The following is a 54708-nucleotide window of genomic DNA, read 5'->3' as shown; positions in this document are numbered from 1 at the left end:
TCATCGCCAAAGCCGGGCGCAAGTCGATCCAGATCGCGGCTGATGTGACCAGCAAAGAGGCGCTGACCGATGCGGTTGCGCGTACTGAAGCCGAGCTTGGCGCGCTATCGCTCGCCGTCAATGCGGCCGGCATCGCCAACGCCAATCCGGCCGAGGAGATGGAGGAAAGCCAGTTTCAGACGATGATGGATATCAATCTGAAGGGCGTTTTCCTCTCCTGCCAGGCGGAGGCCAATGCCATGCTGAAGAACGGACGCGGCGCAATCGTCAACATCGCCTCCATGTCGGGCGTCATCGTCAATCGCGGGCTGATGCAGTGCCACTATAATGCCTCGAAGGCTGGCGTCATCCACATGTCGAAATCCATGGCGATGGAGTGGGTGGGTCGCGGCATCCGCGTCAACACCATCTCGCCGGGTTATACGGCGACGCCGATGAATACGCGGCCGGAAATGGTGCACCAGACGAAGCTGTTCGAAGAGCAAACGCCGATGCAGCGCATGGCGGGCGTGGATGAGATGGTTGGGCCGGCGATCTTCCTGCTGTCGGATGCCGCGAGCTTCGTGACGGGTGTGGATTTGCTGGTGGATGGCGGTTTCTGCTGCTGGTAGGGTTTTCGACGCGGTAGCGTTGAGGTGGACGATAGGGCGCGCCAGACCTATGGGCCAGGTTGACGCGGCTTTTTTCCTCCGTCACCCCGGACTTGATCCGGGGTCCAGCGCGATCAAGTCTTTGATCGCAAAAGACTCTTTTCACGGCGCAGACGCGCCGTGGCTGGATGCCGGATCAAGTCCGGCATGACGGAAGAGGAGAAGCCAGACGGTTTCACAAGCATCACGCCCGGCTTGCGCCGGGCGTTTTCGTATTCACACCACGAGCAGCAGATCAAGCAACCTGCTTCTGCAACACATCCTCGACAACCTCGCCCTTGAGGTAAGCAACGAGGTCCTTGATCGTCACGACCAGCAGACCGTGGCGTTCGGCGAAGACTTCGAGCTGGGGCAGGCGGGCCATGGTGCCGTCGTCATTGGCGACTTCGCAGATGGTGCCGCAGGGATATTTGCCGGCGAGGCGGCAGAGGTCCACGGCTGCTTCGGTGTGGCCGGTGCGGCCGAGAACGCCCTGCGGGTTGGCGCGCAGCGGGAAGATGTGGCCGGGGCGGGCGAAATCTTCCGGGCGCGATTCTTCCGATACCAGCGCGCGCACGGTCTTTGCGCGGTCGGCGGCGGAAATACCTGTTGTGGTGCCCGGAATATAGTCCACCGAGACGGTGAAGGCCGTCTTGAGGGATTCGGTATTGCGCGACACCATCAGCGGAATGTCGAGCGCATCGAGACGCTCGCCCGGCATGGCGACGCAGATCAGCCCGCGCGCATGGTTCATCATGAAGGCGATCTGCTGTGGGGTAATGCTGTCGGAGGCGGCGATGATATCGCCTTCATTTTCGCGGTCTTCGTCGTCAACCACAATCACCATCTCGCCACGGGAAATGGCTTCGATCGCGTCTTCAATTTTAGCAATGGTCATTTTCTTTCAAGCCTTTCAAGGGTTATGCCGTTTTGCGGCATTTTCGCGCTTCGAGAAGCGCCAAATATCCCTTGGGCGAACAATGCAATGCGAAGCCCGCTCACGCGCGGGCGTCCTATGCCTTGTCCTCTTCCATCCGGACTATACCGTCGGCTCCGGCCTCTCACCGGATCTGCTGACCTTCCGGCTTTGGAGACCGGAAGCGCTCGCGGGCTCCGGGAAAAATCCCGATACCGCCGGTGGGGAATTGCACCCCGCCCTGAGAACGGAACCAACATAAATTATCAAATGGGAAGGAATCAAGGGGCAATGGCCTGCCGTTGCCCTTGTGCGCGAAAAGAATATCCCGATCGCGGTCGCAACGGGGTATTTCCTTTCCGGGGCCGACAGCTCGTATGAACCCGGAAAGTGAATCGCAAGGGACTGAGTTTACCGATCCCGTAACCGCAATTCATCGGTCTGCATCTGCAGCGAACCGAGCGTCGACAGGAAGCTCATGCCGAGCAGGCTCTGGCCCAATTGGCCATCCTGCGCGACGAGGGCGGGGATGTTGCGTCGCATGATCGGGCCAATGCTGATTTCCGACAGGGTGACGGGGGCTGCCGCCGTGCGGCCATTCGCGGTCATCACCGGAACGGTATAGCGGAGATTTGCGGTGTCGATGCCGATTGCGGTCGCATCCGCATTGGCGAGGACCACCGAGCTTGCACCGGTATCGACCAGCATGTGGATCGTCTTGCCCTCGACGCCGACATTTGCCTCGAAATGGCCGCTCATCGATTTATGCAGGACGATTTCCTGTTCGCCGCCAGCCGTCGTCACCACCACGGCGCGGCCGGGCATCAGGCCGCCCAGCAGCCGGTCGCCGAAAGATTGCAGGTCGTAGCGATAGAGATAGAGCGAGACGAGGCCGAGAATGATGACGAGCCAGACGGCGAGCTGGCGGATGACGGTACTGAGGCTGCCGCGTCTTCCCGCCAGAATGCCGGCCGATAATAGGCCCGCAATGGGCAGAAGATAAAGCACGTGGGCGAATTGATCGTTATCGATGCCGAGCGTTCGGCCGCCGTCGTGATTGATGAGAAGCAGGCCAAGGCCGACGGCCAGCAGGAGGAGAACGATGGTCAGCCTGTTCATGCGGTATGCGTCTCCTTGGCGGTCTCGGGCAGGTTTGCCAGTCTTTGCGGCAGCAACCGCATGATTTCGCGGCGCTTCGCGTCGCTATATCCCGCCCAGCCGCCGATTTCATCCAGCGTTCGCCCGCAGCCGATGCAGAGGCTGCCGGTTTCATCGAGGCGGCAGATATGAATGCAGGGTGTTTCCATGATGATTTATATCAGGCTGTCAGGCCGCAAGGGCAAGGGCGATGAGAATCACGATCTCCGTGATCTGCTGGCAGGCGCCGATGGTGTCGCCGGTATGGCCGCCGATCTTCCTGTCGCAGAGCTTGCCGAAAAGGACGGCTGCCAGAAAGGCTGCCGCCAGCACAAGGGCAATCGACAGAAGCGGCAGCGCGTGCAGCGTGAAGAGTGTGAAAAGCAGTAGCCCGATCACCAGCGCGATGTTGCGCTCGCTTGTGCCCGGCTGACCGGCGCCGGCGGCGATGCCGGAGGTTTTGGCGGCGGGCAGGGATTGCCAGTGCCACACCATCAGGGCACGGCTCAGGACAAGCGCGGCGATCAGGGTGGCGGCGGCGGTCTTTGCCGGCAGCGTCTCAATGAGCGAGGCGAGTGCGGTGGCGCGAAGCGCAAAGGACAGGATCATGGCAATCGTGCCATAGCTGCCGATGCGGCTGTCCTTCATGATCTCAAGCATGCGGGCCTTCTCCTTGCCGCTGCCGAAACCGTCGGCCATGTCGGCCAGGCCGTCTTCATGCAGCGCGCCCGTGATGAGCGCCGTCAGGCCGATGACGAGCCAGCCGGTAAGCTGCGGAGAGGCGTCGAAGGCTGCGAAAACCACAATAAGGAAAGCGGCGGGCAGGGCGATCAGCAGGCCGGCGGCGGGAAAGGCGCGGGCGGTGCGGCGCATCGACACGCCGTCGGCATCATCGAAAAACCGCGAGGGAATGGGCAGGCGGCTCAGAAAGGCGAGGGAATGCATGACATCTGTTATAAAATCCCCGGCCTTCATGCTCTCTCCGTTGCAGTCGCTGCATTTCCGGTTGTTCCGCGGCGCATCCGCGATTATGAGAGGCGCAACAAAGACCGATTTGCCGGAAAACACAAGTTCCGGACGCATGAGCCGATGCGACAGCCAACCCGACGACGAGAAAGACAGATATCATGAGCATGAGCGGATTGCCCTTCGACGATTTCCGCGCGCTGCTGCGCGAGCTTCCCGGCCCGGACACGCATGCGCTTGTGGCGGCCAAGGAGCGCAATGCGCAGCTGACCAAGCCTGCCGGTTCGCTCGGACGCCTCGAAGAAATCGCCATGTGGCTGGCTGCCTGGTCCGGCCGTTCTCCGGCCGTCACCCGCCCGCTGGTGGCGATCTTCGCCGGCAATCATGGCGTCACCCGTCATGGCGTTACACCCTATCCGACATCCGTGACCCAACAGATGGTGGAAAATTTCGCGGCAGGCGGTGCGGCGATCAACCAGATCTGCGTTGCAAACGATCTTGGCCTGAAGATTTTCGATCTGGCGCTCGATTACCCGACCGGCGACATCACCTGCGAGCCGGCGCTTTCTGAGCGCGACTGCGCCGCCACCATGGCCTTCGGCATGGAGGCGATTGCCGGTGGCACCGATCTTCTCTGCGTCGGCGAAATGGGCATCGGCAACACCACCATTGCGGCGGCGATCAATCTCGCGCTTTATGGCGGCACGGCGGAAGAATGGACCGGTCCGGGCACCGGTTCGGAAGGCGAAGTCATGGCCCGCAAGATCGCGGCGGTGAAGGCAGCGGTGGAGTTCCACAAGGATCATCTGTCCGATCCGCTGGAGATCATGCGCCGTCTCGGCGGACGCGAAATCGCAGCGATTGCCGGCGCCATCCTTGCCGCCCGTGTGCAGCGCATTCCCGTGCTGATCGACGGTTATGTGGCGACGGCCGCTGCCGCTCTCCTCAAGGCTGCCAATCCTGCGGCGCTCGACCATTGCCTGATCGGCCATGTCTCGGGTGAGCCGGGCCATCTGGCCGCCATCGAAAAGCTCGGCAAGACGCCGCTTCTGGCGCTTGGCATGCGGCTGGGCGAAGGCACGGGGGCAGCGCTTGCCGCCGGCATCGTCAAGGCCGCCGCCGCCTGCCATTCCGGCATGGCGACATTCGAAGCGGCGGGTGTGGACACCCGCATCAGCTCCCGCACCGACCATTGAGGCCGAAGATGGACGTGACGCCGCAAAAGAAGCAACCGGAACCCGCCTTTCGCAAGGAAAAAGGCTGGCGGCATCTTTTTGCCGCCGCGCGCTATTCCGTGCAGGGGCTTGGCCGGCTGTGGCTGGAAGCGGCGTTCCGGCATGAGGTTCTCGCCTTCGGCGTCGGGCTTGCCCTGCTTCTGGTCGTCGGCGCACCCTTTGCGCATCTTCTCGTCTTTACGGTGCTGATGCTGTTGCTGTTTTCGGTGGAGGCGCTCAATACCGCCATCGAAGAGCTGGTGGATCGCATTTCGCCGGAAATTTCCTCGGTCGGGCGGCACGCCAAGGACCTCGGCTCCTTTGCCGTCTTCTGCCTGTTGATGGCGAACGGATTTTTCGTGCTGTATTCGCTGGTAACGACGCTGTTCTTCTGAAGTTGTTAGCCTCAAGGCATTTCCGGACGGAAAACCGGGGCCACTTTTCCTGGAAGTGCCCTAAGCGAAGGACCGGCGGCGCGGCTGGATGGCGTGGGTTTCTTCCACGGCCGGCAGGCTTTGCAGCACACGTTTGGCCGGCAGGATGGCGATGCCTTCGGTGCCCTCGCGCAGTTTCGATTTCAGGATAAACTGGCCGTCATGCTTGGCGAGGATCGCCTGAACGATGGGCAGGCCAAGGCCGGTTCCCTGTTCGGCGCTCTTGATCGCGATCGATCCCTGACCGAAGGCGGACAGCACCACGGGAATTTCGTCCTCGGGAATGCCGGGACCGTTATCCCTGATCGAGACATATTGGCCGCCGCCCGCCGTCCAGCCGGCTTTCACAAGGATTTCACCGCCCTGCGGCGTGAATTTCACGGCGTTGGACAGCAGGTTGAGGATGACCTGACGGATGGATTTTTCATCGGCCCACACCTGCGGCAGGCTGTTTTCGAACTGCTGGGAAATTTTGATGTTCTTGGCGCGGGCGCGAAGCTGGATCATGCCGATGCAATCCTCGGCAATTTCCAGCATCGAGATCGCTTCTTCGTTCAGGTCGTAGCGGCCGGCCTCGATGCGCGACAGGTCGAGGATTTCGTTGATGAGATCAAGCAGATGCTGGCCGGAGCGATGGATATCGCCGGAATATTCCTTGTAGAGCGGATTGTTGAGCGGGCCGAGCACTTCCGAGGACATGACCTCGGAGAAACCGAGAATGGCGTTGAGTGGGGTGCGCAGCTCGTGCGACATGGAGGCGAGAAAGCGCGATTTCGCCAGATTGGCTTCTTCCGCGCGCCGCCGTGCCTCGTCGGACACCGAGTTCGCGACTTCGAGTTCGGCGATCAGGTCGTCCTTTTCCGTCTGCGAGGAGAGGAGCTTGATGCTGGTCTGGTAAAGGCGGCTGGTGATGCGATGACAGAAGAGGATGGCCATGCCGAACATCAGCGCGAGACCGACATCGAAAGGATTGCGCGAAATGGCCGAGGTCATGCAGAGAGCCGCCAGCACCGGCAAAAAGGTCATGAAGGTCGCCCGCCGCAGCATGAAATTGGCCATGGCGGTGAGCGAAAGCGCGATCAGCAGCGTCGAGCCCTTGAAGAAAAGCACGAGCGTCGGGTCGTTGCGCACCGGCTCGGCCAGCGCAAACATCGCCCAGGCGCAGCCGATGAGGATCTGCATGCCGAGGAAGAGACTTTTCCAGTGCTGAAGATTGTCGGCCGTGATTTCCTGTTTTGCCGCCCGCTTGGCCAAGAGCAGGGAAAAGGCGTGGAAGCTCAGCGCAATCAGCGACCAGATGATCAGGCTGATGTCGCGGGTTATATAAAGGCCGATGATGGAGGCGAGCAGGATGAAAAGCGGCATGATCATCGCGCCCTGCAGGGTTTCGGCGATGTGCATGGTCAGCATTTCGCGTTCATAGGCGTCGCTTGCGCCGGCCCCCTGCTGCAGGCGTTCACGCGTCGTCTTCACCGTGTCGAAGACCGCCTTGTTGCGATGCTTTTTCGACCGGTCGACGATGATCTTGTCGGTGGACGTGCTGACGCTTTTACTCATTGTTACAACGCAGGGTGACATGAACCCTTGCAGACTACGCGCAAAATCTTAAGAAGATGCTGCCGTGAAAGGATTTGTTTGCCATTTCTGACAAGGGTTTGTTGTTACATGAGACGAAATGGAGGCAAGGGCAGGCGGCTTTCGGCATTTCGCGATGGCGGGCTTTTTCTCGCCACGGTTTTTCTCGGCATTCTGATCGCGGCCAAGCTCGACCAGATCAACAGCGAAACCTATAGCGGCCGCTTCTTCGTGATCGATGGCGATACGCTGTCGAAGGGTGAGGAACGTTTCCGACTGCTTGGCATCGATGCGCCGGAGCTTGCGCAGACATGCCTGCGCGGCAGCGAAAGCTGGCCGTGCGGTGAGGAGGCACGCCGTGTCCTGCAAAGGCTGGCCGGGGCTGAGGATTTCTCCTGTTCCGGGAGTTCCAGGGACCGTTACGGGCGGCTGCTGGTTTATTGTTCCGCCGGCGGCAGGGATGTCTCATCGGAAATGGTGTCGGCGGGTTTTGCCGTCGCATCCGGTTATTTCCAGTTCTCCAGCGAACAGGCGGCGGCGCGCAGGCAGGCACTGGGCATCTGGGCGGGAGAATTCGAGAAACCGTCGCAATGGCGGCGGGAACACCGTGCCGCGGATCTGGAAACGCCGGCGGCGGGTTTCCTCACCATTGTCCGTCATCTTCTGGGGTGGGATCATGGTTAAGCTAGTGCCGGTGCGTGATGACGGGCTGGACGCATTACGCGGCGAAATCGCCGGCTGTCGTCTCTGTCGCGACAAGCCGCTCAGGGGAATGGCCGATCGCCTGCCGCACGAACCCCGGCCGGTGGTCGTCATGTCGACCAAGGCGCGCATCCTGATTGCTGGGCAGGCGCCGGGGCTTCGCGTGCATGAAACAGGGCTGCCATTCAACGATGCCTCGGGCGACAGGCTGCGCCAATGGCTGAACGTCGACCGGCAGACGTTCTACGATCCGGATCGTTTCGCCATCGTGCCCATGGGTTTCTGTTTTCCCGGTTATGACGACAAGGGCAGCGACCTGCCGCCCCGGCGCGAATGCGCGCCGCAATGGCGTGAGCGGGTCATAATGGCGATGCCGCAGGTGGAGCTGATCCTCGCCATTGGCCAATATGCACAGGCTTTTCATCTGGGTGAAAGGCGGCGCAAAACCATGACGGAAACGGTGCAGGACTGGCGCGGCTTTCTCCATGCCAATTCCGGCCCCGGCATTTTTCCCCTGCCGCATCCAAGCTGGCGCAATACCGGCTGGCTGAAAAAGAACCCATGGTTCACGGAGGAACTGCTGCCGGTTCTGCGACAACATGTGGAAATGCGGCTTTAGTGAAACAATTTTCTGTTTTTCTGCAAAAATTAGTGTATTGAAAGGAAATTAATTCAGGAGGATAGACGCATTGGATCGCCTAGACCGTAAGATTTTGCGCATTCTGCAAGAGGATTCCACGCTGGCCGTTGCCGATCTGGCGAAAAAGGTCGGCCTTTCCACGACGCCCTGTTGGCGGCGTATCCAGAAAATGGAGGAAGACGGCGTTATTCGCCGGCGCGTGGCGCTGCTCGATCCGGTCAAGGTCAACACCAAGGTCACGGTTTTCGTCTCCATCCGCACCGCCTCCCATTCCATCGAATGGCTGAAGCGTTTCTCCGAGGTGGTTTCCGAGTTTCCGGAAGTCGTCGAATTTTACCGTATGAGCGGCGATGTCGATTATCTGCTGCGCGTCGTCGTGCCTGATATTGCGGCCTATGACGCCTTCTACAAGCGCATGATCGCCAAGATCGAAATTCGCGACGTGTCCTCCGCCTTCGCGATGGAGCAGATCAAATATACGACCGAGCTGCCGCTCGACTACATGCTGCTGGACAATCCGAAATCCGGCGAGGAGTAATCCGCCGCCGGTCAGTTTTTCGACCAATGCCCTTTCCGGTTGCCGGGGAGGGCATTTTCATTTGCGGGTCGTTTTTCTCGCCGATCTTGCCCGCCAAGGGCTGATCCAGCCGGAAGGTCCATCCGGTAGCCGCCGCCGGGGCACGACAATTCTATTCCGCCCATCGTGGCAAATTCGCACATTCAATTCTCCCGGCGCTGTCTCCGCGCAAACTGCGATTTTGATAAAATCTCTCGAATATCTACGCTTTTACTGTCGAAGGATGGAATAGCGAGGGATATCCATATGCTTACACGACGCGGAGCATTGGGACTGATTGCAGGTGCGACCGGGGCGGTGTTTCTGCCGCATATCCGGCGGGCAAGTGCCGCAACCACCACATTGCGGATTGGCTGGCAGAAGAATGGCGTGATAGCGCTCGCGAAAAGCCAGGGCGCGCTCGAAGCGTTGCTGAAGGATCGCGGCATCGAGGTCAAATGGTCGGAATTCTCCTCCGGGCCGCCGCTTCTCGAAGCGCTGGGTGCCGGCGCGCTGGATATAGGGCCGACCGGCGATGTGCCGCCGCTTTTCGCGCAGGCTGCGGGCGGTAATCTGCGTTATGTGGGCACTTACAAAGCGGCGGCCGGCGGATCGGCCATCCTTGTGCAGAAGGATTCGCCGCTGAAGACGCTGGAAGACCTGAAAGGCAGGAAGGTCGCCTTCAAGCGCGGCTCCAGCGCGCATAATGTCACCGTCAAGGCGTTGCGAAAGGCAGGGTTGACGTTGAACGACATTACGCCGGTCGATCTTGCCCCACCGGATGCGGCGGCCGCCTTCCGTAGCGGCAGCATCGATGCCTGGTCGATCTGGGATCCTTATTTTGCCGTGGCGGAAAAAGAGCCGACGACGCGGGTTCTTTCGACCGCCGAAGGCATCGTCGATCCGTGGAGCTATTTCCTTGCCAATGGCGATTTCGTGGAGGCCAATCCCGATCTCGTGCCGTTGATCCTCAAGGAACTGGCGAATGTGGGTGCGAAAGCGCAGGCCAATATCGATGCAACGGCAAAGTCGCTGGCGTCGATCACCGGCGTTCCCGAGGATGTCACCAAGGTCTCGCTGACACGCCCGGGCGCCGATCTCGGGCGGGTTTCGCTGGTTCCGGATGAGGCCATCGCCTATCAGCAGGCGCTTGCGGATGAGTTCTACGATCTGAAGATCGTGCCGAAGAAACTCAACGTGGCGGATATCGTCTGGCGACCGAAGGCGAGCTGAGCGGGCCGGAAAGATGAGTCTCTTCAACCCGCTGGCGGGTGTTGCTGAGAGGTTGATTCAGCAATGTTCCTTAAACGTAGGGCGAGCATGTCCCGCTTGTTTCTTCTCCCCGGCGGGGAGAAGAAATCTGCCGCAACGTCTGCGACGATGCCGAAGCGACATCAGCCCTTGAGCTTGGCGATCACCAGATGGCCGGGTGTCGGATTGCCGTCCTGCATGCGCACATTGATGTCGGTCACTTCGAGAATTTCAAAACCGGTCGCGGCCAGTCTTTCGCGGACATAGGTTTCCGCATGGGCGAAACGCTGGTGCGGGCCGACCATATAGGGGCGTCCGGCCAGGGTTTCTTCGGGCAGGGTTTCCGACGAGAAGATCAGCAGGCCGCCGGCGTTGAGGTTTTCGGCGGCGCCGAAAAACAGCGGCTCCAGCGCGCCGAGATAGGGCAGCACATCGGTGGCGGTGATGATGTCGAAAGGCTCGTCGTCATTATCCTCGAGAAAATCCTCGGCTTCGGCGACGTAGAGCGTCTCGTAGAGGTCCTTTTCATGGGCGATTTCGACCATGTTTTCGGAAATGTCGATGCCGGTGATATCGTCGGCCATGTCGCGCAGCGCCTCGCCGGTGAGGCCGGTGCCGCAGCCGAGATCGAGCAGGCGCTTGAACGGGCCGAGGTTCAGCGTCTGCAGCCGCTGGCGCACCATCATAGGCACGGCGTAACCGAGCTGTTCGACAAGAATATCCTCGAAAGCTTCGGCATGCTGGTCGAACAGGGTTTCGACATAGGCGTCGGGCGCCTTCGGCGGGGTTTCGCCCCGGCCCATGGCGGCGATGCGAACGGCCGCTCCGCCGTGATCGTCCGGGTCGATGGCCAGAACCTCTTCATAGGCCTTCACCGCCGCGTCCACATCGCCGGCTTTTTCAAGCGCGAGCGCGCGGTTATAGGCCTCGGCAAGCGCCTCTTCGTCGATTTTCTGGTTCTTCGTCATCGTGCCTTATCCGTCAGCATCTTCAGTTGAGGTTTGCTGTAAGCCGCATCGGGGACGGGCGCAATGTTTATGTGGCGCGATGGCTCAGTGGATGATGAACTCCCCCTTGAGCGCGCGCCATTCCTGCGCCGAGATGACCTGCCGGTGCACGTAGCGGACGGAGTGCAGCGGTCCGTCGAGCTTTTCCTTCCAGAATTTGAGGAAGCCATGCATCTCAGGGAAGTCCGGGGCAAGATCATAGTCCTGCCAGACATAGGTCTGGAGAACCAGCGGATGATCCGGCAGGCGATAAAATATCTGGGCGGTGGTGAGGCCGTAGCCTCTCAGCATCATTTCCATGTCCTTGTTCATGACGGCGGTTCCCGTTTCCATGATTGCCGATCACAGCGTTACCGCTGTATCGAATATGGGAACACGTCATGGTTAATCCAAGCTTGCCAAAGACATGGGTTGTCACAAAATATTTATATTTTTCAAAATGTTGGCAGCCTTCATTGATGAGTGCTGCCAACGTTGCGACTAGCGCTTGAGATGCCGGGTCAGGCGGGCTTCCAGCCATGCCCAGACATGCCGCAGCGTTTCCACGATCGTCAGGTAGAAGATCGCGGCCCAGAGATAGGCCTGATAATCGAAGGTGCGGGAAAAGGCGTAGCGGGTCTGGCCCATCAGGTCGAAGACCGTGACGATGGAGACCACCGCCGAACCCTTGATCATCAGGATGATTTCGTTGCCATAGGGACGCAGCGCCACGATGAGCGCCTGGGGCAGGATGATCTTGCGGAAGGTGACGAGTTTCGACAGGCCGAGCGAGGCGGCGCCCTCATGCTGGCCGCGCGGCACGCTGCGGATCGCGCCGCGCAGGATTTCGGCCTGATAGGCGGCGGTGTTGAGGGTGAGCGACAACAGGCCGCAATACCAGGCCTCGCGGAAGAACCACCACAGGCCGACGGTTTCCAGCCCCTGGCGGAAACTGCCGAGGCCGTAATAGATCAGGAAAAGCTGCGCCAAAAGCGGCGTGCTGCGGAAGACGTAGACATAGGCATAGGCCAGCGCGCCAACGATGCGGTTTTCCGACATGCGGCCGAAGGCGATCGGCACGGAAAGAATGGCGCCGAGAATGATCGAGCTGCCGACGAGGGTGATGGTGGTGATGAGACCATCGATATAGCGCGGCCCGTAACGCTGGAATTTGTCCCAGTCCCAGCCCTCGATCATGGCGAAGATCAGCCCGGCGGCGAGCAGCAGCCAGAGCGTGATGACGGCGATGCCGACGATGCGCGAAATATTGAGCGGCTTTTCCGTGACAGCCGGGGCGGGGCGGGGGGGAATGAGTTCCTGAATATGGCTCATCGGCTCACCTCCGACTTGCGCGACCAGCGATCGATGAAGCCGATGCCGATGGACGAAAGCAGCGCGAGCATGAGGTAGAGCAGGCAGGCGATGCTGTAGAAGAAGAAGGCTTCCTTGCTGACGCGGGCGGCGATGCCGGTCTGGCGAACGATATCGGCAAGGCCGATGATCGAGACGTAGGACGTGTCTTTGAGCAGGATGACCCAGAGATTGGTCATGCCGGGAAGGGCGATCCTGACCAGCTGCGGAATGATGATGAGCACCATGGTGCGGCCCCGCGAAAGCCCCAGTGCCGCGCCGGCCTCATATTGCCCTTTTGGTATGGCCTTGAAGGCGGAGAGCAGCACTTCGGACGCATAAGACGAAAACACCACGGACAGCGCCACCATGCCCGCCACGAAGGCGTTGATCTCGACCGGACCGGTGATGCCGACATAACCGGCCACCGATTGCAGCAGCATCTGGATGCCGTAATAGACGATGAAAAGCGTCAGCAGTTCCGGCAGGCCACGGAAGATGGTGGTGTAAATACCGGTCGCCAGCCGCAGCGATTTTTCTTCCGATTGCGCGGCGAGCGCGATGAGGAAACCGATCAGCAGCCCGACGGGCAGGGTGGCGAGCGCCAGCGAGATGGTGACCTTGACGCCGAAGGCGATTTCATCGCCCCAGCCCGCATCGCCGCAGGCGACCAGGGTGCCGTTTCCGAAAAGCGAGAAGAGACCGACCGGCCCGCAAAAGGGATCGAGAAGTGTCGAGACATAGGTCCAGAACGCACCTATGGCGGAAAATGCTCCGCTCATGCCAATTTTCCCCTGCGGTCTTAAGCCGCCGTGATTGTTATCGTGACGTTTTCAAACAAAAATGGCGGAAGGGCAAGCCTTCCGCCACGAGATTTCAACAGATCGAACGGGCTTACTCGCCGTAAACGTCGAAATCGAAGTATTTTTTGTTGATCTCCTGATACTTGCCGCTGGCGCGAATGCCGGCGATGGCGGCGGTGAACTTGTCGGCAAGCGCCGTGTCACCCTTGCGGACGGCGACGCCCGCGCCATTGCCGTTGATCTCGACATCGACCGGAAGCGGCGTCAGGATCTTGCAGCACGCGCCAGCATCCGTCTTCAGCCATTCCGACAGAACGACGATATCGTCGATGACGGCGTCGATACGGCCATTGGCGATGTCGAGCTTATACTCGTCGGCGGTCGGATACATCTTCACGTCGGCATCCGGGAAATGCTTTTCGGCATAGTTGGAGTGGGTGGTGGAACCCTGCGCACCGAGCGACTTGCCCTTCAGATCGTCGACGGACTTGATCGGCGAATCCTTCGGCACGGCGATGGCCGGCGGGGTGTTGTAATATTTCTTGGAGAAGTCGACCTTCTCGAGACGCTCGGGCGTGATCGACATGGACGCGATGATGGCGTCGAACTTCTTGGCCTGAAGGGCGGGAATGATGCCGTCCCAGTCATTGGTGACGAAGGTGCACTCGGCCTTCATTTGTTCGCACAGCGCCTTGGCGATGTCGATGTCGAAGCCGGTCAGCGTGCCGTCGGCTTCGAGATTGTTGAAGGGCGGATAGGCGCCTTCGGTGCCGATGACGATCTTGTCCTGCGCGAGGGCAGCACCTGAAAACAGCGAGATGGCGGCAATCGATACGGCTGCGAGCAGACGGGTGGAAATAGGCATTTCGATCCTCTCTTTTGGTCGTTCATCCGCGGTCTGTTGTTGTTTTCAGTGCGGACGCCATGGGCGCAGGGCGCAGGGCGCAGCGGATGATACCGCCTGTAGCCTTCAGCGCGGATGCGATTATTCATCCGGTTGGTCAAAAAATGCAACTGCAATATTAGTGACCGCGATTGTGCCGCAGAGCTTCCACGAAAACGCCTTGATCTGTTCATTTCCGGTACAGAAGGCTTTGTCCATCATGGGAACCGAAGCGTGTGCGAGGCGTTGACCAGCGCCTGCACGCGCAGCCGGAATCAAGATGTCGCAAGACTGGCGACCAATAATGGCAGATGAGGAAACACCGATGCTGAAGAAGAACACATTGCTGACGGGGGTGGTTTTCCCCCTCATGTCGCTGGCGATTGCGGTGGAGCCGGCCGCGGCCGGTTTTGCCGGTGCTGCGCGGGCGCAGACGCCCGTGTCGCAGGCGCTTCCCGGCGATGCTGCGACCGGTCAGGTGATTCTGGCGCAGGCGCAGCCGGAAGAACCGAACCCGGAAGAGGAACTGCGCAAGCGTCGCAAGCAGGCCGAAGAGGAGCAGCCGCAGGCCGAGCCGCAACGACAGGAGCGTGCGCCGGAGCCGCAGCGTGAACCGGAGCCCAAGCGCGAAGCCGCGCCTGCCGAACCGCGTCCCGAGCCGCAAAGGGAGCCGCAGCCCGAACCCCAGCAGGAACCGCAGCAGCGTGAGGCCCGCCCGGAGCCCGCGCCGGCAGAGCAGCCGCAGGAGCGTCCCCGCAAACCCGAACGTGCACAGGAGCCGCAGGGCGAGGGCGAACAGCGCCCCGCACGCCAGCGCGAGGCCGCGCCCGAAGCCGCACCGGCCGAAGAGCAGCCGAAGGAACGTCCGCGCAAGCCGGAACGGGCCGAACAGCCCGCGGGCGAGGGCGAGCAGCGTCCTGAGCGTCCCCGCAAGGAGCGCGCGAAGGAACCTGCCGCCGAACAGGAGCCCGCAGCACGCCCTGAAAATGCCGGCGAGCCGGCCAAGCCCCGCGAACCGGCCCCCGCCAAAAAGCCACCGGTAGAGGAAAAGGCCCCGGAACAGAAAGCCGAACCGGCCGAAAAAGCCGTTCCGGAGAAAAAGCCGGCCGCTCCCGAGCCTGCCGCGAAGGAAGCACCGGTTCCGACCGAAGCGCCGACGCCCGCGCGTCCGCCGGCACCTGAAGCCCAGCCAAACCCCGCACCGGGCCGTCAGCCTTCGGAACAGCCGCCGGTAGAGGGTCAGGGCAGAACCGAACCCGCAGCCCCGCTGCCAGGCGCGCCGACGCCGCCGCCGAGCGGTACGACAACCGGACAGGCGCCGGCCGGCGAACCCGTCCCCAATCAGGTCGCTGTTCCGCAGACGGAAGCACCACCGATGACGAAGGAAGAGCTGGACAAGGCCAAGGCCATCGCCAAGGACCCGTCCAAGACCGCCGATACCGTCATTCTGCCGGTCGACAAGGGCGCCGCCGTTCTAGACAGCGACAAGGAGGTGGAACGTTCCGGCAACCGCCAGACCCGCGAGGAGCGCCGTCGTGAACGCGAACAGGCGGGTGACGTGAAGGTCCCGACCTCCGACGCCGAAGCGCAGCGCGCCGGCGCCGCCGAAGGCAAGGCCCCGCCGCCGCCCGTCAAGATGGAAGCCATCACCTCGCAGCAGGGCGAGCGTGTCGACCGTCGCCCGCAATATGAGCGGCCGGAAGGCGTGCGCGAATGGCAGCCGCGCGAAGGCCGTCCGCGTGATCGCGACCGCGATGCGCCGATCATCCTGCAGTTCGGCGACCGTGTCGTGGTGCGCGGCGACGACAACCAGCGCTTCATCCGCGATGGCGGCGAGCCCTATTACGAGCGTCTGCCCGGCGGCCGTGTCCGCGAAACCGTGGAGCGTCGTGACGGAACGCAGGTGGTGACCATCCGCAACCGTTACGGCGACGTGATCCAGCGCTCGCGCATCGACGATCGCGGCCGCGAATATGTGCTGTTCTATGCGCCGGAGCTGATGGAAGATCCCGACCGCGATTACGTCTATCGCGATCCGGGCCTCGACCTGCCGCCGATGCGCCTGCGCATTCCCGTGACGGACTACATCATCGACACCTCGAGCGATCCGGACCGCGATTATTACCGCTTCCTGGAACAGCCGCCGGTCGAGCCGGTGGAGCGTGTTTATTCGCTGGATGAAGTGCGTTATTCGGCCCGTATCCGCGACAAGGTGCGCCGTATCGACCTCGATACCATCACTTTTGCCACCGGCAGCGCCGAAATCCCGATGACGCAGGCCCGTTCGCTGCGCAAGGTGGCGGATGCCATCAACAAGGCGCTGGACAAGAACCCGGGTGAAACCTTCCTGATCGAAGGCCATACCGACGCCGTCGGTTCTGATGAAAGCAACCTCGTGCTTTCCGACGAGCGCGCCGCTTCCGTCGCCAACGTCTTGACCGATGTTTACGGCATTCCGCCGGAAAACCTCGCGACGCAAGGTTATGGTGAGCGTTACCTAAAGGTCCAGACGCTCGGCCCGGAACAGCAGAACCGCCGCGTCACCATCCGCCGCGTGACGCCGCTGGTGAAGCCGGTCGCCCAGAAGTGACTAGGTTCTGATGAAAAACAAAGGCCCGGAAAGCGCAGGCTCTCCGGGCCTTTTTCATTGGGACAGGCTTTCCAAATACGCGACGTCATCCTCGCCCTTGAGGCGAGGATCTAATCACGTTTCCTCCGGTCGAGACGTAGCAGATGCTCGGGACAGGCCCGAGCATGACGGAGGAAGTGTTTGTTCCAGCCTCCAAAACCCCCCAGCACTCACTTTGGGAACCGCCCGAAGAGGAGATGTGTGTCTTCAGTTCAGCGCGACCGCGATTTCCGCCGCCAGCTGGGCATTGTTGCGCACCAGCGCGATATTGGTTTCCAGGCTGCGGCCATCCGTCAGGCGGAAGATGTCGCCGAGCAGGTAGGGGGTGACTTCCTTGCCGGTGATATCGTCGCGTTCGGCGTGGGAGATGGCGCGGTTGATGTAGATTTCCATCTCCTCGCGCGGAATTTCGTCCTCTTCCGGCACGGGATTGGCCACCAGCATACCGCCCTCGATACCCAGCTGTTCGCGGGTTGTCTGGAAATTGGCGATTGCCGCCGGGCTGTTGAGCGAGAGCGGGCTCGGCAGGCCGGAGGAGCGCGACCAGAAAGCCGGGAATTCTTCCGAGCCGAAAGTGACGACCGGCACGCCATTGGTTTCGAGAACCTCGAGCGTCTTCGGAATATCGAGAATGGCCTTGGCGCCGGCGCAGACGACGATCACGCCGGTCTTCGCAAGCTCGGTCAGATCGGCGGAGATGTCGAAGGTCTCTTCCGCGCCCTTGTGTACGCCGCCAATGCCGCCGGTGGCGAAAACGCGGATACCGGCGCGGGCGGCGGCGATCATGGTGGCGGCCACCGTGGTGGCGCCGGTGCGGCGCTCGGCGATCGCAAAGGCGATATCGGCGCGCGAGACCTTCATGGCGTCGGTGGTCTGGGCCAGCGCCTCGAGCTGGTCTTTCTCAAGGCCGATATGCAGGGTGCCGTGAATGACCGCGATGGTGGCCGGAACAGCACCCTGATCGCGGATGATCTGTTCGACGCTTTCCGCCATCTCGATATTGCCTGGGTAAGGCATGCCGTGGGTGATGATGGTCGATTCAAGTGCCACGATCGGCGCACCGCGCTGCTTGGCGGCGGCGACTTCCTGAGAATAGACGATTGGAAGGAGCGGGGAGATAGGGCGGGTCATTTCATCTGTTCCAGTTTTTAAAAGCGGGTTCATGCCAGCATTTCAGCCTGGGGAACAAGCCCCAACATGGCTTCGACACTGTCTTTTGATAGGTCCTGGGAGGTGGCGAAGGGCGATTGCACGGTGATGGCGGCCGCCGCCGCGCCTTGCCTCAACGCTTCCGCAATCGTCTTTCCCTCGGCGATGGCGGCGAGATAACCCGACGCCATGGCGTCGCCCGCGCCGGTTACGTCCTTCACCTCGCGGATGAGGGGCGGGTGGAGGATCGCCGTCTCCGTCCTGCTGAAGGCCACCACCTCGCTTGCGCCGCGGGTAACGACGCCGCCGGCAAGCCCGGCCTTGCGCAGGATGTTGGGCCAGTCGCGAACATTGGCAGTCGTTTCGCCGGTCAGCGCGCGGGCTTCCGCCTCGTTCATGAAGAGGATGTCGATATCGCCGAGCGCCGCTTTCAGCTTCACCGCCTTGGCGGGGGATATGGCGATGGCCGCCAGCGGCTTTTCGCAGGCGCGGGCGACGAGGCCGAGCGCCGTCAGCGTGTCTTCCGGCAGATTGGCGTCGCAGAGCAGGATATCGCTCGCCGTGATTGCCTCGCGCACGGCGCGTATCTTGAGGCAGCGCGGGGTGAAGAGCTTATAGAGGTCCATATCGGCCAGCGCGATGACGAGATTGCCGTCACGCTCCAGAATGGCGGTGTAGCTTGGGGTGCGGCGGTCCAGGAAGGTGAAGGGTGTGTCTTCCACGCCCGCCTGCCGTGCGGCCTCCGCCACTGCCTCACCGGTCGTATCGCCGCCGCGCGGGGCGATGATGCGGACCTGAAAACCGAGGCGGGAAAGATTGCGCGCGGCGTTAAAACCGCCGCCGCCGGCCTCTTCCATCCAGGAGCCGGGGTTGCTCGCGCCGGGCGCCGTCTCAGTCTCGATCATGCCGCGCCTGTCGATATGCGCGCCGCCCAGAACGAGTATTTTCTTCACGCTTGCGTTTCCCTCTTTGGCGGATGGAAAGACCGGACGATTCGGCCTAAACTGACGTCTTCCTGACCTCGCATCCGGTTTGCGGCCATGGGCCGGGCACGGAAAAACGAAAGCAGAACAAACGACTTATCGCTATTTGTTTTCAATATGCTGGCTTAGCCTTGCGAAATGAGAACAAATAGAGTACATACCGTTTCCATACTGCTTCATTGCCTGTGCGGCTTCAATAACCTAAAGGTGGTTCGGATGGCACAAAATTCTTTGCGTCTCGTAGAGGATAAATCGGTGGATAAAAGCAAGGCACTGGAAGCGGCGCTCTCCCAGATCGAACGGTCGTTCGGCAAGGGATCGATCATGAAGCTCGGTTCCAATGAAAATGTGGTTGAAGTGGAGACCGTTTCGACGGGTTCGCTCAGCCTGGATATCGCGCTCGGCATCGGCGGTCTGCCGAAGGGGCGCATCATTGAAATTTATGGCCCGGAAAGCTCGGGCAAGACGACGCTGGCATTGCAGACCATTGCCGAAGCCCAGAAGAAGGGCGGCATCTGCGCCTTCGTCGACGCCGAACATGCGCTCGATCCGGTCTATGCCCGCAAGCTCGGTGTGGATTTGCAGGGCCTTCTGATCTCGCAGCCCGACACGGGCGAGCAGGCGCTGGAAATCACCGATACGCTGGTGCGCTCCGGCGCGGTTGACGTGCTGGTCGTCGACTCAGTTGCGGCGCTGACGCCGCGGGCGGAAATCGAAGGTGAAATGGGCGATAGCCTGCCGGGTCTTCAAGCGCGTTTGATGAGCCAGGCGCTGCGCAAGCTGACGGCGTCGATCTCCAAGTCTAAGTGCATGGTGATCTTCATCAACCAGATCCGTATGAAGATCGGCGTCATGTTCGGTTCGCCGGAAACGACGACGGGCGGCAACGCGCTGAAGTTCTATGCGTCCGTTCGTCTTGACATTCGCCGTATCGGCGCCGTCAAGGAGCGCGAAGAGGTTGTCGGCAACCAGACGCGTGTGAAGGTCGTCAAGAACAAGATGGCGCCGCCCTTCAAGCAGGTGGAATTCGACATCATGTATGGCGAAGGCGTTTCCAAGACCGGTGAGCTTGTCGATCTCGGCGTGAAGGCCGGTATCGTCGAGAAGTCCGGTGCATGGTTCTCCTATAATAGCCAGCGTCTGGGGCAGGGGCGTGAAAACGCCAAGATATTCCTGCGCGACAATCCGGAAACGGCCAATGAGATCGAACTGGCGCTGCGCCAGAATGCCGGCCTGATCGCCGACCGCTTCCTGCAGAATGGCGGGCCGGACGCCGGCGAAGGCGACGACGGCTCCGACGAAGGCTGACACCTTCCGTGAAGGCTCGGGCATTGCCACCCGCAGACTTTGCCGAACTGATATAGATCAAAAAGGGTCGTGCGATTTTTCTTCGCGTGGCCCTTTTTATTTGCCTATATGTCTTGCTTCGCCTCCATGGCTGGACAGGGCAGGATGCGAACGATAAAAGCCAGTGATTTTGCAATATAGCCATCCTTCGGGGTGGAAGTGATGGACTCCAGCTGTGAGCGGTGTGTGGGCATGAGCGGTGTGAATGAAATTCGGTCGACCTTTCTCGACTACTTCAAGAAGAACGGACACGAGATCGTGCCCTCCAGCCCGCTGGTGCCGCGCAACGATCCGACACTGATGTTCACCAATGCCGGCATGGTGCAGTTCAAGAACGTCTTCACCGGTCTTGAAAGCCGTCCCTATTCCACGGCCGCTTCGGCGCAGAAATGCGTGCGCGCCGGCGGCAAGCATAACGACCTCGACAATGTCGGTTATACCGCCCGTCACCACACCTTTTTCGAAATGCTCGGCAATTTCTCCTTCGGCGATTACTTCAAGGAAGAAGCGATCACCCATGCCTGGAACCTGATTACCAAGGAATTCGGCATCGACCGCAATCGTCTGCTGGTCACCGTCTACCATACCGACGACGAGGCCTTTGACCTCTGGAAGAAGATCGCCGGTTTCTCCGACGACCGCATCATCCGCATCCCGACCAGCGACAATTTCTGGGCGATGGGCGATACCGGTCCCTGCGGTCCCTGTTCGGAAATCTTCTACGATCATGGCGATCATATCTGGGGCGGCCCGCCCGGCTCGCCGGAAGAAGATGGCGACCGCTTCATCGAAATCTGGAACCTCGTCTTCATGCAATATGAGCAGCTGACGAAGGAAGAGCGCATCGACCTGCCGCGTCCGTCAATCGACACCGGCATGGGCCTTGAGCGTATTTCGGCGCTGCTGCAGGGCAAGCATGATAATTACGATACGGACCTGTTCCGCGCGCTGATTGCCGCTTCCGTGGAAGCGACCGGCGTTCCGGCCGAAGGTGAAAAGCGCGCCAGCCACCGCGTCATCGCCGACCATCTGCGCTCGTCCGCCTTCCTGATCGCCGATGGCGTTCTGCCGTCGAACGAAGGTCGCGGCTATGTCCTGCGCCGCATCATGCGTCGCGCCATGCGCCATGCCGAACTTCTCGGCGCGCGCGAGCCGCTGATCTACAAGCTGCTGCCGGCGCTGGTGCAGCAGATGGGCCGCGCCTATCCGGAACTGGTCCGTGCCGAGGCGCTGATTTCCGAGACTCTGAAGCTCGAGGAAACCCGTTTCCGCAAGACGCTGGAACGCGGTCTGTCGCTTCTGTCCGACGCGACGTCGACGCTGCACAAGGGCGATATGCTGGATGGCGAAACCGCCTTCAAGCTCTACGACACCTATGGTTTCCCGCTGGACCTGACGCAGGATGCGCTGCGCGCCCGCGAAATCGGCGTCGATATTTCCGGCTTCACCGATGCGATGGAGCGCCAGAAGGCCGAAGCCCGCTCGCACTGGGCCGGTTCCGGCGACAAGGCGACCGAGACCGTCTGGTTCGAGCTCAAGGAAAAGCTCGGCGCGAGCGAATTCCTCGGTTACGACACCGAAACCGCCGAGGGCGTCATCCAGGCAATCGTCAAGGACGGCAAGGCTGTGGAAAGCGCTGCCGATGGCGAGACGGTGCAGGTCGTCGTCAACCAGACGCCGTTTTATGGCGAGTCCGGCGGCCAGATGGGCGATACCGGCGTGATCTCCGGCGACAATGGCGCCTTTGCCGTTTCCGATACCCAGAAGAAGGGCGAAGGCCTCTTCGTGCATTTGGGCACGGTGTCGAAGGGCGGTCTGAAGCTCGGCGACGCCGTTCAGTTGACGGTCGATCATGACCGCCGCTCGCGTCTGCGCGCCAACCACTCCGCCACCCACCTGTTGCATGAGGCGCTGCGCGAAGTGCTCGGCACGCACGTCGCCCAGAAGGGCTCGCTGGTCGCGCCAGAACGCCTGCGCTTCGACGTTTCGCATCCGAAGCCGATGTCGGCCGAGGAGCTGAAGGTTGTCGAGGAAATGGCGAACGAGATCGTGCTACAGAACTCGCCTGTCGTCACCCGCCTGATGAGCGTCGATGACGCCATTGCCGAGGGCGCCATGGCGCTGTTCGGTGAAAAATACGGCGATGAGGTTCGCGTTGTCTCCATGGGCACCGGCGTTCACGGCGCGAAAGCCAATCGTCCCTATTCCGTCGAACTCTGCGGCGGCACCCACGTGGCTGCCACCGGCCAGATCGGTCTTATCCGCATTCTCGGCGAAAGTGCTGTCGGTGCCGGTGTGCGCCGTCTTGAAGCCGTCACGGGTCAGGGCGCGCTTGCCTATCTCGCCGAGCAGGATGAGCGGGTCAAGGCGCTTGCTTCGTCGCTCAAGGTTCAGCCGGGCGATGTGCTGTCGCGTGTCGAAGGCCTGCTCGACGAGCGCAAGAAGCTGGAACGCGAGCTTGCCGATGCGCGCAGGAAACTCGCCATGGGCGGCGGTTCGTCGGATGCCGGCGCAAACGACATCCAGCAGGTCGCGGGCGTCAATTTCCTGGCAAAATCCATGTCCGGCATCGATGCCAAGGACCTCAAGGGCCTTGCCGATGAGGCCAAGGCCAATCTCGGCTCCGGCGTCGTGCTTTTGATTGCCGTTTCCGACGATGGCAAGGCAAGTGCTGTCGCTGCGGTGACCGAAGATCTGACGGCCCGTTTCAGCGCCGTGGACATCGTCCGCACCGCTTCCGCCGCACTCGGCGGCAAGGGCGGCGGCGGCCGCCCGGATATGGCGCAGGCCGGTGGCCCGGATGGCGCGAAAGCGCAGGAAGCCATCGAAGCGGTGGCGGCGGCGCTGGCCGCATAACACGCGCCGTCATCCTCGGGCTTGACCCGAGGATCCATTGATTCCAGTGGGTTATGGATCCTCGGGTCAAGCCCGAGGATGACCAAGGAAAGGTTTCAATAGATGAGGCGGGAATTCTATCCCGCCTTTTTTGATTCTGGACGCTCAAGCCCAGAGGCGAGAGGTAAGGGGCAACCATTCAAAGGCCACGCCGGTTACAAAAACGAATAATCGGCATGTGATCTTTGCGAGGCTGATATTCCGCTTCAGGTGAAACGGTCTTCCCGTCTTTCAGCCCGTCGCCTGCAAGTCCTTTGCCGCTTCCTCGTCGAGATGGGCGGCCCGTTTGAAGGCGGGGCGGTCGGTGAGGTGCGCCATGTAGTCGAGAAAGGCCGGGCGTTTTTCGATGGTGCCGAAGTGCAGCCCCCAGCCGATATGGGCGCCGACATAGACATCGGCCGCCGTGAAGAGATCGCCGGCGATGAAGCGGTTTTCGCTGACGGCCCGTTCGAGCGTATTCATCACATCCGCATAGCTGCCGCAGCCGGCCATGCGCAGCTTCTCCTTCGGCACTTCGAAACCCATCGCCTTCATGCTGGCCGCCATTTCCAGCGGGCCTGCGGCAAAGAACATCCAGCGATAATAAAGCCCGCGTGCCTTGGGTGTGGGTGCAAGGTTCGCGCCGGGAAAGGCATCGGCGAGATAAGCGCAGATCGCCGCCGCCTCGGTGACGATGGTATCGCCGTGTTTGATGGCGGGCACCTTGGCCATCGGATTTATCAGCCGGTAGGCTGGCGATTTCATCGAGGTCTCGAAGCCCAGTATTTCCGTTCGGTACGGAACGCCCACTTCTTCAAGCATCCATCGCGCGATGCGCCCGCGCGACATGGGGTTGGTGTAGAAGATCAATTCACTCATGCTTTTGCCTCCCCAAGCAAAATCCCTGAAGCGCCATGGGAAAACCGGAACGGATTTCGCGCTCGCGCTTCGCATTTTTTAAGGCCCGCAGCATCATTCGCGTGTTCCTTAAAGATCGCGCCGATGCTCCGATGAACGTTTGACTGTGCCGGGCAAGTTATGTGTAAGTAGATGCTGTTTCAGCTTTGTCTTATTGTTGTACTGGCCGCGGCACGCGGAATCGAACTCTGCGCCTAGTGCCACGGCTAATCAAGATACTGTGATCAAAAAAGAAACCCGGCGTTGCAGCCGGGGTTCCGTTGCCTGATATTTCATGACGCCTGCCAGCTATCATTGCCGTCCCATGTCGGGGCAGTCGCTGCTTACTCCGCCGGCTGCCTTCCTGCATGCCGCGTTGCGGCAAGCAGCACGAGGGAAAACGCAATCGTGGTGAGCACGGTGCGGAGGAGGTTGGAAAGTGCCCAGCGGTCCCGCAGCTCCTGCCAGTCATGCGGCATTTCGGTGGTGACGGTCTTGAAAAACTCGTTGATCGGAACGTTGACCATTCGCGTCTGGATGACGACGACGGTGTAGATGGCGAGCGCCGCCACCCACAGCAGCCGGCTGTTGCGATCAACGGTCGCGGCGGCGAGGAGGATGGCCAAGGGTGCGAAGAAGGCGGTGAAAAAGACGCCGTTGCGGACGCTGATATTGATGCCGTTGAACGCCTGGAGGAAGATATCGGCCTCCAGTTGCTGGAAAGCCATCATCACGGGATTGCTGAAGGCAAAGAAGAACCCGGCCATCATGCCGAGGCTGAGCGGTGCAGCTATGCGTAAGAAAGATATTGCCGGTTCTCTCGCAACAATGAGAGCGGGAAAATGCCTTGTTCTTATCGCGTGCAGAAATGAGCTGGACATGGAAATCTCCATCAAATAACCGTACATATGCGTACGGTATATCCGTACGCATACGTACGGTTACTGTCAAGGAAGTGTGGATGCGAAACGAAAGCAGGGAAGTGCGCCGGCGCGAGATTGTCGAACATGCCTTCGCCATGCTGGCCCGGGATGGCTATGCCGCCTTTTCCATGCAGGCGCTGGCGAAGGTGAGCAAATCATCCAAGGAAACGCTCTATGGCTGGTTCGGCGGCAAGGCCGGGCTTTACGAAGCCATGGTCGAAGAAAATGCGGCAAGACTGATATTGCCCTCGGCGGAAGCGGCCGATGGCGTGGGCGAGCTTTCCCGTTTCGGGGCTGACCTGTTGGCTATGCTGCTGGGGGAGCGGGCGGTGCTGCTCAATCGGGTTGCGGCGGCGGAAGCCGGCGGTGACGCCACGCTCGGAGCATTTCTGGCGGAAAAGGGTCGTGACCACGTGATGCCGAAGCTTGCGGCGTATTTTCAGGCGTTGGAGAAACAGGGTCTCATAGGCACGGCGGCATCGGAAGAGCCTGCGGAAATCTGGTTGTCGCTTCTCGCGGGGGATTTGCAGATAAGGCGTGCGACGGGAGCGATTGGCCTGCCGACGCAGGAGGAGATAGGCGAACGCTCGGCCCGCGCCGCGCAGTTGACGTTTCAGCTCTACGGTACACATAAAAAACCCGGTGCCAAAGCATAATCCGACCGGAGCGAAGCGAGGATCGATAAGATTATGCTTCAAAAATAAAAACTTGGAGCGCCGATCTGATGTCAATCAGATCGGCGCTCCAAGGCCGGGTTTTGAAGTCGCAGGGAAGGACGGCTTAAGCCGCCATCGCCGTCTTGAGGTTCTCGTCGATCTTGTCGAGGAAGGCGGTGGTGGAGAGCCAGGGCTGGTCCGGACCGATGAGGAGCGCCAGATCCTTGGTCATGTAGCCGCTTTCGACGGTGTCGACGCAGACGGTTTCGAGCGTTGCCGCGAACTTTGCCAGTTCCGCATTGTCGTCCAGCTTGGCGCGGTGGGCGAGGCCACGGGTCCAGGCGAAGATCGATGCGATCGAGTTGGTCGAGGTTTCCTGACCCTTCTGGTGCTGGCGGTAGTGGCGCGTGACCGTGCCGTGTGCGGCTTCGGCTTCGACCGTGCGGCCATCGGGAGACAGGAGAACCGAGGTCATCAGGCCGAGCGAGCCGAAACCTTGAGCAACCGTGTCGGACTGCACGTCGCCGTCGTAGTTCTTGCAGGCCCAGATGTAGCCGCCGGACCACTTCAGCGCGGAAGCGACCATGTCGTCGATCAGGCGGTGTTCATAGGTGATGCCGATTTCGTCGAACTGCTTCTTGAATTCGTTCTGGTAGACTTCTTCGAAGATATCCTTGAAGCGGCCGTCATAGGCCTTGAGGATGGTGTTCTTCGTGGAGAGGTAAACCGGCCACTTGCGCATCAGGCCATAGTTCATGGAGGCGCGGGCGAATTCGCGGATGGATTCGTCGAGGTTGTACATGGCAAGCGCCACGCCGGCGCTCGGGGCGTCGAAGACGTCCTTTTCGATGACCTGGCCGTCTTCCCCGACGAACTTGATGGTCAGCTTGCCCTTGCCGGGGAACTTGAAATCGGTTGCCTTGTACTGGTCGCCGAAAGCGTGACGACCGACGACGATCGGCTTGGTCCAGCCGGGAACGAGGCGCGGAACGTTCTTGCAGATGATCGGCTCGCGGAAGATGACGCCGCCCAGAATGTTGCGGATCGTGCCGTTCGGGCTCTTCCACATCTGCTTCAGGCCGAATTCCTCGACGCGGGCTTCATCCGGGGTGATGGTCGCGCACTTGATGCCGACGCCATGCTTCTTGATGGCGTGCGCCGCATCGACCGTGACCTGGTCGTTGGTGGCGTCGCGGTTTTCAACCGAGAGGTCGTAATATTCGATGTCGAGATCGAGGTATGGCAGGATCAGCTTGTCCTTGATGAGCTGCCAGATGATACGGGTCATTTCGTCGCCGTCGAGATCGACGACCGGATTGGCTACCTTGATCTTTACCATGAATTCCTCACCTTCGAAGCTGTGGCGCCGGATGGCGCCGGTATCCGGAAAAATATCCGGTGCGGCTATAGCATCGCGCGCGCCTGAGGCAAAGCCATGGGGGGCGCTTTTTTGGCGCAGCGCAATAACGCTTTGCGCATTGCCAAACCATAATGCCGGAATACAGTCAGGCGAATCGCTTCGCCCGCCTGTCGGGCCTATCCCGGGATCACATCATGCGGAATATTCTGCTTCTGACTGCCGCCGTCCTCTTTTCGCATAGCGCGCTCGCCGCCGGGCCTGCCGATCCCGTTCAGAAGGTGATGGATATCACCGTCAAGAACTGGTCGGGCGAGGCGGAAAACTGGAAATACGTTTTCGACGAGGACATGCTGACCAGCCTGTTCAGCAAGGATTTCGTCGCGCAATATCGCGAAGCCTCCAAGAAGCCGGCTTATGAGGCCGAAAGCGGCGAGACCGGCGATCCCTTCGGTTACGATGTCGTGACGAACTCGCAGGATGGCTGCCCGCTGGCCGATGTTTCCGTAACGCCGGGCGCGGTGAAGGACGGCGTGACGGATGTGACGGCGAAATTCAAGCTCTGGGCCTGCATGGATGAGGCGGAGATGAAGGCGACGGTTGACGAAGTGCATTTCGACGTCGTCGAGGAAGACGGTCGCCCGGTCATCAGCGATATTCACCGGGTCGGCGATGAGGGCAGGGATTCGCTGCGCGAAGAGATGGCGACGATCATCAAGGGAGAGCAATAAGGGGCGTCTTGCCAGCGGGATGGATCCAGGCTTCCGCGCCGGCTTTGATTTTGGCGCCGATCTGTGCCAGTGAAGCGCGCTTTAGCGCATCGGGCTGAAAATCGATGCGACGCTTCAACACACGGACAAAAGACGATGGCAGGCACAAACAGCGATCTCGAACTTGTGGCGGAAGGCCCGGCGATCATTCTCGTCGAACCGCAGCTTGGTGAAAATATCGGTATGGTGGCGCGGGCCATGGCCAATTTCGGCCTGGCCGAATTGCGTCTGGTCAATCCGCGTGACGGCTGGCCGAGCGAGAAGGCGCGCGCCGCAGCGTCCAAGGCCGATCACGTCATTGACGCCACGAAGGTATTCGAGACGCTGGAAGAGGCGATCAAGGACCTGAACTTCGTCTATGCCACGACCGCGCGCGAGCGTTACGGTTTCAAGCCGGTGCGTGCGCCCGTCACCGCCGCCGATACGCTCAGGGCAAAATTCAAGGCTGGCGAAAAGACCGGTATCCTCTTCGGGCGCGAGCGCTGGGGGCTGACCAATGAGGAAGTGGCGCTGGCCGACGAGATCGTGACATTTCCGGTCAATCCCGCTTTTGCCTCGCTCAATATCGCACAGGCCGTGCTTTTGATGTCCTATGAATGGATGAAGTCAGGCATGGACGATCTGGGAGAGACGCTTTTCCAGTCCGTCGAGCAGCGTCCTTCGACCAAGGAACAGGTTTTCGGCCTGTTCGAACATATCGAGGAAGCGCTGGATGCGCGGGGTTATTTTCATCCCGCTGAAAAAAAGCCGAAAATGGTCGACAATCTGCGCGCCGTGCTGTCGCGACGCGGTTTTTCCGAGCAGGAAATCAGCGTTTTCCGTGGCGTGATCAATTCGCTCGACCGCTTTCCACGGCAGTGGCCGAAGCAGGCGGGAAGGGCAGCGGGGCCGTCGGCCGGGGGAGCAGGGGAGAATGCTGAAGACGAGTGAGGCGGCGGCGGCCGACGTGCTGAAACCGGTGCTGGTGTTCGATTCCGGGATTGGCGGGCTGACCGTGCTGCGCGAGGCGCGCGTGTTGATGCCCGAGCGCGGCTTCATCTATGTTGCCGACGATGCGGGTTTTCCCTATGGCGGCTGGGAGGAGGAAGCGCTGAAGGCGCGCATTCTCTCGCTCTTCGACAAGCTGCTGGACGAATATAGCCCGGAAGTCTGCATCATCGCCTGCAACACCGCCTTCACGCTTGCTGGCGCAGATCTTCGCGCCCGCTTTCCGCAGATGACCTTCGTTGGCACTGTGCCCGCCATCAAGCCGGCGGCGGAGCGCACCCGTTCCGGCCTCGTTTCCGTGCTGGCGACACCGGGCACCGTCAAGCGCGCCTATACGCGCGATCTCATCCAGTCCTTTGCCAGCCAATGTCATGTCCGCCTCGTCGGTTCGGAAAACCTGGCGCGCATGGCGGAAAGCTGGATCAGGGGCGAGCCGGTTTCGGATGAGGCTGTGCTTGCCGAAATCGAACCCTGTTTCATCGACAGCGAGGGAAAACGCACGGATATCGTCGTTCTTGCCTGCACCCATTACCCCTTCATGGCAAATCTGTTTCGCAGGTTGGCGCCATGGCCGGTGGATTGGCTCGACCCCGCCGAGGCGATTGCGCGGCGCGCGCGCCACCTCGTGCCGCTGCCGCAGGATGCGGAGCATCCGGATGGTTTCGATTTTGCCGTCTTCACCTCCGGCAAGCCGGATTTCGCCACCCGGCGGCTGATGCAGGGTTTCGGTCTCAGCGTTTCGGCGGCCTGAGCGCCTGTTGTATTTTTGCATCTGTTTTATCCGTCTTTTGCAATTCGAGATTGCGACCACTTGTCGCGCCGGATTTCTTGTGTAAGATGCATCTTGTCTGTAACCGCTATAAATGGAGGCGTGGAATGACCAATGACATCAATATGCGCCTTAACGGCATGTCAGGCCTTTCCGGCATGATTATCGGCGGTTATGTGACCCGAGGCATCTCCCTCCGATAAGGCTTATGGCCTGATTTCCTTGCCGTTTGGCATTTTTACTTCGTCCGACATGTGATCGTGCGTCCGCGTGGCCCTTGCTGCTGCGTCTGCGCTTCCGGCATGTCGTTTTCCATCGATAAAGGACCTGGCCGCTTTGCCGCGCCGGGATGGATCTCCCATGCAGAAAAATCAACCATTGGTAGCATATGCGCTGCCGGATGCGGTCGATCGCTTGTTCGTCACATTCGGTGTCTGGAAAACCCTGAAAGCGGTTCTCATTGCCGCACTGGTGCCGCGTGCGCCGCCGACCGATCCTGCCGATCTGCCTGAGCGCCTTCTGGTCGATATCGGCCTTGAGCCGTCGCGGGTGAAGCGGCGGCGGGATTGGGAGGTTCCTTACTGGGCGCCCCGGTTTTGATTGGCAAAGGCCTCTCCGGCGAAAAACGTCGGGGCGGCCGCCGCATCTCTGCCGTTACGTATTGTATAGCGATGCGATACGGGATACGGTGTTCCTATGATCGTTAGTTTCCGACACAAAGGGCTAGAAGCTTTTTATCGTTCCGGGACGACGAAGGGTATTCAGCCTGCCCATGCCGCCAAGCTTGGCCGAATACTAACCTTGCTTGAGGTTGCGGCAGGCGCTCCCGATCTTAATCTTCCTGGTCTCAAACTTCATCCGTTAAAGGGTGATATGAGGGGCCACTGGTCCATATGGGTGAATGGAAACTGGCGTGTGACGTTTCGATTTCTGGATAGCGACGTCGAACTTGTCGACTATCAGGACTATCACTGAAGGGAATTGTTCCAATGATGAAATTTCCTGTTCATCCCGGTGAGTTGTTACGGGAGGAGGTTATTGCCGCACTTCAGCTTTCCGTAACAGACGCTGCTGAAAGGCTTGGAATGTCGCGCGTAGCGCTTTCTCGGGTCTTGAACGGACGGGCAGGAGTCAGCCCAGACCTTGCCTTACGCTTGGAGCGGGCAGGGGTCAGCACCGCGCGGGCATGGCTTGCCATGCAGTCGAATTACGATCTCGCACAGGCGATGAAACGTGAGCAGCCGCCCGTTCGTCCGTTGGATGACAGGGCGGCATAATCTTCGAAGATTTGGCTTGATACCTTCTGGTTTTGGTGGCTTGCTCCCAAAAATCAGATAGGGAGATTCATCATGCCGCTGGAGAACTGGCTGGCCTTCGTGGCCGCATCCGCCATCATGCTTGCCATTCCGGGACCGACGATCCTGCTAGTGATTTCTTATGCGCTGGGCCATGGCCGCAAGGCCAGCACGGCGACGGTGACGGGTGTGGCGCTTGGTGATTTTACCGCAATGACGGCTTCCATGCTCGGGCTCGGCGCGCTGCTTGCCACATCGGCGGCGCTTTTCACCGGGCTTAAATGGATCGGTGCGGCTTACCTCATCTATCTCGGCATCAAGCTGTGGCGTTCGCCGGTCAGCGGCGAGGGGGCGGAAGGAACGGGCGTGACCGGCCGCGAAAGGCCGCTCAAAATCTTCCTGCATGCCTATATCGTCACCGCGCTGAACCCGAAGAGCATCGTGTTCTTCGTGGCCTTCCTGCCGCAGTTTCTGGTGCCGACATTGCCCTTCTGGCCGCAGGTGCTGATTTTCGAGGTGACATTCCTGGTGCTTGCCACTGTCAATGCGGCGCTTTATGGACTTCTGGCAAGTGCTGCCCGCAATACGATCCGCAAGCCGAAGGTCCAGCGCATTGTCAACCGCACGGGCGGCGGTCTCCTGATCGGCGCCGGTCTCATAGCCTTTGGCTGGAAGAGGGCGGTCGCGCCGTAAGGTAGCTCTCGATCGCCTGAAATTCGGACACAACAAAATGGCATTGCCGCATATACTTCTCGCCCTGATCACCGTGTTTTTGTGGGGCTTCAACTTCGTCGTCATCAAGGTTGGCGTCGCCGATATGCCGCCATTGTTTCTGACGGGGGTGCGTTATCTCTTTGCGGCCGTGCCCCTGGTATTCTTCCTGCCGAAACCCAACGTGCCGTGGCGGCATATGATCGTTTACGGCATGGCGATGGGTTTCGTGCAGTTCGGCCTGCTTTACCCGGCCATCAAGCTCGGCCTGCCGGCGGGGCTTGCTTCGCTCGTCATGCAGTCGCAGGCTTTTTTCACGCTGGCGCTCGCCGGGGTGTTTCTTGGCGAACGGCCGTTGCCCTCGCAGATCGTCGGCGCGATCATTGCTTTCGGCGGGCTGGCGGTCATTGGCGTGGAGCGCATGACGGCGGCAGCGCTGATACCGCTCCTGATGGGGGTCGGCTCGGCCATTGCCTGGGCCTGCGGCAACATCGTCAACCGCCGCATCGGCCAAGTGAATGCGGTTTCCTTTGTTGCATGGACGAGCCTTGTGCCGGTTCTGCCGTTGATCCTGCTTTCGCTGGTGGTGGAGGGACCTGATGCGATTGCGGAAGGGCTATTCAATGCGACGCCGACGATGGCTTTGGTGGTGATCTACATGGCCTATGGCGCGACCATCGTTGGCGCAGGCATCTGGAGTTACCTGCTTCTGCGTTACCCTGCCGGAACCGTGGCGCCGTTTTCGCTGCTGGTGCCGATTGTCGGTTTCATCAGCGCCTATCTCGCTTTTGCGGAGCATATTACCGTCTTTGAAGTGGTCGGTGCTGCATTGGTCATCGTCGGGCTGATGCTGAATGTGTTCGGCAGGCGGCTTTCATTTTTGCGGGTCTCATCAGAAGCCGCATAGATGGGGCGTAATTGCCTGTGCATTACCGGCATGGGGCAGACGCAACCGGCGATTTTTTGGTAAAGAGCATGTTCGGCCGCCGCCACGGGAATCGGCCGGATGACATGCAGGACAAGGAACGAAACATTGCAGGTCGGCATCGACATGGGAACTCTATCGGGCGGGCAGCAGGCCAAGCTCGATATCGAGGAATTGCTTGCGACACGTTTGCTCGTGCAGGGCAATTCCGGTTCCGGCAAGTCGCATTTGCTGCGCCGGCTGCTCGAGCAATCGGCGCAATGGGTGCAGCAGGTCATCATCGATCCCGAGGGTGATTTCGTCACGCTTTCCGACAAGTTCGGCCATGTGGTGGTGGATGGCGAGCGCACCGAAGCGGAACTTGCCGGCATTGCCAACCGCATTCGCCAGCACCGCGTTTCCTGCGTGCTGACGCTTGAAGGCCTTGATATCGAGCAGCAGATGCGGGCCGCCGCCGCCTTCCTCAACGGTCTGTTCGATGCGGATCGTGAATACTGGTATCCCGTGCTTGTTGTGGTGGATGAGGCGCAGATGTTTGCGCCCTCCGTCGGCGGCGAGGTGACCGAGGATGCCCGCAAGGCGTCGCTCGGCGCCATGACCAATCTGATGTGCCGTGGCCGTAAGCGCGGCCTTGCCGGTGTCATCGCCACCCAGCGCCTGGCCAAGCTCGCCAAGAACGTGGCGGCGGAAGCCTCCAACTTCCTGATGGGCCGCACCTTCCTCGATATCGACATGGCGCGCGCGGCCGATCTGCTCGGCATGGACCGGCGGCAGGCGGAAATGTTTCGCGATTTGCAGCGCGGCAATTTCGTGGCGCTCGGCCCGGCGCTGTCGCGCCGGCCGCTGCCCATCGTCATCGGCCCGGTGGAAACCTCGGCGCGTTCGTCTTCGCCGAAGCTGATGCCGCTGCCGGATGCGCCTCAAGATGTCGAGGACCTGATTTTCACGCCGGATCCTGAAGAGTTTACCCGGCCTGCCGTGCGCCGCACACCGCCAGCACCACGCCCGACCACAGATATTCTGGCCGAACTCTCCCGCTCCACGCCTGCCGCCGTCGGTCCTTCACCCGAGCAGCCGCGAAGCGGCCAGCCGGAGATGACGCCGGAGGAGCGTGAGGAGAAAATCGCGACGGTTCTCGTCGAAATTCTCGACGATCCGCAATCGGCCTATCGGACCGATGCCGTGCTCTATCAGGATTTTCTGGTGCGCGCCCGCATGCGCCGTATTCCCGGCACGCCGATGACGCTGCCGGAATTCCGCCGGCAGGTGGCAATTGCCCGCTCAGGCGTGGATGCGGCGATGGCGGCCAGCGAAGGCTGGCAAAAGGCGCTGGAACTGTCGACGTCGGTTTCCGATGACCTGCAGGGTGTTTTCCTGCTGCTGGTCAAGGCCGCTCTCGGCGAGGAGCCTTGTCCGTCGGATGCTCGCATCGCCCGCGCTTATGGCACCCATTCCGCGCGCCGCGCGCGGCGGCTGCTCGGTTATTTCGAGGAGAAGGAGCTTGTGGTGGTGCATGCCGATTTCTCCGGCAAACGCATCGTGGCGTTTCCCGATCTCGACGCGAAAACCGCGCCCGGCGATGCGGATGCGGCTGAGGACGATGCCAGACTGGCGGCGGAGTGAGGTTGGCAAGCTGCCTGTTGGACATACCTCCCGTCATGCCGGACTTGATCCGGCATCCAGCCACGGCGCGTCTGCGCCGTGAGACGAGTCTATTGCGATCAAGGACTTGATCGCGCTGGACCCCGGATCAGGTCCGGGGTGACGGCGTGTATATTATGTGGCGGTGGCAACCTCATTCGTCAGCGGAATTCTGAAAGAGGCTGAGGAGGCGTTTCCGCCTCCTCGATCAAGGCCTTACTCGATGGCCTTTGCTTCCTTGCGCGTCGCGATCAGCGAACCGATGATGCCGGTTGCGAGGATGGCGACCGTGACACCCAGCGAGACGGCGGGCGGGATCTTGGCGATGCCCAGCATGTCGGCGACGAAAATCTTCGAACCGACGAAGACCAGAACCGCAGCCAGCGCATATTTCAGATAAGCGAAGCGGTGGATGAGGGCGGCGAGCGCAAAGTAGAGGGCGCGCAGGCCGAGGATCGCGAAGATGTTCGACGTGTAGACGATAAACGGATCGGTGGTGATCGCGAAGATCGCCGGGATCGAATCGACTGCGAAGATCAGGTCGGCGATTTCGACCATGATGAGCGCCAGAAAGAGCGGCGTCACGAAGGTCTTGAGTTTGCCGGTGGCCTCATCGGTTTCCTTGACGAAGAATTTCTCGCCATGCAGCCTGTTTGTCACCGGAAGGTGACTGCGCAGGAACTTCAGGATGCGGTTATTGCCGATATCCGATTCATCATGGTCGGACGAGAACAGCATCTTGAGGCCGGTGAAGACGAGGAAGGCCGCGAAGAGATAAAGCACCCAGTGGAAGTTTTCGACGATGGCCGCGCCACCGGCGATCATGATGCCGCGCAGGACGATGACGCCGAGGATACCCCAGAGCAGCACGCGGTGCTGATATTGGCGGGGAATGGCGAAATAGGAGAAGATCATGGCGATGATGAAGATATTGTCCATCGCCAGGCTTTTTTCGACCACGAAGCCGGTGACATATTCCATCGCCGACTGTTCGCCGGACTGGTACCAGATCCAGCCGCCGAAGGCCAAGCCGATCATGATGTAAAAGCCGGACATCAGCAGGCTTTCACGAACGCCGATTTCCTTGGAGTTCTTGTGCAGCACGCCGAGATCGAGCGCGAGCAGGCCAAGGACGAGAGAAATGAAGACAGCCCACATCCATGTGGGGGTGCCGAGAAAATCGTTGAGGAGGAACTCCATCAGTCAACCTTTAGCCGGACGAGGTTGGCTTTGCGGATGGGGAACGTGTGTCAAGAATATACGTGGGCCCCAACCTAAAGAAACTCGACATCACGTGTTGTCCGGTAACACGTCAGAGGGGCCCGAGTTCTGATCACGATGGGTAAATGGGTGGCCCCTTGATGTTTTCAAGGGCAAACTCGAGAAAAAATTGGCAGGCGCTGTTTGACAAATTTGTAAAACGACTATAGAAGCCGCCCCAACGCCGGGCAGTGATGTCCGGTGTGTTTTGTTGACTGCCTTGCAGTTTAAAGGCTGACGTTCGGCGGTCAATATCACCGACATGTCCCGTGGTTTCTCCATTTGCATGTGAGAAGCCTGTCAGAGGCCCTGAAACGGGCTTCAGAGGAGGGCGTGTTTCCTTGAACCGGTTTGGCAACAAACCGGCATAACCTTTTGAGAAGGAAATACGATGAGCAAGCGCGAATCGGCTAAGTATAAAATTGACCGCCGCATGGGCGAAAATATCTGGGGCCGTCCGAAGTCCCCGGTCAACCGCCGTGAATACGGCCCGGGCCAGCACGGCCAGCGCCGCAAGGGCAAGATGAGCGACTTCGGCACGCAGCTGCGCGCCAAGCAGAAGCTCAAGGGCTACTACGGCGAACTGCGCGAAAAGCAGTTCCGCGCCACCTTCGACGAAGCAAACCGTCGCAAGGGTGACACCTCCGAAAACCTGATCGGCCTGCTCGAGTCGCGTCTGGACGCCATCGTCTACCGCGCCAAGTTCGTTCCGACCGTTTTCGCTTCGCGCCAGTTCATCAACCATGGCCACGTCACGGTTAACGGCGTTCGCGTCAACATCGGTTCTTACCGCTGCAAGCCGGGCGACGTTATCGAAGTTCGCCAGAAGTCCAAGCAGCTCGTAACCGTTCTGGAAGCCGTTCAGCTCGCTGAGCGCGACGTTCCGGACTACATCGAAGTTGACCACAACAAGATGGTTGCGACCTACGCCCGCGTTCCGGCTCTCTCCGACGTGCCGTACCCGGTCGTCATGGAACCGCATCTGGTAGTCGAATTCTACTCGCGTTAATCGACGCGTTTCAGTATTCAGGAAGCCGCCCTTCGGGGCGGCTTTTTTGTTTGCGGGGAAGGCTTTGCATGCAGGACATTCAGGCGATCGTCGATTCCATTTACGACAGCATGGCGCCGAGGCTCGGCGAGGGGAAGGTCGCGGACTACATTCCCGAACTTGCCAAGGTCGATCCCAACCAGTTCGGCATCGCCATCACCACCGTCGACGGAACCACCTATACGGCCGGCAATGCGCTGACGCCATTTTCGATCCAGAGCATCTCCAAGGTCTTCATGCTGACGCTGGCGCTTGGCAAGGCGGGGGAAACGGTGTGGAACCGGGTGGGGCGCGAGCCTTCGGGCTCTTCCTTCAATTCCATCGTCCAGCTGGAGCACGAGCACGGAATCCCACGCAATCCCTTCGTCAATGCCGGTGCTATCGTCGTGACCGATATCGTGCTTGCCGGCCACCAGCCGCGTGAGGCTATCGGCGAGCTTTTGCGTTTCGTTCGTTATCTCGCGGATGACGATACGATCAGCATCGACGATACGGTGGCGAAATCCGAGCAGGCGACGGGGTTCCGCAATTTCGCGCTTGCCAATTTCATGCGGTCCTTCGGCAATCTGCACCACCCCGTGGAATATACGCTCGGCGTTTATTTCCATCAGTGCGCGCTGTCCATGACCTGCGCGCAGCTTTCCCGCGCCGGACTGTTTCTTGCCAATCGCGGCCGCAATCCGCTGACGGGGCATACGGTTGTGTCGGACAGGCGAGCGCGGCGTATCAATGCGCTGATGCTGACCTGCGGCCATTATGACGGATCGGGCGATTTCGCCTATCATGTCGGCCTGCCGGGCAAGAGCGGTGTGGGCGGCGGCATCCTGGCGGTGGCGCCGGGTAACGCGTCCATCGCCGTCTGGTCGCCGGGTCTCAACAAGGTCGGCAACTCGGCGCTCGGGTCACAGGCGCTGGAAATGCTGGCGACGAAAACCGGCTGGTCGGTATTCGGGGCTTGATATTGCCGGCGGATGGGGGCATTGCCTGCATTAAGAACGGCAGTCGTGCCGGAGCGAGCTGATGATGAACATTCTCACCAAGATCGATGACTTTGTAGATCGGGCCGGGGCCGACCAGATCGGCGCAGATCAGGATCCGTCCGAAGAGAACGGCAGCTCGCATCCCCTGTTCGACAATGCACCGCGGTCGGTTTCCTTCAACAAGCTGCGCAAGCGGCTGTTGCGCAACGTTCGCCAGGCCTTCACCGATTTCGGCATGCTGAATGGCCAGAAGCGCTGGCTTGTCGGCCTTTCCGGCGGCAAGGACAGCTATGGGCTGCTGGCGCTGCTGCTCGATCTTAAATGGCGCGGCCTTTTGCCGGTGGAACTGGTTGCCTGCAATCTGGATCAGGGCCAGCCGAATTTTCCAAAGCACGTGTTGCCGGAGTATCTGGCGAAGATCGGCGTGCCCCATCGCATCGAATATCGCGACACCTATTCCGTGGTGAAGGAAAAGGTGCCGTCCGGCGGCACTTACTGTTCGCTCTGTTCGCGGCTCAGGCGTGGCAATCTCTACCGCATTGCGCGGGAGGAGGGTTGCGACGCGCTGCTGCTTGGCCATCATCGCGAGGATATTCTCGAAACCTTCTTCATGAATTTCTTCCATGGCGGCCGGCTGGCCGGAATGCCGGCGAAGCTTTTGAATGACGAGGGTGACCTGATGGTCATGCGCCCGCTTGCCTATTGCGCCGAAGAGGATATGGCGAAATTCGCGGCGGCGATGGAATTCCCGATCATTCCCTGCGACCTCTGCGGCTCGCAGGACGGGCTTCAGCGCAATGCGATGAAGGAGATGCTGGCCGACATCGAACGGCGTATGCCGGGCCGCAAGGACGTGATGCTGAGGGCGCTTGCCCATGTCAATCCGTCGCATCTGCTCGATCCGAAGCTTTTTGATTTTTCGGCGCTTTCTGTCACCGGGGCGTCACCTGAAGAGCGTAGGGAGGCCAACTCCCCCTTATGAAGAAGTGCCCCGCCCGATGACCCTTTCCGACAAAGATATCGACTTCCTCGTTTCCACCGTTGCCGCTGCCGGCGCGAATGAAATTCTTCCCCGCTTCCGAAACCTGAGCGCCGGTGCGATCTCCGAAAAGACCTCGGCCGTCGATCTCGTCACCGAGGCCGATGTTCTGGCGGAAAAGGCGATAACAGCCGCTCTCCTTCAGCGATTTCCGAAGGCCCATATCGTCGGCGAAGAGGCCTATGAGGCGGACCAATCCGTCATTCCCGCACTTGCCGATGCGCCGCTTGCCTTCGTGATCGACCCCATCGACGGCACTTTCAATTACGCTTCCGGTTTTCCCGCTTTCGGCACGCTGCTTGCGGTCACCGTCAAGGGCGAGACGGTGGCGGGCATCATCCACGATCCGGTGATGGGCGATACCATCGTTGCCCTGAAAGGCGAAGGTGCGTTTCTCAACCGCAGGAACGGTTCGCAGGCGAAGCTCAGGGTTGCCGATCCCGCGCCATTGTCCGATATGGTCGGCATCTTTTCCTGGGGCCACAGCCATCAGGATCGCCGGCCGGTGATTGCGGCCAATATGGCGAAGATCAAGATGGCGCTGTCGCTCAACTGCTCGGCACATGAATATTGGCTCGCCTCGGCCGGCAAGCTGCATTTCATCGGCCATGAAAAGCTGATGCCGTGGGATCATCTCGCCGGCGTGCTCATTCATCAGGAGGCGGGCGGTTACACGGCTCGTTTCGACAATACGCCCTATCGGCCGGGGCAGACGGAGGGCGGCATCCTGTCCGCTCCCGACAAGGAAAGCTGGAAGATGCTGCGACGGGAAATCGTCGCCTTATAAGATCGCGCTCAAATAGAAGGATATCGCCCATGGCTCTCGAACTCGACATCGCCTCTCTCGCCAATGCGCTTCAGGAGGCGGCGGCAGTGGAAATCCTGCCGCGGTTCCGCAATCTGGGCGAAGGCGATGTGCGGATCAAGAGCGAGGCGATCGATCTCGTCACCGAGGCTGACGAGGCCGCCGAGCGGCTGATCCGTGCGCGTGTGCAGGACATCATGCCTGATGCGCTGTTCATCGGCGAAGAGGCGGTGGCGGCGGATGCGTCGCTGCTCGGCAAGCTTGCCGATGCCGATCTTGCCGTGGTGGTCGATCCGATCGACGGCACCTATAATTTCGCTTCCGGCCTGCCGCTCTTCGGCGTGATGATGAGCGTCATCTCCAAGGGCGAGACCGTTGCCGGCCTCATCTTCGATCCCATGGGCAATGACTGGGCGATTGCCGAAAAGGGTTCCGGCGCGTGGCTTTGCAGCGCCGACGGTTCGCAGACCGAGATGTCGGTCGTGCCGGCGCCGGAATTGTCGCAGATGGTCGGCATCGCCAATACCGGCTATTTCGACGTGGAGACACGGCGCAAGATCCTGACGAACCTCGCCGATGTGCGGCTCTTCACCAGCTATCGCTGCGCGGCGCATGAATATCGCCTGTTCTGCGGCGGCCACATGCATTTCCTGATGTATAACAAGCTGATGCCCTGGGACCATCTGGCCGGCACGCTGCTGTCGCAGGAGGCGGGCGCTTACGCGGCGCGCCTCGACGGCTCGCCCTATCTGCCGAGCCATTTGGATGGCGGGCTGCTGCTCGCGCCAGATCAGGAGACGTGGGAACTGCTGCGGGAGAAGATTTTTACGGTTTGAGGTGGTGTTGTCTAAGGGGCAGGGCGGAAAGGCTTTTGCCCGTCATGCCGGACTTGGATACCGGCATCCAGTAGCCGCGCGTCTGCGTGGCGGAAGACTCTTCTCAGCCCAAAGACTTGGGCTGGCTGGACCCCGGATCAAGTCCGGGGTGACGGAATGCGTATGACGTGAACCGTCGATCAATAAAAAGGGCGCGGAACAGAATTCCGCGCCCTTTCATTTTTCCATCGCCCCTCAGCGGGTCGGCTTGTTATGCGCCTGAAACAACACGCCCTTTTCACCGATCAGCACGAAGATGAGGCCGACGATGGAGACGGCGAAGAAGCCCGCCACCATGGGCAGCGCCGTGCCGTCGAAAGACTGGCCGATGGCCGCGCCGATCAGCGAGCCGCCGACGGTTCCCATGAAGCCCATGACGGAGGATGCGGTGCCGGCGACGTGGCCGAGCGGCTCCATGGCGAGCGAGTTGAAGTTCGAGCCGATCCAGCCGAACTGGAACATGGCCAGCGCGAAGAACACGATGAAGATGGCGAAGGGCATCGGTTCCGGCCCCAGCACCTGCACCAGCAGCCAGACGAAGGTGATGGCGATGAAGCCGAGCAGCGAGCCGTGCGACAGCTTGCGCATGCCGAACCGGCCGACCAGCCTTGCATTGACGAAGGACGAGAAGGCCATGAACAGCGCCACGCCCGCAAAAGCCGCCGCAAACCATGCGCCGAGCCCGTAAATGCCCTTATAGACCTGTTCGACCGAGTTGATGAAGCCGAATAGCGCCCCGAAGATGAAGGTGCTTGAGAGCGTATAGCAGAGCGCGATACGGTTGGTGAGCACGATCTTGAAACCGCCGAGGATGGAGCTTGCGGTCAGGGGGCGGATATCGTCCGGATGCAGGGTTTCCGGCAGGCGGAAATACATCCAGGCCGTCACCACGGCGGCAATGGCCGCCATGAAAGCGAAGATCAGGTGCCAGTCACCGAAAAACAGCACGATCTGGCCGGTACCGGGCGCTATGACCGGCACGACCATGAAGACCATCATGATCAGCGACATGACTTCCGCCATCTGCCGTCCGCCATAGATGTCACGCACGATGGAGACCGTGATGACACGCGTTGCCGCCGAACCGATGCCCTGAATGAAGCGTAGCATCAGCAGCCCGGAGAAGGACGGTACGAAGACCACGGCGATGGCTGAAACGATGTAGATGGCAAGCCCGACGAACATCGGCTTGCGGCGTCCGAAGCGGTCCGAAATCGGTCCGTAGAGAAGCTGGGCGATGCCGAAGCCGAGAAGATAGCTGGAAATCACATATTGGCGGTGGTTTTCGTTCTCGACGCCGAGCGAGGCGCCGATTTCCTGAAGACCGGGCAGCATGATGTCGATGGCGAGCGCGTTCAGCGCCATCAGCATTGCGGCAAGCGCGATGAATTCCGTGCGCCCCATCGAGCCTGCGCGCGAAGCGGTGGATTGTGAAAGATTTGTCACAGGATTGCCCCAAAAAGAACGGCAAAGGCGTTGCATGAAGCAACGCCTGGCATAAATTTCTGACAATCAGGGTGGGCCGGATGAACCGGCCGAAATCAGGCCGCGCCGCGGACGCTGATACCCTGTTCTTGGAAGTGGTTTTGAAGTTCGCCGGACTGGAACATCTCTCTTACGATGTCACAGCCGCCGACGAATTCGCCCTTGACGTAGAGCTGCGGGATGGTCGGCCAGTTGGAATAGTCCTTGATGCCCTGGCGGATATCTGCATCGGCAAGCACGTTGATGCCCTTGTAGTCGACGCCGAGATAATCGAGGATCTGTACCACCTGGCCGGAAAAACCGCACTGCGGAAATTGCGGGGTGCCCTTCATGAAAAGAACGATATCGTTGCTCTTCACTTCGCTGTCGATCATGTCGTGAATGCCGCTCATAGGCCTATTCCTTTCACATGCGGTTCAAGGCCGCTGCTTTCTGTTTGTTCCTAGATAACATGTCGTGGCGCGATTTCCACCCGGAAAGCGTAAAAAATGCGTCCGTGTTTTAATGCACGACATGCCAAAAAAGTGGCTTGCGACGCCTCAGCGATATCTCTGACGGCTGCGGGCGGCGGCCGTGCGTCTTTTGCTCACCTGCTTCTTGGCTGGCTTGGGTTTGACGGCGGCGTTGATCGCGGCTTCCAGAACCGAGCCGACGATGCCGCCGGCCAGCGAGCCGGTGCTTTTCGTCCGGCGCGCGCGGCGCGTCTTGCGGATACCGGTCTTGGTGAGGATTTCAGACAGCGCGCCCTTGACGACGCCGTTGAGTACTTGATCGACGATGCCAGACAAATTTCCCTCACCGATAAATAAATCACATTTCCGTCGCGATTTTTACTATACGTGCATCGCCCGCTGTATCAAGCGATCCTTTCGGGTGTCTCTAGCGCGGTTTTGCTTTTCTCCGAAACGCAAAAGCGCACTATCTCTTTGTTTTTACGCATTGTCTTAACGTAAAAGCGATTGCGCTTTTACTGGAAATGCTCCGGCCGAAGGTTCATGCATGCCAGCCGTCAAGTCACGACTTGTTCTTTATTTCCCCGGTTTCGATCCGCTCGATGCGGCCGCCCATCATCTGCGTTATCAGCGGGCGGCGGCGTTGGCCGGCAAGACATGGGATGTCGATTATGCCGTGGGGCCGCTGGAGAATGCGCCCGGGGGCGAAACATTCACGGTTGAGGCCTCGGCGGGCGACTGGCGGACGCGCTCCGACATTTTCGTTTACGACCATAATGCGGTGATATCGCAATTGCGCGATGAGCCCGTCTGGCGGCAGATCTGGCTCGGTTTCAAGGCAGGCGCCGGCATCATCGCCGAGGGCGGCGCGGCGCGTTACTTCCGCCACGCCTGGCGTTTTGGCCTGTTCTTCATCTTTCCGTTCCTGCTGATGCTTGTCGGCGGTGCGCTTGCGGCGGCGATTGCCCTGTCGCCCTTAATTTTCGCCTTACCTCTCTGGCTCTTGGCGATCAGTCTTCCCGTCGCCGCCCTGTTTTTCGTGAAGGCTTTCCTGCCGTTTGCGGAGTGGTTTCATACCCTGCATCTTTATGCGGACTGGCGGTTCGCGCTCGCAGTCGGCCGCGATGAGCCGATTGCCCGTGACTGGATCGAGGAGAGGGCAGCACTTGTTCTGACGGCGCTGGAGCAGCCTTCGGACGAGGTTCTGGTGGTTTCCCACAGCATGGGCGCTAGCCTTGCGCTCGCCGTGATCGGCCGTGTGCTGGAACTGAAGCCGGATGCGCTGGATGGCCGGAAACTGTCCTTTGCGACCTTGGGCGGGGCGGCGCTGCAATGTGCGTTCCTGTCGAGCGCCGACCGGCTTCGCGAGAGCGTCGGTTCGATTGCGCGTCACCCGGAGGTGACATGGTTCGATATCCAGTGCCTGACCGATCCGATTCATCTCTACCGGTGCAATACCGTGGGCCTGACCGGTCACAGGGATGCGCCGCAGCCGAAGATCGTGCCGATCCGTTTCAAGCATTCGCTCTCGCCGGACCGCTATAAGAAGAACAAGCGCAACTTCCTGCGCATGCACCGGCAATATGTGCTGGGGCCGGACCGCAGATCCGGTTACGATTTTACCCTGCTGACAGCGGGCCCCTTGCCGGCCGCCTCCTTCGCCGCTCTGGATTCGCAGACGCCGCCCGCCTTGTAAGCGGCGACGACCCATTCGGCCGGACATGAAAAAAGGCCCGCGTGAGAGTATCACGCGGGCCTTGATTTATTCCGCAGGTTTCACGCTCTGCCGCAGGCGGGACAGAGACGGTCTGTTGCCGGAACCGCTTTCACGGGCGCAATCATTCGGGAGCCGAGGTCTGCAGGGCAAGGGCATGCAGAACGCCGCCCATATTGCCCTTCAGCGCGTCATAGACCATCTGGTGCTGCTGCACGCGGGTCTTGCCCTTGAATGCTTCCGCAACGACTTCCGCCGCGTAATGATCGCCATCACCGGCCAGATCGCGGATCGTGACCTTTGCCCCGGGAATTCCCGCCTTAATCATGTCTTCAATGTCGCCGGGTTTCATGGGCATGGTGTTTCTCCTTAATTCATTCTGCGGCGAGCAAAGTTTCGCCGTCCATGAATTGAGGGAACCACGATTCATAGGCCAAGTGCAATTCTTTAATCTCGACAGCCCGCGCCGTGCCCAGCTTTACGGTGGAACCGCCGGTAACGCCGATGACCGGGCAGGAAACGCCCGCCGCCTTCGCCGCTGTCTGCACCTCATCGAGATCGGCCTTTTTGACCGTCAGAACGTAACGGCCCTGATCTTCGCCGTAGAAGGTGAGGACCGGGTTGTGGCCTTCGACCGCGTCGATGGTCGCGCCGATGCCCGACGAAATCGCCATTTCGGCGACTGCAAGTGCGAGACCGCCCGAGGAGCAATCGTGAACGGCGGTGGCAAGACCGTCGGTGATGAGGCTGCGGACGAAATCGCCGTTGTTCTTTTCAGCGGCCAGATCGACATGCGGCGCCGGGCCATCGATGCGGCCATGAATGTCACGCATGTAAACCGACTGGGCGATATGCGTGCCGAGGCCGGCAGGGGCGCCGACGAGCAGCACCACTTCGTCAGCGGCGGCAAAGCGGATGCGTGCCATGCGGCTCCAATCCTTCAGCAGGCCGACGCCGCCGATGGTGGGGGTGGGTAGGATCGCCTGACTGTTGGTCTCGTTATAGAGCGAGACGTTGCCGGAAACGATCGGGAATTCCAGCACGCGGCAGGCTTCGCCAATGCCCTTGATGGCATGGACCAGCTGGCTCATGATCTCGGGCTTTTCCGGGTTGCCGAAATTGAGGTTGTCGGTGGCCGCCAGCGGCAAAGCGCCGGTGGCGGTGATGTTGCGCCAGCATTCGGCTACGGCCTGCTTGCCGCCTTCGAACGGGTCGGCCTCAACATAACGCGGCGTCACGTCGGAGGAGAAGGCGAGCGCCTTCTTGTCATGGCCTTCGACGCGAACCACGCCGGCATCGCCGCCGGGAAGCTGCAGCGAATTGCCCTGGATCAGCGTGTCATACTGTTCGTAGACCCAGCGGCGCGAGGAATTGTTGGCCGAACCGACCAGCGACACCAGCGCATCGGCGATATCGGCGGCTGGGACGTCGTTTTCCGCCAGCGGCGCGGGCACCTTGGCGGGCGTCCATGGGCGGTCATATTCGGGAGCCTCGTCGCCGAGTTCCTTGATCGGCAGGTTGGCGACTTCCTCGCCATTGTGCAGCACGCGGAAGCGCAGGTCGTCGGTGGTCTTGCCGACGATGGCGAAGTCCAGGCCCCACTTGACGAAGATCGCCTTGGCGACCTCTTCCTTGGAAGGCTCGAGAACCATGAGCATGCGCTCCTGGCTTTCCGACAGCATCATTTCGTAAGCCGTCATGCGCTCTTCGCGCACCGGTACGGCGTTCAAGTCAAGCTCGATGCCGAGATCGCCCTTGGCGCCCATTTCAACGGCCGAGCAGGTGAGGCCGGCCGCACCCATGTCCTGAATGGCGATAACCGCACCGGTCTTCATCAGCTCAAGGCAGGCTTCCAGCAGGCACTTTTCGGTGAAGGGGTCGCCGACCTGAACGGTCGGGCGCTTTTCCTCGATGGATTCGTCGAATTCGGCGGACGCCATGGTCGCGCCGCCGACGCCGTCGCGGCCGGTCTTCGCACCGAGATAAACGACCGGCAGGCCGACGCCCTTGGCTTCCGAGAGGAAGATCGCGTTGGACTTGGCAAGACCGGCGGCAAAGGCGTTAACGAGGATGTTGCCGTTATAACGCGGATCGAATTCCACTTCGCCGCCGACGGTCGGCACGCCGAAGGAATTGCCGTAACCGCCGACACCGGCGACGACGCCAGCCACGAGGTGGCGGGTCTTCGGGTGGTCAGGCGCGCCGAAACGCAGGGCGTTCATGGCGGCGATGGGGCGTGCGCCCATGGTGAAGACGTCGCGCAGGATGCCGCCGACGCCTGTTGCTGCGCCCTGATAGGGCTCGATATAGGACGGGTGGTTGTGGCTCTCCATCTTGAAGACGACGCAGTCGCCATCGTCGATATCGACCACGCCGGCGTTCTCGCCGGGGCCCTGAATGACGCGCGGTCCCTTGGTTGGCAGGGTCTTCAGCCACTTCTTGGAGGATTTGTAGGAGCAGTGCTCGTTCCACATGGCCGAGAAGATGCCAAGCTCGGTAAAGCTCGGCTCCCGTCCGATCAGGTCGAGGATACGCTGGTATTCGTCGGGCTTCAGCCCGTGGGATGCAACGAGTTCCGGGGTGATCTTGATGGAGTTTGGAATCGACATAGGTCTCACGCGGTTCGAGCCGAGGAAAGTTTCCGGTTCTTTAGCGCAAGAGGCTCCATGGCGCGACAGGAAAATGCGCCGCTTTGCCGGCTAATTGGCGGTTTATGCGGTTATTCACCCGTTGCGACCCGTATCACGCCACGCTTTCATAGCCGGCGGAGCCGTTATCCAGCAGGTGGCGGAGGATGCCGAAGGCATGGGTCAGCTCCTCGCGGGTGGAAGGCCCGGAAAAGCTGATGCGGACGCGGTGGAAAACCTTGTCCGTCCGTCCGGCCTTGAACTCGTCCTCGTCGTCGATCAACACGCCTTCCTTCATCGCCGCATTGCGGAAGGTGCCGGAAAGCCATGGTTCGGGCAGTCTCAGCCACAGGAAGGCGATGTCGGGCAGCGAATTGAAGTCCAGCCCGGTAAAGACGCGCCGGGCAATCGCCTCGCGCTCATTCAGTTCGGCGATGCAATCCTTGCGGATATCGTGGGCGTCGCCGCTATTGACGAGGCGCGCATTCAGTTCGGCCAGCATGAAGGGCAGGCCGCCCGTCATCATCGAGTGGGAAATACGGATGCGCGAGGAATATTGCGCGGGGCAGGCGACCCAGCCGCCGCGCACGCCGGCGGCGACGGATTTCGACAGGCCGCCGACGACGAAGGTAATGTCGGGCGCAAATTCGGCGATCAGCGGGATCGCATCGCGCGTCATCGCGCCATAAAGATTGTCCTCGACGATCCACACGCCGTAACGGCGGGCGATATCGGCAATCGCGCGGCGGCGCTCTTCCGGCAGGGTGGCGCAGGTCGGGTTCTGGCCGGCCGACATCAGGAAGATCATCTTGGGGTGCTGCTGGGCGCAGACGCGTTCGAAATCGTCAGGGACAATGCCGTTCTCATCCGCTTCCACCAGCGTCACCCGCCGGCCGGCAAGGGCGGCGCTGCGGCTGATGTGGGAATAGGTGACGGGTTCGAAGACGATGCGGTCGCCCGGCGCGGTCATCGCGGACATCACGCTCATCACCGCCGCATGGGCGCCAAGCGTCGAAACGATGTTTTCCGGCTTCGGCGACCAGCCGTTCTGGGAAAGCCAGCGAACGCCCGCCATGCACCAGTTGTCGGGAAAAGAGCGGGCATAATTGGTAATGTCCTGGGGATGCTCTCTGGTCACCGCCTCGATGTGCCTGGCGATCAGTACGCTCTGGCCGACATCCGGCGCAGCGGTGGTGTTCAACCGGAATTCGGCGCTGGTATCGACGGCATGGCGCGTGCTGCCGAAGGCGGCGGTTGTCGACTCCATGGGCAATGACGGGGCAGGAGTCTTGCGCTCATTGACATAGGTGCCGCGTCCGACCTCACCGCTGACGAGGCCGCGCTCATGGATGAGCGCATAGGCCCGGCTGATTGTGCCGATTGTCACACCGAGATCGTAAGCAAGATTGCGCTGCGGCGGCAATTTCGAGCCGGCCTGCAGGATGCCGTCGGAAATCGCGCCTTCGATACTGTCGGCGAGGCGCAGGTAAATCGGGCCGTCGCCCTCGGTAATGTCGGGAAGCCAATTTGTCATGGTGACAATTTATGCATTGTATCCATGCCCAAGTCAATTGTATTTATTGTCTGCATTGAATGAGGCTAAACGCACGGAGACAATAGGTGCAATATGCGCAAGATGGATCAATACCTTTCGACAGCGGATACACTCTATCCTGATGGCTACGAACGGGAACGCGTGTTCCGCGATGCCGGCGACATGGTCGCACCGGCGCCCTTTCCGGCCAAGATCGCCCGCACGCTTATTGGTCGCCTGATTGCGGGCGTATCCTCATGGCAGCGGAAACGTCAGGGACGTTTTGCCCTGCGGGAACTTTCGGACGATCTGCTGGACGATATCGGCGTTACGCGGGATGAAGCCTTGAAGGAGGCGGCGAAATCCCGGCTGTTTTCCTGGCCGCCGCGGCCGCTTTGATTTTTTGTCGGAGAGCGGCGCCTTCTTTCCCCGGCGCCAAGCAGCCATTCGGCAACCCGCCACGCCAATCCCAACCGGCGCTGGCGGGTTTTTTTATGCCGACCGCGTTCTCACGGGGTGCCGGTGCCTGTCGATCAGCAGCCCTTGCCACCATTCGCCCAGCGCTTGACGTCGGTTGCGATGCGGCCGGAAAGGGCTTCGTTCATCACGGGGCCGAAAGCATCGAGTTTTGCCGGGTTGCCTTCTGCCTGAACCACCAGCATGGGGCGCGATTCCGGGCTGTTGCGCGGCACGAGCAGGATGCGCGGACGGCCGGAGAAGGAGTTGAGTTCCGGCGCCAGACGATAGGCCTTGAACGCCGCGTCGCCCGATTTGAACCAGCAGGCATTCGCGCCAAGCGCGATCCGTTCCATGGTCGGCAGGGCCGCGCGGGAGAAGGAGGAGGAAGGCTGCGGTTTCGGCTGGCAGGCGGCAAGCGCCGCCGCCGCGAGGATCAGTCCGGCGGCCTTGTAGGCATTGTGTCGAAGAAGACGGGGCATCAGGTCATCCAGAAAAGAGGCCGAGAAGGCGCCGAAACCGGCATCAAAAAAGGCGGGCTCGAAGCCCGCCCGGTCTATCAAGCTGCGACGACGCCGAGCGCCGAAGCGAAGAGGCCGCGACCGTCATTGCCGCCATGGGCGGCTTCGATCAGGTTTTCCGGATGCGGCATCATGCCGAGGACATTGCCCCTGGCGTTGATGACGCCGGCGATGTCGTTCAGCGACCCGTTGGGGTTGGTGCCGTCGGCATAACGGAACACCACCTGGCCGTTGTCTTCCATCGCCTTCAGCTCGTCGGCTTCGACGAAGTAGTTGCCGTCGTGATGGGCGACGGGGCAGCGCAGAATCTGGCCCTTGTCGTAAGCGCGGGTGAAATCCGTGTCGTTGTTGGCGACTTCGAGCTTCACTTCACGGCAGACGAATTTCAGCGAGGCGTTGCGCATCAGCGCGCCCGGCAGCATGCCCGCCTCGACCAGAATCTGGAAGCCGTTGCAAACGCCGAGAACCTTGACGCCCTTTTCGGCCTTTTCGCGAATGGCCTGCATTACCGGCATACGCGCGGCGATGGCGCCGCAACGCAGATAGTCACCATAGGAGAAGCCGCCCGGGATGACGATCAGGTCGACGTCGGGAATATCCGTTTCCGTCTGCCAGATGGTGACGGGCGCGCTTCCGGAGATTTTCGTCAGCGCCGCGATCATGTCGCGGTCGCGGTTGAGGCCGGGAAGTTGGACGACAGCGGATTTCATCGGAGCGGCTCCTGGGCTTCAGAGGATGGCGATGGCGTAGTTTTCGATGACCGTATTGGCCAGAAGCTTTTCGCACATTGCCTTCAGGTCGGTCTCGGCCTTGGCCTTGTCGGCGCCTTCCAGCTCCAGGTCGAAGACCTTGCCCTGACGGACATGGCCGACGCCACCGAAACCGAGGCTGCCGAGCGCGCCTTCGATTGCCTTGCCCTGCGGATCGAGAACGCCGTTCTTCAGCGTAACAGTCACCCGTGCCTTGATCACCTGATCTTCTCCTGATTTTACCTTGTTAGGCCAATATTACTTCACGAGGCCGATATTACTTTACCAGGACTGGACCGGTGCCGCGGATCGGTTCGTTTTCATTGATGATGCCGAGACGGCGCGCGACTTCGGAATAGGCTTCGAGAAGCCCGCCCATGTCGCGGCGGAACAGGTCCTTGTCCATCTTTTTCTGGGTCTCGATGTCCCACAGGCGGCAGCTATCGGGCGAAATCTCGTCGGCGAGGATGATGCGCATCATGTCGCCTTCGAAAAGGCGGCCGCATTCGATCTTGAAATCGACGAGCTGGATGCCGACGCCGAGGAACAGGCCGGAGAGGAAGTCGTTGACGCGGATGGCGAGCGCCATGATGTCGTCGAGCTCGGCGGGGTTAGCCCAGCCGAAAGCCGTGATGTGCTCTTCGGAGACCATCGGGTCCTCGAGCTCATCCGACTTGTAATAGAACTCGATGATGGAGCGCGGCAGAACCACGCCTTCCTCGATGCCGAGGCGCTTCGACAGCGAGCCGGCAGCGACATTGCGCACGACGACTTCGAGCGGGATCATCTCCACTTCCTTGATCAACTGCTCGCGCATGTTGAGGCGGCGGATGAAGTGCGTGGGAATGCCGATCTTGTTCAGATGCGTGAAGACGTATTCGCAGATACGGTTGTTCAGCACGCCCTTGCCGTCAATGACTTCATGCTTCTTCTTGTTGAAGGCGGTCGCATCGTCCTTGAAGAACTGGATAAGCGTGCCTGGCTCCGGACCCTCGTAGAGGATCTTGGCCTTGCCTTCGTAAATACGGCGGCGACGGTTCATAATTGCAGGTCTCTTGGTTGACGCCGATTCTGGTGGCGTTGCGTTTGGTCTTTGAAGCGGTCCCATAAAGGAAAAGAGTGCATTCTACAATGCGGCTCGCATATTTCCCTTCAATTCTTGTGACAGGCCGGGGAAACGGCTGCGCCCTGAAATTAGGCTTCCGGGGCCGATCGAAGCGGAGGCGGTCCGCAGCGCCGGCGCCGTCAGGGCTCGACAGCCTTCAGCCGGCTCAAAAACTGCGCGAAGACCATACCGCCTTCCGGCCACGGACCATGGCCCGACTCGGTGTTGATATGGCCGGACATGCCGGCGTCGATCAAAAGCGAGCCCCAGGCGGCGGCAATGTCATCGGCATGTTCATAGGAGCCGAAAGGATCGTTGCGGCTGGCGATGGTGATCGCCGGGAAAGGCAGCGGATCGCGCGGGTAAGGCCCGAACGTCATCAGGTGCTTCGGCCGGATATCGGGATTGGCGACATCGGGCGGCGCGACGAGCAGCGCGCCGGACACTTTCTTGCCGATTTCCGGCAGGGCATGGATGACGGTCGGCACACCGAGCGAATGGGCGACGAGGACGATGGGTCTGGTGGAGGCATTGACCTCTTCCACCAGCCGGGCGACCCAGTCTTCCTTCACGGGTTTGGACCATTCGGCCTGCTCGACGCGGCGGGCGGTGGAAAGCTTGCGCTCCCAGCGGCTCTGCCAGTGGTCGGGGCCGGAATTGGTATAACCGGGGACGATCAGGATATCTGCTTCTGAAACTTTCATGCGCCCATATCTGTGTTGTGATGCCGCCGCGATCAAGGTCGCGGCGGCATTAACTTCAAGGTCTCAAACTCGGCTCAAGTCTCAGGCGTTGCCGAAGACGCGGGTGAAGATCGTGTCGACATGCTTGGTGTGGTAGCCGAGGTCGAACTTTTCGCGGATCACCTCTTCGGGAAGGGCGGCGCGCACTTCCTCGTCGCCCAGCAGTTCTTCAAGGAAATCGGCGCCCTGTTCCCAGACCTTCATGGCGTTGCGCTGTACCAGACGGTAAGCGTCTTCACGCGATACGCCGGCCTGCGTCAGCGCCAGGAGAACGCGCTGCGAATGCACGAGGCCGCGGAACTTGTTCATGTTCTTCAGCATGTTGTCCGGATAGATTACCAGCTTCTCGATGACGCCGGCCAGGCGGTTCAGCGCGAAATCGAGAGTGACAGTGGTGTCGGGGCCGATGGCGCGCTCGACGGAGGAGTGGCTGATATCGCGCTCGTGCCAGAGGGCAACGTTTTCCATTGCCGGGACGACGGACATGCGCACAAGACGGGCAAGGCCGGTCAGGTTTTCGGTCAGAACCGGGTTGCGCTTGTGCGGCATGGCGGACGAGCCCTTCTGGCCCGGCGAGAAGAACTCTTCCGCTTCCAGAACCTCGGTGCGCTGCATGTGGCGGATTTCGATGGCGACGTTTTCGATCGACGAGGCGATGACGCCGAGGGTTGCGAAGAACATGGCGTGGCGGTCGCGCGGGATGACCTGCGTGGAGACCGGCTCGGGGATGAGACCGAGCTTGGCACAGACATGTTCTTCAACGCGCGGGTCGATATTGGCGAAGGTGCCGACGGCGCCGGAGATCGCGCCCGTGGCGATTTCCGCACGGGCATTGACGAGGCGCTCGCGGTTGCGGTGCATCTCGGCATAGAAGCGGGCGAAGGTCAGGCCCATGGTGGTCGGCTCGGCGTGGATGCCGTGGCTACGGCCGATGCGCACCGTGTTCTTGTGTTCGAAGGCGCGGGTCTTCAGCGCCGCCAGCACCCGGTCCATATCGGCGAGCAGCAGATCGGCGGCGCGCACGAGCTGGATGTTGAGCGTGGTATCGAGCACGTCCGACGAGGTCATGCCCTGATGCACGAAACGGCTGTCGGGACCGACAAATTCGGCAAGATGGGTGAGGAAGGCGATGACGTCATGCTTGGTGACGGCCTCGATCTCATCGATGCGGGCGACGTCGAAGGTGGCGCTGCCGCCCTTTTCCCAGATCGTCTGGGCAGCGGACTTCGGGATAACGCCGAGTTCGGCAAGCGCGTCACAGGCATATGCCTCGATCTCGAACCAGATGCGGAACTTTGTTTCCGGCGACCAGATGGCGACCATTTCCGGCCGGGAGTAACGAGGGATCATGGCAATGACTTTCTTTGTGGAGGAATTTTGCTGCCCGTTTAGCAAAGTGTTCCGGTAATCTCAATCTATCAAGCTACATGCCTCTGTTGCTCATTGTGCACGTCGGCAGAGGATTGCGCCCGCAGGCAGGAGCGGAACGATGGCAAAGGGAAAATATAAGCCAAGACCGAGAATGCAGAACTGGTAAATCGCGCCGAGCGATGTGAAGAGCTGCTGGAAAAACCAGATGCGGGAGAATGCCGGCGCGTGCCATTGCGCATAGAAAATACGGTATTCGAAAGCGAAAAACGCCGCCGCAACTGCCAGCGTGAAAAAAGCGATGGCAAGACAGGCCGCCGCAAAACGCAGCGGCAGGGCGGCGGAAGCAGGGAGGAAGTGCAGCGCCGCCATGGCCAGCAGCCAACCGAAAAGGCCGCCCGCGAAGAAAAGCATGATGATGTCGGTGGCATGGTCGGTTTCCAGCCGGTTCCTGACATAGAGGCCGATGGCGGCGGCGGCGCTGGAACAGACGGCCCAGACAAGCGCGCCGAACAGCGGAAACAGCGCTGCCGAAGCCGTGTCACGGAAACCCCGCCTGTCGCTTTCCATGCCGATCCCCCAACGCCTTGCCGTGCCCCTTCGGCGGCGGCGATTATGTCCGCGCGGCTTCCGCTGCGTGGCGCAGTTGCGCGACCGTCTTGCGGTAGTCGGCAACGCCGTCGCCCTTGAAGATGGCCGAGCCGGCCACCAGCGCATTCGCACCGGCGGCAACGATCGCGCCTGCGGTTTCCGCCGTCACGCCGCCATCCACTTCGAGTTCTATCGGCCGGTCGCCGATCATGGCCTTTGCCGCGCGGATCTTGTCCAGCATGGCCGGAATGAACTTCTGCCCGCCAAAGCCGGGATTGACGCTCATGATCAGGACCAGATCGACATCGTCAAGCACGTTTTCGATGACCGAAAGCGGTGTTGCGGGGTTGAGCGTCACGCCGGCCTTTCTGCCGAGCCCGCGGATCGTCTGCAGCGAGCGGTGCAGGTGAGGCCCGGCTTCGGCATGCACGGTGATGCTGTCGCAGCCCGCCTTGGCGAAGGCTTCGAGATAGGGGTCGACGGGTGCGATCATCAGATGGCAGTCGAAGAAGGCCATGCTGTGCGGCCGCAGCGCCTTGATGACATCCGGCCCGAAGGAGATGTTGGGGACGAAATGGCCATCCATCACGTCAAGATGAATCCAGTCCGCGCCCGCTTCCGTGACATCGGCGACTTCCTGTCCGAGCTTGGCGAAATCGGCAGCCAGAATGGACGGGGCTATGCGGATGGGCAGGGACATGGGGCAAACTCCTCTCGACGCGTTGCGTAAGCTGCCTTTAACACCAAGTATCGGGGTTTGAAACGGCTGGCGGCGCGGTTGCCGGCGGTTTTCAGCTGCGTTCCCTCGAATTTTCGGCGGCGCGGGTTTCGCCTATTGTCTTTCGGCCTTGTCTGCCGGTTCGAAGCGCTGGCCGTTCCATCGCTGCAGGCGATAGGGATTGTCCGAAAGGTCATGCGACGGGCTGAAGCCGAGATCGCCGAGCACGGTTTTGAAAAGGGTGCCGCCCGCCAGTATCTCCGGCGCGGGTTTCGACTGCGCCTGCGTGGCTTCCGCAAGGGCGGCGGTAAGTTCCGCAGCCGCATAGGCCGGCAGGACGTAACCTTCCGGCTCGATGCCGGCGCCGCGCAGTTCGCCGGCAACCGCCTGGGCCGATGGCAGGGTATCATAGGCCGGGCGGGTGACCGCCAGCACATTCGCGGCCAAAGGGACCGGATTGTTGGCCGCATTCATGGCATCGCCGCCCATGACGGTGAGGGGAATGTTCTCCGACCCGGCATCTCTGGCGATGATGGCGACGTCATTGCGCTCCGCGCCGACGAAAACATGGGAAATGCCGGTGCGCGCCAGCCGGCGCGCCAGCGCCACCTGCTGTTCCTGGTTGGGACGCATCGTATCGGCAAGGGTGGGCTTCAGGCCGTTTTCCTCAAGCGACGAGCGGA

Annotated in this window: 58 protein-coding genes and 1 riboswitch (2 of these 59 cut by a window edge); of the genes, 27 read left to right on the top strand and 31 right to left on the bottom strand. The window is 60.8% G+C overall.

Features of this window, described 5'->3' with window-relative positions:
* Nucleotides 1–611 carry the 3' portion of an SDR family oxidoreductase gene (locus tag CFBP4996_RS07790; RefSeq protein ID WP_035262232.1) on the top strand. Its footprint begins 178 nt before the window's first position, so 611 of the gene's 789 nt are visible here — the last part of the coding sequence; the start codon falls outside the window, past its left edge; it ends in the stop codon at nt 609–611.
* A 274-nt stretch (nt 612–885) separates the two neighbouring features.
* On the opposite strand, the gene ribB is transcribed toward CFBP4996_RS07790, so the two are convergent.
* The 4 genes from ribB to CFBP4996_RS07770 all read right to left on the bottom strand — a co-directional run bounded on the left by ribB (nt 886) and on the right by CFBP4996_RS07770 (nt 3657).
* Nucleotides 886–1527 (bottom strand): 3,4-dihydroxy-2-butanone-4-phosphate synthase, encoded by a 642-nt coding sequence (gene ribB, locus CFBP4996_RS07785; RefSeq protein ID WP_080851608.1) that lies wholly within the window; start codon nt 1525–1527, stop codon nt 886–888.
* A 120-nt stretch (nt 1528–1647) separates the two neighbouring features.
* A riboswitch (FMN riboswitch) is annotated at nt 1648–1798 on the bottom strand.
* A gap of 158 nt (nt 1799–1956) precedes the next feature.
* Nucleotides 1957–2664 (bottom strand): TIGR02281 family clan AA aspartic protease, encoded by a 708-nt coding sequence (locus CFBP4996_RS07780; protein WP_003522163.1) that lies wholly within the window; start codon nt 2662–2664, stop codon nt 1957–1959.
* Nucleotides 2661–2852, bottom strand: a complete 192-nt coding sequence (locus CFBP4996_RS07775) for a DUF1289 domain-containing protein (RefSeq protein ID WP_080851610.1) — start codon at nt 2850–2852, stop codon at nt 2661–2663. The genes CFBP4996_RS07780 and CFBP4996_RS07775 overlap by 4 nt, the downstream gene beginning before the upstream one ends.
* A 19-nt stretch (nt 2853–2871) precedes the next feature.
* Nucleotides 2872–3657: an adenosylcobinamide-GDP ribazoletransferase gene (locus tag CFBP4996_RS07770; protein ID WP_080853135.1), complete on the bottom strand. Its 786-nt coding sequence runs from the start codon at nt 3655–3657 to the stop codon at nt 2872–2874.
* Between the two features lie 152 nt (nt 3658–3809).
* Between CFBP4996_RS07770 and cobT the strand changes: the two genes are divergently transcribed.
* Nucleotides 3810–4844, top strand: a complete 1035-nt coding sequence (cobT, locus tag CFBP4996_RS07765; RefSeq protein ID WP_003522166.1) for a nicotinate-nucleotide--dimethylbenzimidazole phosphoribosyltransferase — start codon at nt 3810–3812, stop codon at nt 4842–4844.
* Between the two features lie 8 nt (nt 4845–4852).
* A complete protein-coding gene (locus tag CFBP4996_RS07760) occupies nt 4853–5257 on the top strand; it encodes a diacylglycerol kinase (RefSeq protein WP_080851612.1) in 405 nt (134 codons plus the stop codon).
* A gap of 60 nt (nt 5258–5317) precedes the next feature.
* Here the strand turns inward: CFBP4996_RS07760 and pdhS2 are convergent, their stop codons facing one another.
* Complete coding sequence (gene pdhS2 / locus CFBP4996_RS07755; protein WP_035262217.1) at nt 5318–6853, bottom strand: two-component system sensor histidine kinase PdhS2; 1536 nt, start codon at nt 6851–6853, stop codon at nt 5318–5320.
* 108 nt (nt 6854–6961) lie between these two features.
* Between pdhS2 and CFBP4996_RS07750 the strand changes: the two genes are divergently transcribed.
* The 4 genes from CFBP4996_RS07750 to CFBP4996_RS07735 all read left to right on the top strand — a co-directional run bounded on the left by CFBP4996_RS07750 (nt 6962) and on the right by CFBP4996_RS07735 (nt 10002).
* Complete coding sequence (locus CFBP4996_RS07750) at nt 6962–7555, top strand: thermonuclease family protein (protein WP_080851613.1); 594 nt, start codon at nt 6962–6964, stop codon at nt 7553–7555.
* The gene (locus CFBP4996_RS07745) at nt 7548–8192 is read left to right on the top strand and encodes a uracil-DNA glycosylase family protein (RefSeq protein ID WP_162935851.1); all 645 of its coding nucleotides are present in this window, start codon (nt 7548–7550) and stop codon (nt 8190–8192) included. The genes CFBP4996_RS07750 and CFBP4996_RS07745 overlap by 8 nt, the downstream gene beginning before the upstream one ends.
* A 70-nt stretch (nt 8193–8262) precedes the next feature.
* Nucleotides 8263–8751, top strand: coding sequence for an Lrp/AsnC family transcriptional regulator (locus CFBP4996_RS07740; protein ID WP_003507846.1), 489 nt, complete (start codon nt 8263–8265; stop codon nt 8749–8751).
* A gap of 285 nt (nt 8752–9036) precedes the next feature.
* A complete protein-coding gene (locus CFBP4996_RS07735; protein WP_080851615.1) occupies nt 9037–10002 on the top strand; it encodes an aliphatic sulfonate ABC transporter substrate-binding protein in 966 nt (321 codons plus the stop codon).
* A gap of 161 nt (nt 10003–10163) precedes the next feature.
* On the opposite strand, the gene CFBP4996_RS07730 is transcribed toward CFBP4996_RS07735, so the two are convergent.
* From CFBP4996_RS07730 to CFBP4996_RS07710, 5 genes are all read right to left on the bottom strand, one after another.
* Nucleotides 10164–10988 (bottom strand): class I SAM-dependent methyltransferase, encoded by an 825-nt coding sequence (locus CFBP4996_RS07730; RefSeq protein ID WP_080851619.1) that lies wholly within the window; start codon nt 10986–10988, stop codon nt 10164–10166.
* A gap of 84 nt (nt 10989–11072) precedes the next feature.
* Nucleotides 11073–11339 (bottom strand): usg protein, encoded by a 267-nt coding sequence (locus CFBP4996_RS07725; protein WP_003522173.1) that lies wholly within the window; start codon nt 11337–11339, stop codon nt 11073–11075.
* A 168-nt stretch (nt 11340–11507) separates the two neighbouring features.
* Nucleotides 11508–12338, bottom strand: a complete 831-nt coding sequence (locus CFBP4996_RS07720; RefSeq protein ID WP_080851621.1) for an ABC transporter permease — start codon at nt 12336–12338, stop codon at nt 11508–11510.
* Nucleotides 12335–13138, bottom strand: a complete 804-nt coding sequence (locus tag CFBP4996_RS07715; RefSeq protein WP_080851624.1) for an ABC transporter permease — start codon at nt 13136–13138, stop codon at nt 12335–12337. The genes CFBP4996_RS07720 and CFBP4996_RS07715 overlap by 4 nt, the downstream gene beginning before the upstream one ends.
* Before the next feature lie 112 nt (nt 13139–13250).
* Nucleotides 13251–14024: an ABC transporter substrate-binding protein gene (locus CFBP4996_RS07710; RefSeq protein WP_003525132.1), complete on the bottom strand. Its 774-nt coding sequence runs from the start codon at nt 14022–14024 to the stop codon at nt 13251–13253.
* A 343-nt stretch (nt 14025–14367) separates the two neighbouring features.
* Here CFBP4996_RS07710 and CFBP4996_RS07705 point away from each other — a divergent pair, with 343 nt between their 5' ends.
* On the top strand, nt 14368–16632 hold the full coding sequence (locus tag CFBP4996_RS07705) for an OmpA family protein (RefSeq protein WP_137396235.1): 2265 nt from the start codon (nt 14368–14370) through the stop codon (nt 16630–16632).
* 246 nt (nt 16633–16878) lie between these two features.
* Here CFBP4996_RS07705 and CFBP4996_RS07700 read toward each other — a convergent pair whose 3' ends face one another.
* On the bottom strand, nt 16879–17802 hold the full coding sequence (locus CFBP4996_RS07700) for a pseudouridine-5'-phosphate glycosidase (protein ID WP_003525163.1): 924 nt from the start codon (nt 17800–17802) through the stop codon (nt 16879–16881).
* A gap of 29 nt (nt 17803–17831) precedes the next feature.
* Nucleotides 17832–18773, bottom strand: coding sequence for a carbohydrate kinase family protein (locus CFBP4996_RS07695; RefSeq protein ID WP_080851626.1), 942 nt, complete (start codon nt 18771–18773; stop codon nt 17832–17834).
* A gap of 246 nt (nt 18774–19019) precedes the next feature.
* Here CFBP4996_RS07695 and recA point away from each other — a divergent pair, with 246 nt between their 5' ends.
* Together recA and alaS are read left to right on the top strand one after the other, a co-directional pair.
* A complete protein-coding gene (recA, locus tag CFBP4996_RS07690; protein WP_059760399.1) occupies nt 19020–20111 on the top strand; it encodes a recombinase RecA in 1092 nt (363 codons plus the stop codon).
* 231 nt (nt 20112–20342) lie between these two features.
* The gene (gene alaS / locus CFBP4996_RS07685; protein WP_080851628.1) at nt 20343–23006 is read left to right on the top strand and encodes an alanine--tRNA ligase; all 2664 of its coding nucleotides are present in this window, start codon (nt 20343–20345) and stop codon (nt 23004–23006) included.
* A 270-nt stretch (nt 23007–23276) separates the two neighbouring features.
* Here the strand turns inward: alaS and CFBP4996_RS07680 are convergent, their stop codons facing one another.
* Both CFBP4996_RS07680 and CFBP4996_RS07675 read right to left on the bottom strand, forming a co-directional pair.
* Nucleotides 23277–23903, bottom strand: coding sequence for a glutathione S-transferase family protein (locus CFBP4996_RS07680; protein ID WP_080851630.1), 627 nt, complete (start codon nt 23901–23903; stop codon nt 23277–23279).
* A gap of 362 nt (nt 23904–24265) precedes the next feature.
* Complete coding sequence (locus tag CFBP4996_RS07675) at nt 24266–24802, bottom strand: anthrone oxygenase family protein (protein WP_162935852.1); 537 nt, start codon at nt 24800–24802, stop codon at nt 24266–24268.
* An 80-nt stretch (nt 24803–24882) separates the two neighbouring features.
* Between CFBP4996_RS07675 and CFBP4996_RS07670 the strand changes: the two genes are divergently transcribed.
* Nucleotides 24883–25500 (top strand): TetR/AcrR family transcriptional regulator, encoded by a 618-nt coding sequence (locus CFBP4996_RS07670; RefSeq protein ID WP_162935853.1) that lies wholly within the window; start codon nt 24883–24885, stop codon nt 25498–25500.
* A 124-nt stretch (nt 25501–25624) separates the two neighbouring features.
* Here CFBP4996_RS07670 and CFBP4996_RS07665 read toward each other — a convergent pair whose 3' ends face one another.
* Nucleotides 25625–26839, bottom strand: a complete 1215-nt coding sequence (locus CFBP4996_RS07665; protein ID WP_080851636.1) for an NADP-dependent isocitrate dehydrogenase — start codon at nt 26837–26839, stop codon at nt 25625–25627.
* A 215-nt stretch (nt 26840–27054) separates the two neighbouring features.
* On the opposite strand from CFBP4996_RS07665, the gene CFBP4996_RS07660 reads away from it, so the two are divergent.
* From CFBP4996_RS07660 to CFBP4996_RS07620, 9 genes are all read left to right on the top strand, one after another.
* Entirely contained in the window at nt 27055–27588 is a 534-nt protein-coding gene (locus CFBP4996_RS07660; protein ID WP_003520412.1) for a hypothetical protein, read from the top strand.
* Between the two features lie 135 nt (nt 27589–27723).
* Nucleotides 27724–28557 carry an RNA methyltransferase gene (locus CFBP4996_RS07655; RefSeq protein ID WP_080851639.1) on the top strand — a complete coding sequence of 278 codons (834 nt, stop codon included), beginning with the start codon at nt 27724–27726 and terminating at the stop codon, nt 28555–28557.
* Nucleotides 28541–29365 (top strand): glutamate racemase, encoded by an 825-nt coding sequence (gene murI / locus CFBP4996_RS07650; protein WP_080851641.1) that lies wholly within the window; start codon nt 28541–28543, stop codon nt 29363–29365. Before CFBP4996_RS07655 ends, murI begins: the two co-directional genes overlap by 17 nt.
* Nucleotides 29366–29743: 378 nt before the next feature.
* Complete coding sequence (locus CFBP4996_RS07645; protein ID WP_080851643.1) at nt 29744–29983, top strand: hypothetical protein; 240 nt, start codon at nt 29744–29746, stop codon at nt 29981–29983.
* A 96-nt stretch (nt 29984–30079) separates the two neighbouring features.
* Complete coding sequence (locus CFBP4996_RS07640; protein WP_020810459.1) at nt 30080–30358, top strand: type II toxin-antitoxin system RelE/ParE family toxin; 279 nt, start codon at nt 30080–30082, stop codon at nt 30356–30358.
* Between the two features lie 14 nt (nt 30359–30372).
* Nucleotides 30373–30660: a HigA family addiction module antitoxin gene (locus CFBP4996_RS07635; RefSeq protein ID WP_020810458.1), complete on the top strand. Its 288-nt coding sequence runs from the start codon at nt 30373–30375 to the stop codon at nt 30658–30660.
* A 72-nt stretch (nt 30661–30732) separates the two neighbouring features.
* Nucleotides 30733–31371 (top strand): LysE family translocator, encoded by a 639-nt coding sequence (locus CFBP4996_RS07630; RefSeq protein ID WP_080851646.1) that lies wholly within the window; start codon nt 30733–30735, stop codon nt 31369–31371.
* A 37-nt stretch (nt 31372–31408) separates the two neighbouring features.
* Entirely contained in the window at nt 31409–32296 is an 888-nt protein-coding gene (locus CFBP4996_RS07625; RefSeq protein ID WP_080851648.1) for an EamA family transporter, read from the top strand.
* 126 nt (nt 32297–32422) lie between these two features.
* Nucleotides 32423–33937: a helicase HerA domain-containing protein gene (locus CFBP4996_RS07620; RefSeq protein WP_162935980.1), complete on the top strand. Its 1515-nt coding sequence runs from the start codon at nt 32423–32425 to the stop codon at nt 33935–33937.
* A gap of 234 nt (nt 33938–34171) precedes the next feature.
* Here the strand turns inward: CFBP4996_RS07620 and CFBP4996_RS07615 are convergent, their stop codons facing one another.
* Entirely contained in the window at nt 34172–35155 is a 984-nt protein-coding gene (locus CFBP4996_RS07615) for a TerC family protein (protein WP_080851653.1), read from the bottom strand.
* Between the two features lie 451 nt (nt 35156–35606).
* Here CFBP4996_RS07615 and rpsD point away from each other — a divergent pair, with 451 nt between their 5' ends.
* The 5 genes from rpsD to CFBP4996_RS07590 all read left to right on the top strand — a co-directional run bounded on the left by rpsD (nt 35607) and on the right by CFBP4996_RS07590 (nt 39923).
* Entirely contained in the window at nt 35607–36224 is a 618-nt protein-coding gene (rpsD, locus tag CFBP4996_RS07610) for a 30S ribosomal protein S4 (protein WP_003520423.1), read from the top strand.
* Between the two features lie 68 nt (nt 36225–36292).
* Complete coding sequence (locus CFBP4996_RS07605) at nt 36293–37222, top strand: glutaminase (RefSeq protein ID WP_059760375.1); 930 nt, start codon at nt 36293–36295, stop codon at nt 37220–37222.
* Nucleotides 37223–37283: 61 nt separating this feature from the next.
* Complete coding sequence (gene ttcA, locus CFBP4996_RS07600) at nt 37284–38225, top strand: tRNA 2-thiocytidine(32) synthetase TtcA (protein ID WP_162935854.1); 942 nt, start codon at nt 37284–37286, stop codon at nt 38223–38225.
* 16 nt (nt 38226–38241) lie between these two features.
* Nucleotides 38242–39069, top strand: a complete 828-nt coding sequence (locus CFBP4996_RS07595; RefSeq protein WP_035263086.1) for an inositol monophosphatase family protein — start codon at nt 38242–38244, stop codon at nt 39067–39069.
* A gap of 29 nt (nt 39070–39098) precedes the next feature.
* Entirely contained in the window at nt 39099–39923 is an 825-nt protein-coding gene (locus CFBP4996_RS07590; RefSeq protein ID WP_035263088.1) for an inositol monophosphatase family protein, read from the top strand.
* A gap of 234 nt (nt 39924–40157) precedes the next feature.
* Here the strand turns inward: CFBP4996_RS07590 and CFBP4996_RS07585 are convergent, their stop codons facing one another.
* From CFBP4996_RS07585 to CFBP4996_RS07575, 3 genes are all read right to left on the bottom strand, one after another.
* Nucleotides 40158–41366: a multidrug effflux MFS transporter gene (locus tag CFBP4996_RS07585; protein WP_035263090.1), complete on the bottom strand. Its 1209-nt coding sequence runs from the start codon at nt 41364–41366 to the stop codon at nt 40158–40160.
* 137 nt (nt 41367–41503) lie between these two features.
* Nucleotides 41504–41839 carry a Grx4 family monothiol glutaredoxin gene (grxD, locus tag CFBP4996_RS07580; protein ID WP_003520429.1) on the bottom strand — a complete coding sequence of 112 codons (336 nt, stop codon included), beginning with the start codon at nt 41837–41839 and terminating at the stop codon, nt 41504–41506.
* A 147-nt stretch (nt 41840–41986) separates the two neighbouring features.
* Nucleotides 41987–42235 carry a hypothetical protein gene (locus CFBP4996_RS07575; RefSeq protein ID WP_003520431.1) on the bottom strand — a complete coding sequence of 83 codons (249 nt, stop codon included), beginning with the start codon at nt 42233–42235 and terminating at the stop codon, nt 41987–41989.
* 211 nt (nt 42236–42446) lie between these two features.
* Between CFBP4996_RS07575 and CFBP4996_RS07570 the strand changes: the two genes are divergently transcribed.
* Entirely contained in the window at nt 42447–43595 is a 1149-nt protein-coding gene (locus CFBP4996_RS07570) for a hypothetical protein (protein WP_080851655.1), read from the top strand.
* A gap of 142 nt (nt 43596–43737) precedes the next feature.
* On the opposite strand, the gene CFBP4996_RS07565 is transcribed toward CFBP4996_RS07570, so the two are convergent.
* From CFBP4996_RS07565 to CFBP4996_RS07555, 3 genes are all read right to left on the bottom strand, one after another.
* The gene (locus CFBP4996_RS07565) at nt 43738–43971 is read right to left on the bottom strand and encodes a BolA/IbaG family iron-sulfur metabolism protein (protein WP_003507909.1); all 234 of its coding nucleotides are present in this window, start codon (nt 43969–43971) and stop codon (nt 43738–43740) included.
* Nucleotides 43972–43987: 16 nt separating this feature from the next.
* Nucleotides 43988–46222, bottom strand: a complete 2235-nt coding sequence (gene purL, locus CFBP4996_RS07560; protein WP_080851657.1) for a phosphoribosylformylglycinamidine synthase subunit PurL — start codon at nt 46220–46222, stop codon at nt 43988–43990.
* Nucleotides 46223–46355: 133 nt separating this feature from the next.
* Nucleotides 46356–47774 carry an aminotransferase-like domain-containing protein gene (locus CFBP4996_RS07555; protein WP_080851658.1) on the bottom strand — a complete coding sequence of 473 codons (1419 nt, stop codon included), beginning with the start codon at nt 47772–47774 and terminating at the stop codon, nt 46356–46358.
* Between the two features lie 93 nt (nt 47775–47867).
* Here CFBP4996_RS07555 and CFBP4996_RS07550 point away from each other — a divergent pair, with 93 nt between their 5' ends.
* Nucleotides 47868–48173: a DUF1127 domain-containing protein gene (locus CFBP4996_RS07550; RefSeq protein ID WP_020810369.1), complete on the top strand. Its 306-nt coding sequence runs from the start codon at nt 47868–47870 to the stop codon at nt 48171–48173.
* Between the two features lie 134 nt (nt 48174–48307).
* Here the strand turns inward: CFBP4996_RS07550 and CFBP4996_RS07545 are convergent, their stop codons facing one another.
* From CFBP4996_RS07545 to CFBP4996_RS07505, 9 genes are all read right to left on the bottom strand, one after another.
* Nucleotides 48308–48712 carry a hypothetical protein gene (locus tag CFBP4996_RS07545; RefSeq protein WP_080853139.1) on the bottom strand — a complete coding sequence of 135 codons (405 nt, stop codon included), beginning with the start codon at nt 48710–48712 and terminating at the stop codon, nt 48308–48310.
* A gap of 77 nt (nt 48713–48789) precedes the next feature.
* On the bottom strand, nt 48790–49461 hold the full coding sequence (purQ, locus tag CFBP4996_RS07540) for a phosphoribosylformylglycinamidine synthase subunit PurQ (RefSeq protein ID WP_003520438.1): 672 nt from the start codon (nt 49459–49461) through the stop codon (nt 48790–48792).
* Between the two features lie 18 nt (nt 49462–49479).
* Nucleotides 49480–49722 (bottom strand): phosphoribosylformylglycinamidine synthase subunit PurS, encoded by a 243-nt coding sequence (gene purS / locus CFBP4996_RS07535; protein ID WP_003507918.1) that lies wholly within the window; start codon nt 49720–49722, stop codon nt 49480–49482.
* A 55-nt stretch (nt 49723–49777) separates the two neighbouring features.
* Complete coding sequence (gene purC, locus CFBP4996_RS07530; protein WP_003520440.1) at nt 49778–50542, bottom strand: phosphoribosylaminoimidazolesuccinocarboxamide synthase; 765 nt, start codon at nt 50540–50542, stop codon at nt 49778–49780.
* Between the two features lie 203 nt (nt 50543–50745).
* A complete protein-coding gene (locus tag CFBP4996_RS07525; RefSeq protein WP_080816746.1) occupies nt 50746–51309 on the bottom strand; it encodes an alpha/beta hydrolase in 564 nt (187 codons plus the stop codon).
* Between the two features lie 81 nt (nt 51310–51390).
* Nucleotides 51391–52698 carry an adenylosuccinate lyase gene (gene purB / locus CFBP4996_RS07520; RefSeq protein ID WP_020810926.1) on the bottom strand — a complete coding sequence of 436 codons (1308 nt, stop codon included), beginning with the start codon at nt 52696–52698 and terminating at the stop codon, nt 51391–51393.
* A gap of 90 nt (nt 52699–52788) precedes the next feature.
* Complete coding sequence (locus CFBP4996_RS07515) at nt 52789–53286, bottom strand: hypothetical protein (RefSeq protein WP_080851660.1); 498 nt, start codon at nt 53284–53286, stop codon at nt 52789–52791.
* A gap of 43 nt (nt 53287–53329) precedes the next feature.
* Nucleotides 53330–54007: a ribulose-phosphate 3-epimerase gene (gene rpe, locus CFBP4996_RS07510; protein ID WP_003520447.1), complete on the bottom strand. Its 678-nt coding sequence runs from the start codon at nt 54005–54007 to the stop codon at nt 53330–53332.
* A 132-nt stretch (nt 54008–54139) separates the two neighbouring features.
* Nucleotides 54140–54708: the final stretch of an ABC transporter substrate-binding protein gene (locus tag CFBP4996_RS07505; protein WP_162935855.1), read on the bottom strand. Its footprint extends 613 nt past the window's final position; 569 of the gene's 1182 nt are visible here — the last part of the coding sequence; the start codon falls outside the window, past its right edge; the stop codon is at nt 54140–54142.

The organism is Agrobacterium leguminum (assembly GCF_005144435.2).
GTDB lineage: Bacteria > Pseudomonadota > Alphaproteobacteria > Rhizobiales > Rhizobiaceae > Agrobacterium > Agrobacterium leguminum.
Note: the sequence above shows the minus strand (reverse complement) of the source record. Positions and strands in the feature narration are given on the sequence as shown.

Coding starts and splice junctions, on each gene's coding strand:
- CFBP4996_RS07625 (WP_080851648.1), top strand. CDS start 31,409: ATGGCATTGCCGCATATACTTCTCGCCCTGATCACCGTGTTTTTGTGG.
- grxD (WP_003520429.1), bottom strand. CDS start 41,839: ATGAGCGGCATTCACGACATGATCGACAGCGAAGTGAAGAGCAACGAT.
- CFBP4996_RS07720 (WP_080851621.1), bottom strand. CDS start 12,338: ATGAGCCATATTCAGGAACTCATTCCCCCCCGCCCCGCCCCGGCTGTC.
- CFBP4996_RS07665 (WP_080851636.1), bottom strand. CDS start 26,839: ATGGTAAAGATCAAGGTAGCCAATCCGGTCGTCGATCTCGACGGCGAC.
- ribB (WP_080851608.1), bottom strand. CDS start 1,527: ATGACCATTGCTAAAATTGAAGACGCGATCGAAGCCATTTCCCGTGGC.
- CFBP4996_RS07615 (WP_080851653.1), bottom strand. CDS start 35,155: ATGGAGTTCCTCCTCAACGATTTTCTCGGCACCCCCACATGGATGTGG.
- alaS (WP_080851628.1), top strand. CDS start 20,343: ATGAGCGGTGTGAATGAAATTCGGTCGACCTTTCTCGACTACTTCAAG.
- CFBP4996_RS07555 (WP_080851658.1), bottom strand. CDS start 47,774: ATGACAAATTGGCTTCCCGACATTACCGAGGGCGACGGCCCGATTTAC.
- CFBP4996_RS07515 (WP_080851660.1), bottom strand. CDS start 53,286: ATGGAAAGCGACAGGCGGGGTTTCCGTGACACGGCTTCGGCAGCGCTG.
- CFBP4996_RS07730 (WP_080851619.1), bottom strand. CDS start 10,988: ATGACGAAGAACCAGAAAATCGACGAAGAGGCGCTTGCCGAGGCCTAT.
- CFBP4996_RS07590 (WP_035263088.1), top strand. CDS start 39,099: ATGGCTCTCGAACTCGACATCGCCTCTCTCGCCAATGCGCTTCAGGAG.
- CFBP4996_RS07565 (WP_003507909.1), bottom strand. CDS start 43,971: ATGCCCATGAAACCCGGCGACATTGAAGACATGATTAAGGCGGGAATT.
- CFBP4996_RS07635 (WP_020810458.1), top strand. CDS start 30,373: ATGATGAAATTTCCTGTTCATCCCGGTGAGTTGTTACGGGAGGAGGTT.
- CFBP4996_RS07640 (WP_020810459.1), top strand. CDS start 30,080: ATGATCGTTAGTTTCCGACACAAAGGGCTAGAAGCTTTTTATCGTTCC.
- CFBP4996_RS07780 (WP_003522163.1), bottom strand. CDS start 2,664: ATGAACAGGCTGACCATCGTTCTCCTCCTGCTGGCCGTCGGCCTTGGC.
- CFBP4996_RS07735 (WP_080851615.1), top strand. CDS start 9,037: ATGCTTACACGACGCGGAGCATTGGGACTGATTGCAGGTGCGACCGGG.
- purC (WP_003520440.1), bottom strand. CDS start 50,542: ATGAACCGTCGCCGCCGTATTTACGAAGGCAAGGCCAAGATCCTCTAC.
- CFBP4996_RS07770 (WP_080853135.1), bottom strand. CDS start 3,657: ATGAAGGCCGGGGATTTTATAACAGATGTCATGCATTCCCTCGCCTTT.
- CFBP4996_RS07550 (WP_020810369.1), top strand. CDS start 47,868: ATGCGCAAGATGGATCAATACCTTTCGACAGCGGATACACTCTATCCT.
- purB (WP_020810926.1), bottom strand. CDS start 52,698: ATGATCCCTCGTTACTCCCGGCCGGAAATGGTCGCCATCTGGTCGCCG.
- CFBP4996_RS07725 (WP_003522173.1), bottom strand. CDS start 11,339: ATGAACAAGGACATGGAAATGATGCTGAGAGGCTACGGCCTCACCACC.
- CFBP4996_RS07605 (WP_059760375.1), top strand. CDS start 36,293: ATGCAGGACATTCAGGCGATCGTCGATTCCATTTACGACAGCATGGCG.
- CFBP4996_RS07630 (WP_080851646.1), top strand. CDS start 30,733: ATGCCGCTGGAGAACTGGCTGGCCTTCGTGGCCGCATCCGCCATCATG.
- CFBP4996_RS07700 (WP_003525163.1), bottom strand. CDS start 17,802: ATGACCCGCCCTATCTCCCCGCTCCTTCCAATCGTCTATTCTCAGGAA.
- CFBP4996_RS07750 (WP_080851613.1), top strand. CDS start 6,962: ATGAGACGAAATGGAGGCAAGGGCAGGCGGCTTTCGGCATTTCGCGAT.
- CFBP4996_RS07660 (WP_003520412.1), top strand. CDS start 27,055: ATGCGGAATATTCTGCTTCTGACTGCCGCCGTCCTCTTTTCGCATAGC.
- CFBP4996_RS07645 (WP_080851643.1), top strand. CDS start 29,744: ATGCAGAAAAATCAACCATTGGTAGCATATGCGCTGCCGGATGCGGTC.
- CFBP4996_RS07595 (WP_035263086.1), top strand. CDS start 38,242: ATGACCCTTTCCGACAAAGATATCGACTTCCTCGTTTCCACCGTTGCC.
- rpe (WP_003520447.1), bottom strand. CDS start 54,007: ATGTCCCTGCCCATCCGCATAGCCCCGTCCATTCTGGCTGCCGATTTC.
- purQ (WP_003520438.1), bottom strand. CDS start 49,461: ATGAAATCCGCTGTCGTCCAACTTCCCGGCCTCAACCGCGACCGCGAC.
- CFBP4996_RS07655 (WP_080851639.1), top strand. CDS start 27,724: ATGGCAGGCACAAACAGCGATCTCGAACTTGTGGCGGAAGGCCCGGCG.
- pdhS2 (WP_035262217.1), bottom strand. CDS start 6,853: ATGAGTAAAAGCGTCAGCACGTCCACCGACAAGATCATCGTCGACCGG.
- CFBP4996_RS07705 (WP_137396235.1), top strand. CDS start 14,368: ATGCTGAAGAAGAACACATTGCTGACGGGGGTGGTTTTCCCCCTCATG.
- CFBP4996_RS07570 (WP_080851655.1), top strand. CDS start 42,447: ATGCCAGCCGTCAAGTCACGACTTGTTCTTTATTTCCCCGGTTTCGAT.
- murI (WP_080851641.1), top strand. CDS start 28,541: ATGCTGAAGACGAGTGAGGCGGCGGCGGCCGACGTGCTGAAACCGGTG.
- ttcA (WP_162935854.1), top strand. CDS start 37,284: ATGATGAACATTCTCACCAAGATCGATGACTTTGTAGATCGGGCCGGG.
- CFBP4996_RS07675 (WP_162935852.1), bottom strand. CDS start 24,802: ATGTCCAGCTCATTTCTGCACGCGATAAGAACAAGGCATTTTCCCGCT.
- CFBP4996_RS07545 (WP_080853139.1), bottom strand. CDS start 48,712: ATGCCCCGTCTTCTTCGACACAATGCCTACAAGGCCGCCGGACTGATC.
- purL (WP_080851657.1), bottom strand. CDS start 46,222: ATGTCGATTCCAAACTCCATCAAGATCACCCCGGAACTCGTTGCATCC.
- CFBP4996_RS07680 (WP_080851630.1), bottom strand. CDS start 23,903: ATGAGTGAATTGATCTTCTACACCAACCCCATGTCGCGCGGGCGCATC.
- CFBP4996_RS07710 (WP_003525132.1), bottom strand. CDS start 14,024: ATGCCTATTTCCACCCGTCTGCTCGCAGCCGTATCGATTGCCGCCATC.
- CFBP4996_RS07775 (WP_080851610.1), bottom strand. CDS start 2,852: ATGGAAACACCCTGCATTCATATCTGCCGCCTCGATGAAACCGGCAGC.
- CFBP4996_RS07670 (WP_162935853.1), top strand. CDS start 24,883: ATGCGAAACGAAAGCAGGGAAGTGCGCCGGCGCGAGATTGTCGAACAT.
- rpsD (WP_003520423.1), top strand. CDS start 35,607: ATGAGCAAGCGCGAATCGGCTAAGTATAAAATTGACCGCCGCATGGGC.
- CFBP4996_RS07745 (WP_162935851.1), top strand. CDS start 7,548: ATGGTTAAGCTAGTGCCGGTGCGTGATGACGGGCTGGACGCATTACGC.
- CFBP4996_RS07715 (WP_080851624.1), bottom strand. CDS start 13,138: ATGAGCGGAGCATTTTCCGCCATAGGTGCGTTCTGGACCTATGTCTCG.
- CFBP4996_RS07760 (WP_080851612.1), top strand. CDS start 4,853: ATGGACGTGACGCCGCAAAAGAAGCAACCGGAACCCGCCTTTCGCAAG.
- CFBP4996_RS07525 (WP_080816746.1), bottom strand. CDS start 51,309: ATGAAAGTTTCAGAAGCAGATATCCTGATCGTCCCCGGTTATACCAAT.
- cobT (WP_003522166.1), top strand. CDS start 3,810: ATGAGCATGAGCGGATTGCCCTTCGACGATTTCCGCGCGCTGCTGCGC.
- recA (WP_059760399.1), top strand. CDS start 19,020: ATGGCACAAAATTCTTTGCGTCTCGTAGAGGATAAATCGGTGGATAAA.
- CFBP4996_RS07585 (WP_035263090.1), bottom strand. CDS start 41,366: ATGGGGCGCACGGAATTCATCGCGCTTGCCGCAATGCTGATGGCGCTG.